Origin of the sequence: Chengkuizengella sediminis, assembly GCF_010078385.1 — a bacterium.
Lineage (GTDB): Bacteria > Bacillota > Bacilli > Paenibacillales > KCTC-33759 > Chengkuizengella > Chengkuizengella sediminis.
The window spans coordinates 115,343-173,013 of record NZ_SIJC01000009.1; the positions used below are offsets into that span (position 1 = coordinate 115,343).

At 32.6% G+C, this 57,671-nt stretch carries 56 protein-coding genes and 1 other RNA gene (1 of these 57 cut by a window edge); 34 read left to right on the forward strand and 23 right to left on the reverse strand.

Going from position 1 to position 57,671, the window contains the following annotated elements; genetic code table 11:
* Positions 1-636 carry the 5' portion of a putative glycoside hydrolase gene (locus tag EPK97_RS16800; RefSeq protein WP_162037782.1) on the reverse strand. Its footprint begins 558 nt before the window's first position, so the window shows 636 of its 1,194 coding nt (coding positions 1-636); the start codon lies at positions 634-636; its stop codon lies off the left edge, out of view.
* A 467-nt stretch (positions 637-1,103) separates the two neighbouring features.
* Between EPK97_RS16800 and cshA the strand changes: the two genes are divergently transcribed.
* The 5 genes from cshA (at position 1,104) to EPK97_RS16825 (ending at position 5,050) form a co-directional block, all read left to right on the forward strand.
* Positions 1,104-2,642, forward strand: a complete 1,539-nt coding sequence (gene cshA / locus EPK97_RS16805) for a degradosome RNA helicase CshA (protein WP_162037783.1) — start codon at positions 1,104-1,106, stop codon at positions 2,640-2,642.
* 101 nt (positions 2,643-2,743) lie between these two features.
* Positions 2,744-3,454, forward strand: coding sequence for a YesL family protein (locus EPK97_RS16810; RefSeq protein WP_162037784.1), 711 nt, complete (start codon positions 2,744-2,746; stop codon positions 3,452-3,454).
* Between the two features lie 114 nt (positions 3,455-3,568).
* A non-coding RNA gene (gene ssrS, locus EPK97_RS16815) (6S RNA) lies at positions 3,569-3,752 on the forward strand.
* A gap of 146 nt (positions 3,753-3,898) precedes the next feature.
* Positions 3,899-4,603, forward strand: coding sequence for a spore cortex-lytic enzyme (sleB, locus tag EPK97_RS16820; RefSeq protein ID WP_162037785.1), 705 nt, complete (start codon positions 3,899-3,901; stop codon positions 4,601-4,603).
* Between the two features lie 66 nt (positions 4,604-4,669).
* The gene (locus EPK97_RS16825; RefSeq protein ID WP_162037786.1) at positions 4,670-5,050 is read left to right on the forward strand and encodes a DUF1499 domain-containing protein; all 381 of its coding nucleotides are present in this window, start codon (positions 4,670-4,672) and stop codon (positions 5,048-5,050) included.
* Between the two features lie 89 nt (positions 5,051-5,139).
* On the opposite strand, the gene tpx is transcribed toward EPK97_RS16825, so the two are convergent.
* On the reverse strand, positions 5,140-5,658 hold the full coding sequence (gene tpx / locus EPK97_RS16830) for a thiol peroxidase (protein WP_162037787.1): 519 nt from the start codon (positions 5,656-5,658) through the stop codon (positions 5,140-5,142).
* 91 nt (positions 5,659-5,749) lie between these two features.
* Here tpx and EPK97_RS16835 point away from each other — a divergent pair, with 91 nt between their 5' ends.
* On the forward strand, positions 5,750-6,352 hold the full coding sequence (locus tag EPK97_RS16835) for a rhomboid family intramembrane serine protease (protein WP_162037788.1): 603 nt from the start codon (positions 5,750-5,752) through the stop codon (positions 6,350-6,352).
* A 70-nt stretch (positions 6,353-6,422) separates the two neighbouring features.
* Positions 6,423-7,319: a glutamate biosynthesis transcriptional regulator GltC gene (gene gltC / locus EPK97_RS16840; protein WP_162037789.1), complete on the forward strand. Its 897-nt coding sequence runs from the start codon at positions 6,423-6,425 to the stop codon at positions 7,317-7,319.
* 90 nt (positions 7,320-7,409) lie between these two features.
* Here gltC and EPK97_RS16845 read toward each other — a convergent pair whose 3' ends face one another.
* Together EPK97_RS16845 and EPK97_RS16850 are read right to left on the reverse strand one after the other, a co-directional pair.
* On the reverse strand, positions 7,410-8,102 hold the full coding sequence (locus tag EPK97_RS16845) for a zinc metallopeptidase (protein ID WP_162037790.1): 693 nt from the start codon (positions 8,100-8,102) through the stop codon (positions 7,410-7,412).
* A 52-nt stretch (positions 8,103-8,154) separates the two neighbouring features.
* Positions 8,155-8,589 carry a MerR family transcriptional regulator gene (locus tag EPK97_RS16850; RefSeq protein WP_162037791.1) on the reverse strand — a complete coding sequence of 145 codons (435 nt, stop codon included), beginning with the start codon at positions 8,587-8,589 and terminating at the stop codon, positions 8,155-8,157.
* A 490-nt stretch (positions 8,590-9,079) separates the two neighbouring features.
* Between EPK97_RS16850 and EPK97_RS16855 the strand changes: the two genes are divergently transcribed.
* From EPK97_RS16855 to EPK97_RS16865, 3 genes are all read left to right on the forward strand, one after another.
* Positions 9,080-10,351, forward strand: a complete 1,272-nt coding sequence (locus tag EPK97_RS16855) for an ammonium transporter (protein WP_162037792.1) — start codon at positions 9,080-9,082, stop codon at positions 10,349-10,351.
* Between the two features lie 104 nt (positions 10,352-10,455).
* On the forward strand, positions 10,456-11,520 hold the full coding sequence (locus tag EPK97_RS16860; protein WP_162037793.1) for a DUF294 nucleotidyltransferase-like domain-containing protein: 1,065 nt from the start codon (positions 10,456-10,458) through the stop codon (positions 11,518-11,520).
* 14 nt (positions 11,521-11,534) lie between these two features.
* Positions 11,535-12,269 (forward strand): exonuclease domain-containing protein, encoded by a 735-nt coding sequence (locus EPK97_RS16865; RefSeq protein WP_162037794.1) that lies wholly within the window; start codon positions 11,535-11,537, stop codon positions 12,267-12,269.
* Between the two features lie 11 nt (positions 12,270-12,280).
* On the opposite strand, the gene EPK97_RS16870 is transcribed toward EPK97_RS16865, so the two are convergent.
* Complete coding sequence (locus tag EPK97_RS16870; protein WP_162037795.1) at positions 12,281-13,579, reverse strand: MFS transporter; 1,299 nt, start codon at positions 13,577-13,579, stop codon at positions 12,281-12,283.
* Between the two features lie 147 nt (positions 13,580-13,726).
* Positions 13,727-15,343 (reverse strand): citramalate synthase, encoded by a 1,617-nt coding sequence (cimA, locus tag EPK97_RS16875; RefSeq protein WP_162037796.1) that lies wholly within the window; start codon positions 15,341-15,343, stop codon positions 13,727-13,729.
* A 205-nt stretch (positions 15,344-15,548) separates the two neighbouring features.
* On the opposite strand from cimA, the gene queF reads away from it, so the two are divergent.
* The 6 genes from queF to EPK97_RS16905 all read left to right on the forward strand — a co-directional run bounded on the left by queF (position 15,549) and on the right by EPK97_RS16905 (position 20,280).
* The gene (gene queF, locus EPK97_RS16880; RefSeq protein ID WP_162037797.1) at positions 15,549-15,908 is read left to right on the forward strand and encodes a preQ(1) synthase; all 360 of its coding nucleotides are present in this window, start codon (positions 15,549-15,551) and stop codon (positions 15,906-15,908) included.
* On the forward strand, positions 15,892-17,190 hold the full coding sequence (locus tag EPK97_RS16885; RefSeq protein WP_162037798.1) for a DNA polymerase IV: 1,299 nt from the start codon (positions 15,892-15,894) through the stop codon (positions 17,188-17,190). Before queF ends, EPK97_RS16885 begins: the two co-directional genes overlap by 17 nt.
* 183 nt (positions 17,191-17,373) lie before the next feature.
* Positions 17,374-17,610, forward strand: a complete 237-nt coding sequence (locus EPK97_RS16890) for a ferredoxin (protein WP_162037799.1) — start codon at positions 17,374-17,376, stop codon at positions 17,608-17,610.
* A 288-nt stretch (positions 17,611-17,898) separates the two neighbouring features.
* Positions 17,899-18,996 carry a quinone-dependent dihydroorotate dehydrogenase gene (locus EPK97_RS16895; protein WP_162037800.1) on the forward strand — a complete coding sequence of 366 codons (1,098 nt, stop codon included), beginning with the start codon at positions 17,899-17,901 and terminating at the stop codon, positions 18,994-18,996.
* A 50-nt stretch (positions 18,997-19,046) separates the two neighbouring features.
* Positions 19,047-19,847 carry a GTP diphosphokinase gene (gene yjbM, locus EPK97_RS16900; RefSeq protein ID WP_162037801.1) on the forward strand — a complete coding sequence of 267 codons (801 nt, stop codon included), beginning with the start codon at positions 19,047-19,049 and terminating at the stop codon, positions 19,845-19,847.
* A gap of 1 nt (position 19,848) precedes the next feature.
* Positions 19,849-20,280 (forward strand): DUF309 domain-containing protein, encoded by a 432-nt coding sequence (locus EPK97_RS16905; protein WP_240903859.1) that lies wholly within the window; start codon positions 19,849-19,851, stop codon positions 20,278-20,280.
* Between the two features lie 110 nt (positions 20,281-20,390).
* Here the strand turns inward: EPK97_RS16905 and EPK97_RS16910 are convergent, their stop codons facing one another.
* Positions 20,391-20,885, reverse strand: a complete 495-nt coding sequence (locus tag EPK97_RS16910; protein WP_162037803.1) for a thioredoxin family protein — start codon at positions 20,883-20,885, stop codon at positions 20,391-20,393.
* 185 nt (positions 20,886-21,070) lie between these two features.
* Between EPK97_RS16910 and EPK97_RS16915 the strand changes: the two genes are divergently transcribed.
* From EPK97_RS16915 to EPK97_RS16935, 5 genes are all read left to right on the forward strand, one after another.
* A complete protein-coding gene (locus EPK97_RS16915) occupies positions 21,071-22,087 on the forward strand; it encodes a hypothetical protein (RefSeq protein ID WP_162037804.1) in 1,017 nt (338 codons plus the stop codon).
* 252 nt (positions 22,088-22,339) lie between these two features.
* Positions 22,340-22,807 carry a 6-carboxytetrahydropterin synthase QueD gene (gene queD, locus EPK97_RS16920; RefSeq protein WP_162037805.1) on the forward strand — a complete coding sequence of 156 codons (468 nt, stop codon included), beginning with the start codon at positions 22,340-22,342 and terminating at the stop codon, positions 22,805-22,807.
* Positions 22,808-22,809: 2 nt separating this feature from the next.
* Complete coding sequence (locus EPK97_RS16925; protein WP_240903860.1) at positions 22,810-23,490, forward strand: 7-carboxy-7-deazaguanine synthase QueE; 681 nt, start codon at positions 22,810-22,812, stop codon at positions 23,488-23,490.
* A gap of 37 nt (positions 23,491-23,527) precedes the next feature.
* A complete protein-coding gene (queC, locus tag EPK97_RS16930) occupies positions 23,528-24,226 on the forward strand; it encodes a 7-cyano-7-deazaguanine synthase QueC (protein WP_162037807.1) in 699 nt (232 codons plus the stop codon).
* A 717-nt stretch (positions 24,227-24,943) separates the two neighbouring features.
* Positions 24,944-26,398: a SulP family inorganic anion transporter gene (locus EPK97_RS16935; protein ID WP_162037808.1), complete on the forward strand. Its 1,455-nt coding sequence runs from the start codon at positions 24,944-24,946 to the stop codon at positions 26,396-26,398.
* 94 nt (positions 26,399-26,492) lie between these two features.
* Here the strand turns inward: EPK97_RS16935 and EPK97_RS16940 are convergent, their stop codons facing one another.
* Together EPK97_RS16940 and EPK97_RS16945 are read right to left on the reverse strand one after the other, a co-directional pair.
* Positions 26,493-26,918 carry a universal stress protein gene (locus EPK97_RS16940; protein ID WP_162037809.1) on the reverse strand — a complete coding sequence of 142 codons (426 nt, stop codon included), beginning with the start codon at positions 26,916-26,918 and terminating at the stop codon, positions 26,493-26,495.
* Positions 26,919-27,116: 198 nt separating this feature from the next.
* On the reverse strand, positions 27,117-27,296 hold the full coding sequence (locus tag EPK97_RS16945) for a hypothetical protein (RefSeq protein WP_162037810.1): 180 nt from the start codon (positions 27,294-27,296) through the stop codon (positions 27,117-27,119).
* Positions 27,297-27,574: 278 nt separating this feature from the next.
* Here EPK97_RS16945 and EPK97_RS16950 point away from each other — a divergent pair, with 278 nt between their 5' ends.
* Genes EPK97_RS16950 through EPK97_RS16960 form a run of 3 tightly spaced genes read left to right on the forward strand, consistent with a single transcriptional unit; the run spans position 27,575 to position 33,226 of the window.
* Positions 27,575-28,708: a glycosyltransferase family 4 protein gene (locus EPK97_RS16950; protein ID WP_162037811.1), complete on the forward strand. Its 1,134-nt coding sequence runs from the start codon at positions 27,575-27,577 to the stop codon at positions 28,706-28,708.
* Between the two features lie 16 nt (positions 28,709-28,724).
* Positions 28,725-30,014, forward strand: coding sequence for a metallophosphoesterase family protein (locus tag EPK97_RS16955; protein WP_162037812.1), 1,290 nt, complete (start codon positions 28,725-28,727; stop codon positions 30,012-30,014).
* A 2-nt stretch (positions 30,015-30,016) separates the two neighbouring features.
* Positions 30,017-33,226, forward strand: coding sequence for an AAA family ATPase (locus EPK97_RS16960; protein ID WP_162037813.1), 3,210 nt, complete (start codon positions 30,017-30,019; stop codon positions 33,224-33,226).
* Here the strand turns inward: EPK97_RS16960 and EPK97_RS22630 are convergent.
* From EPK97_RS22630 to EPK97_RS16975, 4 genes are all read right to left on the reverse strand, one after another.
* The gene (locus tag EPK97_RS22630) at positions 33,217-33,501 is read right to left on the reverse strand and encodes an SDR family oxidoreductase (RefSeq protein ID WP_420826801.1); all 285 of its coding nucleotides are present in this window, start codon (positions 33,499-33,501) and stop codon (positions 33,217-33,219) included. The two genes, EPK97_RS16960 and EPK97_RS22630, sit on opposite strands and share 10 nt — an antisense overlap.
* The gene (locus EPK97_RS22635) at positions 33,492-33,974 is read right to left on the reverse strand and encodes an SDR family NAD(P)-dependent oxidoreductase (RefSeq protein WP_420826802.1); all 483 of its coding nucleotides are present in this window, start codon (positions 33,972-33,974) and stop codon (positions 33,492-33,494) included. The genes EPK97_RS22630 and EPK97_RS22635 overlap by 10 nt, the downstream gene beginning before the upstream one ends.
* A 59-nt stretch (positions 33,975-34,033) precedes the next feature.
* Positions 34,034-34,279 carry a hypothetical protein gene (locus EPK97_RS16970; RefSeq protein WP_162037814.1) on the reverse strand — a complete coding sequence of 82 codons (246 nt, stop codon included), beginning with the start codon at positions 34,277-34,279 and terminating at the stop codon, positions 34,034-34,036.
* Between the two features lie 396 nt (positions 34,280-34,675).
* Positions 34,676-35,962: a helix-turn-helix domain-containing protein gene (locus EPK97_RS16975; RefSeq protein ID WP_162037815.1), complete on the reverse strand. Its 1,287-nt coding sequence runs from the start codon at positions 35,960-35,962 to the stop codon at positions 34,676-34,678.
* Between the two features lie 819 nt (positions 35,963-36,781).
* On the opposite strand from EPK97_RS16975, the gene EPK97_RS16980 reads away from it, so the two are divergent.
* The 3 genes from EPK97_RS16980 (at position 36,782) to EPK97_RS16990 (ending at position 39,318) form a co-directional block, all read left to right on the forward strand.
* Positions 36,782-37,426 carry a hypothetical protein gene (locus EPK97_RS16980; RefSeq protein ID WP_162037816.1) on the forward strand — a complete coding sequence of 215 codons (645 nt, stop codon included), beginning with the start codon at positions 36,782-36,784 and terminating at the stop codon, positions 37,424-37,426.
* A 106-nt stretch (positions 37,427-37,532) separates the two neighbouring features.
* Positions 37,533-38,177 (forward strand): hypothetical protein, encoded by a 645-nt coding sequence (locus tag EPK97_RS16985; RefSeq protein WP_162037817.1) that lies wholly within the window; start codon positions 37,533-37,535, stop codon positions 38,175-38,177.
* A gap of 202 nt (positions 38,178-38,379) precedes the next feature.
* Positions 38,380-39,318 (forward strand): hypothetical protein, encoded by a 939-nt coding sequence (locus tag EPK97_RS16990; RefSeq protein WP_162037818.1) that lies wholly within the window; start codon positions 38,380-38,382, stop codon positions 39,316-39,318.
* A 173-nt stretch (positions 39,319-39,491) separates the two neighbouring features.
* On the opposite strand, the gene EPK97_RS16995 is transcribed toward EPK97_RS16990, so the two are convergent.
* From EPK97_RS16995 to EPK97_RS17015, 5 genes are all read right to left on the reverse strand, one after another.
* Positions 39,492-40,898 carry a winged helix-turn-helix domain-containing protein gene (locus EPK97_RS16995; RefSeq protein WP_162037819.1) on the reverse strand — a complete coding sequence of 469 codons (1,407 nt, stop codon included), beginning with the start codon at positions 40,896-40,898 and terminating at the stop codon, positions 39,492-39,494.
* A 46-nt stretch (positions 40,899-40,944) separates the two neighbouring features.
* A complete protein-coding gene (locus EPK97_RS17000; RefSeq protein WP_162037820.1) occupies positions 40,945-42,354 on the reverse strand; it encodes a winged helix-turn-helix domain-containing protein in 1,410 nt (469 codons plus the stop codon).
* Between the two features lie 76 nt (positions 42,355-42,430).
* Positions 42,431-43,834, reverse strand: a complete 1,404-nt coding sequence (locus EPK97_RS17005) for a winged helix-turn-helix domain-containing protein (RefSeq protein WP_162037821.1) — start codon at positions 43,832-43,834, stop codon at positions 42,431-42,433.
* Between the two features lie 809 nt (positions 43,835-44,643).
* Positions 44,644-46,050 (reverse strand): helix-turn-helix domain-containing protein, encoded by a 1,407-nt coding sequence (locus tag EPK97_RS17010; protein WP_162037822.1) that lies wholly within the window; start codon positions 46,048-46,050, stop codon positions 44,644-44,646.
* Positions 46,051-46,256: 206 nt separating this feature from the next.
* Positions 46,257-47,297, reverse strand: coding sequence for a YkvI family membrane protein (locus tag EPK97_RS17015; RefSeq protein ID WP_162037823.1), 1,041 nt, complete (start codon positions 47,295-47,297; stop codon positions 46,257-46,259).
* A gap of 164 nt (positions 47,298-47,461) precedes the next feature.
* Here EPK97_RS17015 and EPK97_RS17020 point away from each other — a divergent pair, with 164 nt between their 5' ends.
* The 6 genes from EPK97_RS17020 to EPK97_RS17045 all read left to right on the forward strand — a co-directional run bounded on the left by EPK97_RS17020 (position 47,462) and on the right by EPK97_RS17045 (position 50,415).
* Positions 47,462-48,181, forward strand: a complete 720-nt coding sequence (locus EPK97_RS17020) for a hypothetical protein (RefSeq protein ID WP_338075727.1) — start codon at positions 47,462-47,464, stop codon at positions 48,179-48,181.
* Positions 48,182-48,245: 64 nt separating this feature from the next.
* Positions 48,246-48,812, forward strand: a complete 567-nt coding sequence (locus EPK97_RS17025; RefSeq protein ID WP_162037824.1) for a xanthine phosphoribosyltransferase — start codon at positions 48,246-48,248, stop codon at positions 48,810-48,812.
* 106 nt (positions 48,813-48,918) lie between these two features.
* A complete protein-coding gene (locus tag EPK97_RS17030) occupies positions 48,919-49,245 on the forward strand; it encodes a hypothetical protein (RefSeq protein WP_162037825.1) in 327 nt (108 codons plus the stop codon).
* Between the two features lie 125 nt (positions 49,246-49,370).
* Positions 49,371-49,586: a hypothetical protein gene (locus EPK97_RS17035; protein WP_162037826.1), complete on the forward strand. Its 216-nt coding sequence runs from the start codon at positions 49,371-49,373 to the stop codon at positions 49,584-49,586.
* A 361-nt stretch (positions 49,587-49,947) separates the two neighbouring features.
* A complete protein-coding gene (locus EPK97_RS17040; RefSeq protein ID WP_162037827.1) occupies positions 49,948-50,139 on the forward strand; it encodes an aspartyl-phosphate phosphatase Spo0E family protein in 192 nt (63 codons plus the stop codon).
* Between the two features lie 75 nt (positions 50,140-50,214).
* Positions 50,215-50,415 carry a YqzE family protein gene (locus EPK97_RS17045; protein ID WP_162037828.1) on the forward strand — a complete coding sequence of 67 codons (201 nt, stop codon included), beginning with the start codon at positions 50,215-50,217 and terminating at the stop codon, positions 50,413-50,415.
* Here EPK97_RS17045 and EPK97_RS17050 read toward each other — a convergent pair.
* The 3 genes from EPK97_RS17050 to EPK97_RS17060 form a co-directional block, all read right to left on the reverse strand.
* Complete coding sequence (locus EPK97_RS17050; RefSeq protein WP_162037829.1) at positions 50,381-51,277, reverse strand: hypothetical protein; 897 nt, start codon at positions 51,275-51,277, stop codon at positions 50,381-50,383. The genes EPK97_RS17045 and EPK97_RS17050 overlap by 35 nt on opposite strands.
* Before the next feature lie 145 nt (positions 51,278-51,422).
* Positions 51,423-52,343: a YqhG family protein gene (locus EPK97_RS17055; RefSeq protein WP_162037830.1), complete on the reverse strand. Its 921-nt coding sequence runs from the start codon at positions 52,341-52,343 to the stop codon at positions 51,423-51,425.
* Positions 52,340-54,130, reverse strand: a complete 1,791-nt coding sequence (locus tag EPK97_RS17060; protein ID WP_162037831.1) for a DEAD/DEAH box helicase — start codon at positions 54,128-54,130, stop codon at positions 52,340-52,342. Before EPK97_RS17060 ends, EPK97_RS17055 begins: the two co-directional genes overlap by 4 nt.
* A gap of 223 nt (positions 54,131-54,353) precedes the next feature.
* Here EPK97_RS17060 and EPK97_RS17065 point away from each other — a divergent pair, with 223 nt between their 5' ends.
* On the forward strand, positions 54,354-55,196 hold the full coding sequence (locus tag EPK97_RS17065) for a lipoate--protein ligase family protein (protein ID WP_420826803.1): 843 nt from the start codon (positions 54,354-54,356) through the stop codon (positions 55,194-55,196).
* A 218-nt stretch (positions 55,197-55,414) separates the two neighbouring features.
* On the opposite strand, the gene EPK97_RS17070 is transcribed toward EPK97_RS17065, so the two are convergent.
* Complete coding sequence (locus tag EPK97_RS17070) at positions 55,415-56,089, reverse strand: LuxR C-terminal-related transcriptional regulator (protein ID WP_162037833.1); 675 nt, start codon at positions 56,087-56,089, stop codon at positions 55,415-55,417.
* Positions 56,090-56,254: 165 nt separating this feature from the next.
* Positions 56,255-57,085, reverse strand: coding sequence for a D-amino-acid transaminase (dat, locus tag EPK97_RS17075; RefSeq protein ID WP_162037834.1), 831 nt, complete (start codon positions 57,083-57,085; stop codon positions 56,255-56,257).
* Positions 57,086-57,671: the final 586 nt, after the last annotated feature.

A 57,671-nucleotide genomic window follows, 5' to 3' on the forward strand; every position in this document is an offset into this window, starting at 1 on the left:
TTCTTTAAATCCTAACTTTGCAGCTTCTTTAGCAACTTCAACATTGTATTCCCAGACTTCTTGTGCATAAGGATTTACAAACCCATCACCTCGTCCATTGATCCATACTGAACCATCTGAGTTTAAAAAAGATAAATCAGGTCTTTGTTTGGCAAGGACGGAATCTTTAAAAACTACAACTCTTGCGATAGGATATACATCGTGAGATTCTAATGTAGACATTAGATCATTCACATCTTTAATAAACGGTTTAGTATTCCCATATTTTACAATTTCAGGATTCTCTGATTTGTAAGTTACATATCCGTAATCATCTTTGATATCAACGACAATGGAGTTGAGTTCAGTTTCATCGATAAGTTGTAATATAGTGTCTAACTTACTGCCACCGTTTGCAGTATATGCTGTAGAATAAACGCCTTTAATATCAGGAATTCCTTCTGGTTGGGGGTCTTTTTTTACCCATTCTTCAGTTCCAATGTTTTCATCCATGGGATAAGTGATTGAATCTTCCTCTACAACTGAATTTCTAAATTGAACTGCATTTTCTAACAATTGTGCTACAGATTGATTTTGTTGGATATTCTCGTTAGCATTTCCCCATAATGTGAATAAAAGTGCAAATATAAGTTCCATTATCTTCCCCCAATTCGTTGATGTAATAGTATTATTATATGATACTTCCGTGTAATCGAACAGAGAAATTTTTATGTTTCTTTGCATTTTTTTTACATGCATTGAACAATGTTTTAGAAAGATCTTCCATAAGTCTAATTGCTATTTCAAATAGATAATAAATGGATTGATCATTTGTAATCCTTTATATAACTGTGATATGATTGTACATATCTAAAAAAGATGATGGCAAGTGTTTCCTTGCTTAAGGGAAATGCTTTTTTTAATGATAGAAAAGTATGATTTCTACTCAAGTCGGCTCATGAAACAGCAGAAACATAAGGTAGTAAGTTTGTTTCGGTCCCCTAAAAGAAGTCGGATTTTGTTAGAGCGCTTCGTCATTTTTTTGGGATATCTAAATGACTTACATAACATAACTTGTCGGTTATTTATGAAAAATTGCAATTGCAAAGGAGTTTGAACTAGTTTTGACAACATTCAATGATTTCAAGCTTGAACGAACAGTCATTCAAGCAATACAAGATTTAGGGTTTGAAGAAGCAACACCAATACAGACCCAAACCATTCCAGAAGCTTTATCAGGGACGGATTTAATTGGTCAAGCACAGACTGGAACGGGAAAAACAGCTGCGTTTTCCATACCTTTAATTCAAAAGATTGAAAAAGAAGAGCAGAAAATTGTTTCATTAATTATGGCTCCAACTCGTGAACTCGCCATACAGGTTGCTGAGGAAATCAATAAGTTATCCAAATTCAAGGGGATTCGTTCCTTACCTATTTACGGCGGGCAGGACATCGTAAAGCAAATACGTGCCTTAAAGAAAAAACCTCAAATTATTATCGGTACACCAGGAAGGTTATTAGATCATATTCGTCGTAAAACGATAAAATTAAGTGATGTTCACACAGTAATTTTAGATGAAGCTGATGAAATGTTAGACATGGGATTTATGGAGGATATTCAGTCCATATTAAAATTAGTGCCAGAGCAGCGTCAAACGATGTTATTCTCTGCAACGATGCCTCCAAACATTAAGAAACTTGCACAGCAGTTTTTAACGAATCCAAAACATATTTCTGTAGCACCTAAGAAAGTAAGTTCACCTAATATCTCTCAATATTATATTGAGCTTCATGAAAGGCAAAAATTTGAAGCATTAGGCCGATTGCTTGATATGGAATCGCCTGATTTAGCTATCGTATTTGGTCGAACAAAACGACGTGTTGATGAGTTGTCAGAAGCCCTCAAAAAGAGAGGTTATCCAGCTGATGGACTACATGGAGATTTAACACAAAATCAACGTGATCAAGTCATGAGAAAGTTTCGTGATGGAAGTATTGATGTATTAGTAGCTACAGATGTAGCGGCTCGTGGATTAGATGTTTCTGGTGTTACTCACGTTATTAACTTTGATTTACCGCAGGATCCAGAGAGTTATGTGCATAGAATTGGACGTACAGGTCGTGCAGGTAAGGAAGGATCTGCTTGGTCGTTTGTTACTCCAAGAGAAGCGGATCATCTTCATTTTATTGAAAAAGTGACTCGTCATAAAATATTCAAAAAGCCATTACCAAGTTTTTCTGAAGCGCTTGAAGGTAAACAAAAAATTATGGCTGAACGACTATTAAATGTGATCCAATCTAAAGAGTTTACACAATATAAAGGAATTTCCATCCAACTTTTAGAGGAATATGATTCTGTAGATATATTAGCTGCAGCATTTAAACTTCTTACTGGTGATGATAAACAAGAAGTAAGAATCCAATTAACTCCAGAAGAGCCAATACGCGGAAAGAAAAAAAGACAACCGTTTAGAAGGCGTGTTACAGGTTCCAATAATGGTAGTTCAAAAAGTGGTGGAGGATACAAAGGCAACAGCAATAAAGGCAATAGTTACAAAGGTAGTGGCTATAAAGGCAGTAACTCAAGTTCAAAATCATCTCGATCTCGTTTTAATGAGAAAGGTGATAAAAAACAATATCAAAAAGCTGGAAAACATATGTAATTTAAAGTGGCTGTTGAGTTCATTCTCAACGGCCTTATTTAAAGACATGAATAATAAAAAAATACATAAATCAGTAATTTTGTTGCAAGGGAGGTTATGATATGGAAACTAATGGTATTATGGGTGGACTTTACCGTGCCTCTGAATGGATCATGAGGTTTTCTGTTACTAATCTTTTATGGTTACTTTTTTCTTTACCTGTTGTTTTTTTTCTTCTAACTTCTTTTATCATGGAAGAAACAAATCAATTCATTATGAATTTAATTATGATAGGAATACTTTCACCATTTACATTATTCCCTGCTACAGGTGCAATGTTTGTAGTAGTTAGAAAATGGTTATCAGATGAAGAGGATGCTCCATTATTTAAAACATATTTTAAAGGGTATAAAGAAAATTATTTGCAGAGTATGTTAGGCGGTATCATCTATTGTGTTTTATTTACGGTTATGATCGTTAACATTAATTTTTATAATAATCTCGAAAACGGTTTGCAGTTTTTATCTTTGTTTATTTTAATCCTCTTAGTAATAGCTATCATATCATTATTTTATTTTTTCTCATTGATGGTTCATTTACATTTGAAACTTAGGGTGTTGATTAAAAATGCCATAGTACTAACTATCGGGAAGCCATTATATTCTCTTGGATTAGCATTTACAAATTTTGTAATATTGTACGTAAGCTTTCAATATTTCACTTTTCTTATTGTTATTTTCATGGGAAGTGCGATGGCATTTTGTTCGTATTTTTATTTCAATATGTTATTTCAAAAAATACAAGTTCTACAGGAAAACAGTGATAGTGAATAGTCAATGACATCAATATATCCATGATATGGCTACACTGCATCAATAAGTTCTGTTTTGTTAATTCATCCCTATAGGTTTACTTTCTTATCCGAAATGATATAATATAACTACAACATAATCCTGCGATGTTCGTTCAGATTCTAAGTTGTTTTGAACCAATGACTGTTTCACGGGACTCCAATAAATAGTATAGCTGTCATGCCCCAATTCAGGGGACTTCAAAAGTATTGTTGAGGAAACCCACCTGCGAGAGCGGGTTCATGAAACACAGGAATCGTACGGCATAAGCGGGTATTTTTTCAAGAAATAACTGTAAATTAACCCCAAAAATACTAAAAAAAGTATTTTTTATAAACCATTTAATCAAATGAAAGTGATATATTTGTTCATTTGGTCCTATCTTTAAGTTGCTGAATAGACGCAAAAAAATATGGAGGTGCTAGAATGAATAACATTCTTAAAGTCAGCTTCTTAGCATTCCTAAGCTTTTCGCTTTTGTTCAGTCCATTAATGTACACTCAATCTCATGCTTTTACTGAACAAATTATGGATGTTGGAGCTAAAGGTCAAAACGTAATTGATTTGCAGAAACGTTTAAAATATATTGGTTTTTATGCAGGAGAAATTGATGGTATTTACGGTTCAGAAACAAAAGAAGCAGTTAGGAATTTTCAAACGAAATTTGGTTTAGAACAGGTAGATGGTATTGCTGGTGAGAAAACAGGAGAGATGCTTTTAAAAGCATCTAAAGATTTATATCTTATTCCAGCCGGACCCCAACTAAATACAGAATTTAGTTCACAAGATATCCAGTATATGGCACAAGCTGTATTTGGTGAAGCTAGAGGGGAATCGTATGAAGGTAAAGTTGCTGTTGCAGCAGTTATTTTAAACCGTGTTGAACATCCTGATTTTCCTAATACTGTTAAGGGTGTAATATTTGAAACAAGAGCATTTACAGCTGTAGCTGATGGGCAAATCTGGTTAGAACCGGATGCAGAAGCATATAAAGCTGTATATGATGCGATTAATGGTTGGGATCCTACTAAAGAAGCTATCTATTACTTCAATCCTGATACTGCCACTAGCGAATGGATTTGGAGTCGTCAACAAATTACGAAAATTGATAGTCATATTTTTGCTTATTGATTTTCTACTTTTTCTTCGTTCTGAAGTCTGATAAGATGATAGAAATAGGAACGGGGGAAATGTGTAATGCTAAAAAGAAATTTAATAGGTTTATTTAGAAGTTTTGAGCAAACTGGTGATAAGGCAAAATATCCAGGTCTTGAGACTAGAACTTTTAAAGTTCCTAAAGATAAATTATGGGACGAGCTCATTTATGTTTTGAAACAGCATAAAATTAAAATCGTTCATGAAGTGAAAAGTGTTGGAGAATTGATTATAGAAAAAAGAACAATATCAGGAAGAGTGCAGGACGTAACCATTACTTTATATGATATTAACCCAATTAAAACAGCGATTGATATTTATTCAGCATCAAGAGGAAATTTTGGGGATTTGGGTTCTAATTATCGAACGATATTGGATCTTTTAAAATTAATTGATCAAAAATTCGCACAATTTAAGGAATAATGAAAAAAACAGCTAGAGGTAAAATCCTTCTAGCTGTTTTTTTAATTTGTAGATACGAATGCTGTTCTCTTGTATTGGTTAAATTAAAGTTATACTAATTTTCTTACAGCGTTAATTGCTTCTTCGTAATTTGGATGGTCTGTCATTTCTTTTAAATACTCTGTATACTGAATTGTATTATTTTCATCAAGTACAAAGATCGATCTCATATCTAAACGAATTTCTTTAATTAGTACGCCGAAAGCTTCACCAAATGAATTGGTCTTATAGTCGGATAAAGTAACAACCTTATCCACACCAGCTGCTCCACACCAGCGAGCTTGCGCCATTGGAGTATCTGCACTAATGGTTAAGATAATAACATTATCGCCAAGTTCAGCAGCAGCTTCATTAAATTTACGAGTTTGTGCATCGCACACTCCAGTATCTATAGATGGAACAACACTAATTAATTTCACCTTTCCATCATATTCTGAAAGTGAAACCTCGGTAAATAAGTCTTTGTTTACTTTAAAATCTGGTGCTTTATCTCCAACTTTTAATTCAGGTCCAATTAATGTAAGTGGATTTCCTTTAACTGTAGCAACTCCAGTACGTTCTTGCATCACAATCAATCTCTCCTTATAATATGTAGTAGATAACATCTTCTTAATTATAAACATTCTAAATTACGTTTGTCCAATAAAAAGGAGTAAAAAAATGATATTTTTGCGTTTTGAAAGTTTCCGTGAATACTTAAAGTTATATCCTGTGACTGCTGCCCTTTTAGGACTCAACCTCATCATGTTTATCGTTACTTTTATTCTTTCATTATTTTATGGTGAAATTGTATCATTGTATTTACTAGGTGCATTAATATATCCTTCTGAAATTTCAGATCTCTGGAGGATCATCAGCTCAATGTTTTTGCATGGAGGATTTGAGCATTTTCTTTTTAATGGATTCTCTTTGTTTTTATTTGGACCTGCTTTAGAAAGATTATTAGGTAAACTGAAATACAGTGTGTTATATTTTTGTAGTGGAATTGTGGGAAATATCATTAGTATTGCAGTTTATGGTTCAGAGGTGTTTTCAGTTGGTGCCTCTGGAGCGATCTATGGACTTTTAGGAGCTTATTTATTTATTGTAATATATCTAAAGCATAGGATCGATCCTCAATCAAGAACCACCGTCATTGTAATTTTATCAATGGGTATGATTTATTCGTTTATCAATGAAAATGTGAACATCTATGCCCATATAGGTGGTTTAGCTGCTGGTTTTGTAACCTTTTCATTAATGATAAGAAAAAACCATATTTAAGAAATCATTCTATATTTATTATTTTTATAAAAATGAAATAAAATTGAACTATACTTTGGAGAGATTGATATTGGAACTTAGACAATTAATATATTTTGTGAAAGTAGCAAACAAACAACATGTTACAAAAGCTGCGGAAGAACTTCATGTAGCTCAATCAGCGGTGAGTCGTCAAATACATCAATTAGAAGAGGAATTAGGTGTTAAACTGTTTATTCCTAAAGGAAGAAATTTGCAATTAACCCCTGTAGGTAAACTTTTTTTAAGAAGAATGGAATCAATTATTAGTCAATTTGATAAAGCGGTGGAGGAAGTCCATGAGTTTATGGACCCAGAATTAGGAGAAATACGGTTGGGATTTCCTCATAGTTTAGGGGTAGATTTTGTTCCCCTCCTGGTATCAAAATTTAAAAAGCTTCATCCAAATGTGAAATTTAGATTTAAGCAAGGAAAATATAATACCTTAATAAAATCTTTGAAAAAAGGGGATATTGACTTAGCTTTGATCTCTCCTTTTCCTGAAGATGATGAGTATGTTACAGGTGAGGTATTGTTAACAGAAGAATTATTTGCAATCCTTCCTCCAGATCATGTTTTGTCAAATGAAAAAGAAATTCGTTTAGATCAACTGAAAGATGAATCCTTTGTTTTATTTAATGAGGAGTATTCCTTACGTACTATTGTATGGGATGCTTGTGAAATGGCTGGATTCACACCTAATATTGGGTTTGAGGGAGAGGAAACAGATACGATTAGAGGTTTGGTGGCTGCTGGAATGGGTGTAAGTTTGTTACCAGACATGGCTTTAAAAAGCTGTTTAACTTCTTTACAACCTGCAAAAATTAAAGTGATTGATCCGGTTGTTGATCGTACAATCGGTATAATCCACCGAAAAGATGAAAAACTCCCCCTTGTTGCGGACTTTTTTAAACGTTTTATCACGGAAAAATTTAAAGGCTCTATCTAGAATTCTAAAAGAAGGTACTATAAATCATTCTACAAATATACAAGTAAGAAACCGCTCAATTCATGAGCGGTTTCTTAGCTTTACTTCCTATTAATCTCTATTGTTGTTAAAAATTAAAATGTACTTAAGCAATTCCAGTACAGCCATCGCTGCAGATGCAACATAAGTTAAAGCTGCAGCATTTAATACTTTTGCAACACCACGTTCTTCTTGATTGCCAATATATCCTTCAGAAACCATAATAGCTCTTGCCCTATTAGTAGCATTAAATTCTACAGGCAATGTAACCAATTGAAAGGCAACGGCTAGTGAGAAGAAAATCACTCCAGCTAAGATTAATCCCGTAGCTTCGAACAAAAATCCACCAATTAATAAAAAGGGTGCAGCCCCAGATGTGAAATTTACTGCAGGAAACATTTTATGACGTAATACAAGCATTGGGTAATTCACACTATGTTGAATGGCGTGTCCTACTTCATGACAAGCTACAGAGACTGCTGAGATCGATCGTTGGTTATAAACAGGTTCTGATAGTCTCACTACTCGTTTAATTGGATCATAATGATCAGATAATACCCCTCTAACTGGTTCAACTGGTACATCATGCAATCCATTTGCATCTAACATTTTTCTAGCTGCTTCATAACCTGTTAATCCAGAAGAATTAGCAACTTTTCCCCATTTATTAAAAGTTCCTTTGACTCGAAACTGAGCCCAGATTGTAACACCAAATGCAATGATTATGAGTACATCCATATACCAATAAGTTAATGAAAAAAACATTTTTGATTTCCCTCCATTGTAGTTATAACTTAAAGAAGACGATCCCACTAATTTACATTAATGGTCCTTTATTTAGAAGAAATAATAATGCTTCCATACATGCTGCAGTTTGTGGTGTAAGATGTTTATAAATATTCTTTGCTTGATTCGGTTTTAAATTCTCAATGACAGGACTTAACTCTTTGACATCCTTTTCCACTAATTTTAAATGGTCCTGTAAAGATGTTAATTTTTCTTTGATTAAAGTATCTTCTGTAATTTTATCTAATTGATCAAGTGTATGTTTTATCTCATCTAAAGAATATTTGTCTTTCTTCAACATTTCAATACGTTTTAACCTTTGTAAAGTTTCATCATTATATAATCGATAATTACTTTTTTCTAATCTTTTTATGGGATGTATAAGACCTATTTTTGTATAATAATCAACAGTTCTTGAACTTACACCAGCTATATTGGACAACTCTCCAATTTTATAAAGCTTCATATCCCCATGTCACCTCACCTCACATACATACTCTATTCATTAAAGTGAATCTTTTAATAAACAAGTTAACTACTTATGATGAAGTATTTGTATCATCCTTCGTCTAAATATTGATCATATCTTACTTTATTTTTGAGGCTCACCTATCGGTGAGTATACCAACTTAAGATTCACTTTTAGTGTATATCTTTATGATAATAAATCCTAACGATACAGTCAAACATTTAGAAGTTATATATGAATGAATTCAATCATTTTAGCTAAAAAAACATTCTTTGGTTTTTTTCTTAAAAAGTTAACATTAGATGTTAAATATTGCAGTGTTTCTTCCTAAACACGAACTATATCCAATATAATGCATATTAATTTTCGCAATTAGAATAAAAAAATTTAAAAAAGTATTGTCAAAATCTCTTCATGCCTCTATAATGACATTAAGGTTATCAAAAGATGTCAATTAAACTTACATCAAAATTGAGGAGTGATATGAATGGATTTAACAACGATCGGTTTAAATTCAATTTGGCTAATGCTAGCGACGATTTTAGTCATTTTTATGCAGGGTGGTTTTATCCTGTTAGAAGCAGGTTCAACAAGAATGAAGAATGCAGGTCATGTTGCAGGTAAAACGATTTTTACATTTGGAATCGCAACGTTAGTATTTTGGGCAGTAGGTTACGGATTAATTTATGGTGGTGACGGAAATGCATTTATCGGATGGGGAGATTTCTTCTTAAACCCGAATCCTGAAGCAGTGGATGGAGATGCATATCCTCAAACGATTGACTTCATGTTCCAGTTAGCATTTGCGGGGATTGCTTTAACAATTGCATGGGGTGGATTTGCAGAACGAGGAAAGTTAGCAGCATACTTAATTTTCTCTGTATTATTTATTGCACTAGTATATCCAGTAGTTGCTCACTGGATTTGGGGTGGCGGCTGGTTATCCGAACACGGTAAACAAGACTTTGCAGGTTCAACGGTTGTTCACTTAACAGGAGCGATGGCAGCTTTAGCGGCAACTATACTATTAAAACCTAGAATAGGTAAATTTAATAAAGATGGTTCAGCAAATGAGATTCATGGACATAACCAAGTTTTTACGGCTTTAGGTGTTTTGATTTTATGGGTAGGTTGGTTCGGTTTTAATGCTGGTAGTACTTTAGAAGTTGGAAAAGCGTTCTTTGGATATGTCGCATTAAATACTCAATTAGCAGCTGGGGCAGGTGCGATAGCTGCATTATTAATTGCTTGGGCAATCACTGGAAAAGCTGATGTACCTACAATGTTAAATGGGGCATTAGCTGGGTTAGTTGCAATTACAGCTTCTTGTGCATTCGTTGATCCTTGGGCTGCAGTTGTGATTGGAGTTATTGCTGGCTTACTAGTATTTGGTAGCATGAAGATGTTTGAAAAATTAAAAATTGATGATCCAATTTATGCGTTATCTGTGCATGGTGCAGCTGGTGTCTGGGGTACAATCTCCACTGGTTTATTTGCAACAGAAACACTTGCAGTTGAAACATTAGATTGGGGTCAAGCTGGTTTATTCTATGGTGGTGGATTTGGACAACTAGGAGTTCAAGTTATGGGTGTTGCAGCTTCAGGAGCGTTCGCATTTGTTGCATCCTTCATTATCCTAGCCATTATGAAAGCTGTTATGGGATTACGTGTTACAGAAGAACAAGAAATTATAGGTTTAGACTTAAGTGAACACGGAAGTTATGGATACCCTGAGCAAATTAAACAATCTATTAATTAACGTAAAGGGAACTGCATTATTTGGTAGAATAGAGAAAGTAATATTGGAATTATTGATCATATAATGGGTAATAGCTGAATGTAAGAAATCAGGAGGATGGAGACATGAACTTTACATTTGATGAGTTTAATATAAAAATATCTAATGCTGTGAGTTTTGAACAATTAGGTGAAGAACGTGATCAATTCAATCAAATGATACAAGATCTCCACTCCTCCATAGAACAAATTAAAGATATAAAATTAATCAACCAAATTCATGATTTGTTTATCCAGAGGACCATTACCTTGTCTGAAATCGAATTAAAAGGCAGAGGGTTTGGTCCTCCTCCTGTTTCTTATGAATTTATATTATTTGGCAGTGGGGGAAGGCAAGAACAAACCTTATGGAGTGACCAAGATAATGGATTGATTTATGAAAATTCAAAAAATGATCAAAAAGAGCAAGTGGCTTCTTATTTTAAAGAGTTAGCTATTTGCATTGAGCAAGGTCTTGAAAAAGTAGGGTATCCACCATGTGAAGGGAAAGTGATTAGTACAAACCCTCTCTGGAATAAACCGCTCGACGAATGGTTAGTTAAAATGAATGAATGGTTTGAAGACCCACATTGGGAGCATGTAAGGTATTTGTTGATTTTAGCAGATAGCAGAAGTGTATATGGACAAGGCATACTAGTTAGAAAAATGAAAGAAATTTATTTTAAAAAAGTAACTTCCACTCCACATATCCTAGATAAAATGATGCATAATACTTTGCGTCATAAAATTTTACTTGGCGTATTTGGTCATTTGATTAAAGAACAATATGGAGAAGAAGCAGGAGGTTTAGATATTAAATATGGAGCTTACATTCCTATGGTAAATGGTATTCGTTTATTATCCATTGAAGCTGAGATCTTTGAGACTTCCACATTAGAACGTATAGAAAAATTGAAACAATTAAACCTGGTTCCCGAACGTTATGCTATCGAGTATGAACATGCTTTTTCGAATATCTTCAAGTTAAGATTTAAAACACTGTATAAAAAAGAAAATGGACTGTATACTTCCAATGGAATTTTGAAAGCAAAACAGTTAACAAAAGAACAACGGGAGAAATTAAAAAGCAGCTTAAGAATTGGTAATAAACTACAGAAATATATTAAAAAGAAAATCGATTCATCAAGTTAATTGGGGGATAAAAGATGAAGGAGCAGAAACCTGGATTAGGGAGAATGTGGAACTTATATAAAAAAGGCGGGATTACTCCGGCTGTATCCTCAATGTTCAACAACCAGAATGCCCAGCAAATGGCATTTATTCGTTCTGTCATGAAAAATCAACGAAAAACATCGATCTCTGAAATGCCTTTAAATCAATTAGAAGTTGTTGTTTTTGATTTGGAAACAACAGGTTTTTCCCCAAATCAAGGTGACGAAATTATTTCCATAGGGGCTGTATTAGTAGAGGGAACGGAGATTAAATCTAAAAAAACATTCTATACCATTACAAACCCCAAGAGAGAAATTCCTGATCACATCGTGAAATTAACAGGGATTACGAATGAAATGGCTTTAAAAGGTGCAGAGCTGATTGATGCTTTACATCAATTTTTAGGTTTCGTAAATAAAAGGGTACTCTTAGCACATGGAACGGGTCATGATAAACAATTTTTGAATTCTGCACTTTGGAAAACATCAAGGATTAGACTATCTCATCGAGTTTTGGATACGATGATCATTGGGAAGTGGCTTCATCCTGAAGTTCAAAATTATGACTTGGACACACTATTGAATATATATGATATACCAATAACTGAAAGACATCACGCATTACAGGATTCATTCATGACAGCTCAATTATGGATCAAATATTTACAAAAGATTTTGAAAAAAAACATTTTAACTTTAGGAGATTTATATGCCTACTTAAGTAAATAGTGAGTATAGCTTCAACTGACTTTTTTGCTAGGATGAATGAGAAAAAACACTAGCAACAGAGCAATTGAGGATAAGCTGGTTACAGTAATAAAAACGAGTTGATCAGAAATACCCACTAACCAACTAAATAATGGTGGACCAAAAGCAACCCCTAAAAATCTTAAGCTATTGTATAATGATGTGATCATTCCCCTTTCCTTCCTAGAAACAGATCCTGTAATTAATGTGTTTATACAGGGTAATACCAAGCCCGTACCAATACTACTCATAGTAATAAGGCCAATAAATAAATATATATTTTTATAAAAAAAGATGGTAAACGTTAGAGATATTACGGAAATTGTAAGTCCAATGTTCATTAACCAACGAATCATTATACCGTTCTTTTTGATTTTACTTCCCGTCAAATATGAAGTGAAAACCATTCCTACTAAAGGAATCGCTAAAATAAACCCCTTCAAAACACCATCTATGGAGTAGGGTTTATTCTCCAGAAGATCAGATAGATAAAATAACACCCCAAATAAAATGAATAATGCTAAAGAACCGACAAAAAAAGATGGTATTAACCAATTGCCTTTTTTCTTTAGAATGGTGAAAATATTTCTTAGGTATGGTTTGAGTTTAAGGGCTTTTTTTTTCTTCTTTGGTTCTTTTATGAAAAAAATAACAGCCAATAAGGATAGTAAACAAAAAATAGGAAAAGCAAAAAATGCAGCATACCATACAATAAAAGCTAACAATGAGCCAATGATAGGACTGAGCACCTTCCCAGTACCATTTGCTGCTTCAATAAGCCCTAAAGCTTTGCTCTCTGTTCCGCCTTTAAAAAGGTCACCCACTAAAGCCATAGCAATGGGAGCTGTTCCCGCCGCCCCTAACCCTTGTATAATACGAGCGATTAAAATCAAACTATACGAATGCCATACAGCACCAAAACCTGCTAAAATGCCTCCTAATCCGTATACAATTAAAGATGGGATGATGATTATCTTCCTATTGAATCGATCAGATAAATAACCAAGTACAGGGATAAACAAGCCTGCTGACACAGAAAATAAAGTGATTGTTAAACTCGTTTGAAATTGGGTTATATGTAATATACGTTGCATATCAGGTAATACAGGAATAATCATGGAATTACCTAAAACTAAGACAATGGGTACAGTAGATAAGGACATGAATAATAAGAAACTTCCCTTATTTTGCTCAGCACTTTTGTTTTTTTTCACATTATTCTGATGTATAGGAAATGAATCTATGTCACTTTCGAAAAAAATTTGCAGTTTCTTTTTTTTCGTTTTAAACATTTGATGGCTCCTCATAATAAATCATAAATAACAGACACTTTTGTTAATGTTCCCGCATGAGCAATCATCATACGTTTTTAGTATAAAAAAACCCAAAAATAGGATGCATAAACCTATCTTTGGGTTTTACATATTTTTATGGGTATATTAGTGATTGATTAATCCTAATGTCTCTTGTTTTTCTTCCTCTAAGTTAGACTTTGTTTTTCCAATAAGTCCGTAACGGATACTGTCAACCAATGCCTGCCAACTGGCTTCTATGATGTTCTCAGATACACCAACTGTACTCCAAGTATTTTTAAAATCAGAAGATTCTATGAGTACTCTTACTTTTGCAGCAGTAGCGTCCTTTTCATCAATGACACGTACTTTATAATCTGATAAATGCATCTTCTTAATATCTGGATAAAACTTTTCAAGTGCTTTACGTATTGCATTATCTAATGCATTTACTGGTCCAGCACCTTCAGCAGCCATATAAACGATTTCACCGTGCACATTTAGTTTTACAATCGCCTCAGATGCTACAGGTGATTCTTTAGTTTTAGCTACTAGAATTTTAAAAGATTCTAATGAAAATATCTCATCTAATTCATCAAAAGCTTTTCTTAATAGTAACTCTAATGATGCATCTGCACCTTCAAATTGGTATCCTTGATGTTCTAATGTTTTAATTTCTTCAATAATTTGTTTTGTTTGTGCAGATTCTTTATTGAAATCTAAATTTAACTCTTGTGCTTTGAATAGTACATTACTTTGACCTGCTAATTCTGAAACTAAAACTCTTTGTTTGTTTCCTACAAGTTCTGGAACTATATGTTCATATGTTTTAGGATGTTTCATGATTGCAGATACATGGATGCCACCTTTATGTGCAAATGCTGCTGCACCAACATAAGGTTGATTCACAGGCATATTCATATTTGCAATTTCACTTATATAACGTGATACATTCGTTAATTGTGCTAATTGCTCCTCTGTAATACATTGATAACTTAATTTTAATTGTAAATTAGGAATGATAGAGATTAAATTCGCATTACCACAACGTTCTCCCAGTCCGTTCATAGTCCCTTGGACTTGTCGAGCACCAGCTTCTACAGCAGCTAAAGAGTTTGCTACAGCCAATCCACAATCGTTGTGCGTATGGATGCCGATCGGAGTAGATAAAGTACTACATACTTTGTTTACAATATTAGATATTTCGTGTGGAAGTGAACCTCCGTTTGTATCACATAATACGATCCAATCTGCTCCTGCTTCCTTTGCTTTTTGAATTGTTGATAGTGCATATTCGGTGTTATTTTTATACCCATCAAAGAAATGCTCAGCGTCATAAATAACTTCTAACCCTTTATTTTTTAAATATTTTACAGAATCATAAATCATTTCTAAATTCTCTTCTAAACTTGTTTGAATGGCTTTATGCACATGAAAGTCCCACGATTTTCCGAAGATGGTGGCTACAGAAACTTTAGTTTCTAAAATTCGATTTAAATTCATATCATCTTCAGCTTTAATACCTTTACGGCGCGTGCTGCCAAAGGCAGTCACTTTTGCATTTTTTAAATTAAGTTCCTTCACTCTGTTGAAAAATTCTATATCCTTATGATTGCTGCCAGGCCAACCGCCTTCTATATAGTGAACACCTAACGTGTCTAACTTCCCTGCAATTTTAATTTTATCCTCAACAGATAAGCTTATACCTTCTCCTTGAGTACCGTCACGAAGTGTAGTATCAAAAAGTTTAACTACGTTTGTCATCGGAGTCCTCCTTAGTAACGTTCATAATTTAATCATTGCATAATTATAACACTTTTTTTATTGGTTTTCCCCAAAAATTCCACCCAAATGTTGATAAAAGAACTTTTCTTAAGGTTGGACTTCACTTTTTAGGTTGGTTTATGTAAAATTGTAATGTTAATATAACGATATTATTATTTTAAGAAAATAGTGGAGGATTATAAATATGTCAACTAAACCAACAAGAACTTTAGACCCTGTGGCTAATCCACATCCTGATCGTGATTATGTAGTAGAAATTAAATGTCCTGAATTTACAGCTTTGTGTCCTGTAACTGGCCAACCTGATTTCGCTACGATTACGTTTAAATATGTGCCAGGCCCATACATTGTAGAATTAAAATCATTGAAACTATATATTTGGAGCTTTCGTGATGAAGGTCATTTTCATGAAGATGTAACGAATACGATGTTAAAAGATTTCGTAAAAATGATTCAACCACGTAAACTTGAGGTCTTTGGAGAATTTGGTGTGCGCGGAGGCATTTATACAACCGTTAAAGCGGATTATGAAGAAGGTAAATAATTATTATCCGAAACAAGGGAGAGTGATTCTCCATGTGGATATGAATGCTTTTTATTGTTCAGTACATGAAGCTGAGGAGCCGGAAAAGTACAAAGGAAAACCTATTGCTGTTTCAGGGAGTACTGAACTTCGAAAAGGCATTATCGTTACCTCTTCTTATCCGGCTCGAAATCGAGGGATAAAAACGGGAATGAATGTCAGGGAAGCATTACGGAAATGCCCAGATCTAATATTGATTCGTCCGAATTTCGATTTATATAGAACATACTCACTTCGTTTTATGGATATGGCTCGAAATTATTCACCTTTGGTACAAGTCATGTCCATAGACGAGTGTTTTGTAGATATCACAGGCTCTAAAAAGTTTGGGACCCCTGTAGAAATTGCAGAAACTTTGCAAAAAAGGATTCATTCTGAATTAGCGCTTCCGTGTTCCATTGGAATTGCTCCTAATAAATTATTAGCAAAAATGGCATCGGATATGAAAAAACCGAATGGGATTACAATTTTAAGACTAAGAGATGTACCTAAAACTTTATGGTCTAAACCATGTTCTGATTTATTTGGTATTGGTGAAAGAACTGCAAAAAAATTAGAAAAGTTAAATATTTATACAATCGGGCAATTAGCAGGGGCAAATGAAGAAAAATTATCCACGCGATTTGGAAGCCAAGGACTGATGTTAATTAAGGCAGCAAATGGCTTGGATCATTCCCCAGTGAACCCAGAACGTGAGCAAAATAAATCTGTGGGACATACAACTACACTTCCATTTGATTACACTCAGGAAGAAGATATTAAACGTGTGTTTTTAAATCTAGCGGATCAAGTAACAAGGCGGCTCCGAAAAAAGGGACTCATTTCAAACACGATTCAAATTACAATACGTGATCCTAATATGAAAACAATTACTCGTTCTAGTACCATTTTACAATCTACAGATCAAACAGAAACAGTATATCATGAAGCTTGTAGATTGTTTCAAAACAATTGGAAGCAAAACGAACCCGTTCGATTATTAGGAATTACTTTACAAAACTTATCTTCAAAGCAAGAATCTCCACAGCAATTAGATCTGTTTGAATATGACACTGCACCTAAAAAGGAAGAGTTAATCAAAACGATGGATCAAATTCGAAACAAATATGGAGAGGATTCATTGCTGACTGCAGGGATGTTAAGTGAAGATCCGTCCGCTTTAATTAGAGATCATAAACATCGAGGCACTTCTTTGCAAACTGACTTTCTAGAAACCTCTAACAAAGATGAGAATGAGGAATGATTTAGAACATATTATTTTTTAAAAATTCCAAGACATGAAACCTTTCTTTATTAACCTAATTATGAATTGTTATAAAAAGGGCACAATAAATTACTGCAAAGCAATTGAACTTTCCATTAAATTATATTATATTTGTTATGGAAAGTAATATCTTGGACTTTTTATATAAAGGGAGATGAAATCATGGCAAAATTTACTTATGTCGATAAAGAAACTTGTATAGCTTGTGGAGCTTGCGGTGCAACTGCGCCTGATATTTATGATTATGATGATGAGGGTTTAGCAGAAGTAATCTATGAAGATGACAACAACAAAGGTGTAAAAGAAATTCCAGAAGATCTTCATGATGATATGCAGGATGCAGCAGATGGGTGTCCAACAGATTCCATTGAAATTGCTGACGATCCATTTAATAAGTAATGATTAAAGACCTCTTCACATAGAAGGGGTTTTTTACACTTTAATAATTTAAAAAATTTATTTAAAGTCTTCACCCTTAGGCTCGCCAATCGGCGAGTTTTCTTTATTGGGTACATATATTGTGAAATAAATCACAAATATTATTAACAGGATATGGTATTATTTTTATAATGTAAGGAAAGTTAACTTAAAAGGTGTTTACAAGTTTGAGGTCTCCCATTTATAGTAGAAAGAGTTAAAAAGGTATACCAATGAACGGATCATCATTTAGAAAAGTGGAGGAATGTTATGTTTTATAAAAAAATAGTTAAACCTATATTTTTTAATATGGACCCAGAAAAAGCGCATCATGTAACTATAAATGGAATGAGTCTGGCTAATAAAATACCCGGCGCCTTGTCATTATTAAATGGGTTATATGGAGTGCCTGAAAAAAAGGAATTATCTCAAAAGTTATGGAATATAAATTTTTCAAATCCAGTTGGACTAGCTGCAGGGTTGGATAAAAACGCTGTCGCTGTACAAGGATTTTCTTCTATAGGTTTTGGTTTTATGGAAGTTGGAACAGTTACACCTAAAGGACAGCCTGGAAATGAGCAACCTAGATTATTTAGATTGCCTTCGGATAAAGCACTGATAAACCGCATGGGATTTAATAATCTAGGTGTGGATTCAATGGCACATCACTTACAAAAAGTGTATACTAAAAAAGTACCGATAGCAGTGAATATTGGAAAAAATAAAATAACTCCAAATGAAGAAGCAGTAAAAGATTATCAAGTATGTATTCAACGCTTGTATTCCTACGGAGATTTTTTTGTTGTGAATATCAGTTCACCAAATACTCCGAATCTGAGACAACTTCAACATGGGGAAGAATTAAACCAATTACTTCAAACAGTAACGGATGAAATGAGCATCCAACATCAAAAATCTGGAAAAGAGGCAAAGCCAGTATTAGTAAAAATTGCTCCAGATTTAAGTGACGAAGAATTAGAAATGACCATACAAAGCATTTTAAAACATCAAATTTCTGGTGTTATTGCAACGAACACTACTTTATCTCGTGATGGACTTTTACATACTCATGCACGAGAAACAGGGGGATTAAGTGGGAAAACACTGTTCCACCCTTCTACTGAAATCATTCGTAAAATTTATAAAATATCTAAAGGTAAAATTCCTATTATTGGATCAGGAGGGATTTTTACAGCTGAGGATGCATATGAGAAAATACTAGCTGGTGCGAGTTTGGTTGAAATATATACGTCTTTAATTTATAAAGGTCCATCAGTTATACGTGAAATTAATGCTGGTTTACTGAATTTATTAAAAAATGATGGTTTTACAAATATATCTGAAGCGGTAGGTGCTGAACACAAGTAAATGAACAATTATGCTTCAGACATTTAATACGGGATAAATGGAGGTATTATATGGATGGAAGGGATTGGAGGAAGTTTTTATATCCTTATGAACAATCTGTCGATGAATTGAAGGTTAAATTTAAATCCTTACGTACCGAATTAAAACAAGTAGAAGAGTTTTCACCCATTGAATTTGTCACAGGTAGAGTAAAAAAGGTTTCCAGTATATTACAAAAAGCGAGAAAACTTAACGTATCAATGGATCATCTGGAAACAGGGATTGAGGATATTGCAGGAATTCGAATCATGTGTCAATTTGTAGAAGATATTGAACGGGTTGTAGAGTTGATACATGAAAGACAAGATATGGATGTAGTTAATGAAAAGGATTATGTAAACAATAATAAACCTAGTGGATATCGAAGTTATCATGTGATCGTGGAATATCCTGTGCAAACCGCATTAGGTGTTAAACGTGTGTTAGCTGAGATTCAGATTCGTACGTTAGCTATGAATTTTTGGGCTACAATTGAACATTCATTAAACTATAAATATAAAGAAAAGTTGCCAAAAGAAGTAGTGACAAGACTAGAAAAAGCGGCTGAAGCTGCTTTTAAACTTGATGAAGAGATGTCAAGCATCCGAGAAGAAATAGTGGATGCACAAAAGGATTTTGCCACAAAATCGGATCTTGTTTATAAGGTGTTAAGTGAGATACAAGTTTTGTTCTTTTATAGGAGAGTGAAAGAGGCGGCTGCTTTTCAATTAAGATTTAATGAGATTTGGGAAGAAGAGGATTATCAGAGTATGTGGCAGCTTTCAGAAGAAATTCAATCAGCTCTTTCCTCAGCGAAAGGAGATCATCCTTAACTTGAATGCTTACGATTCTTTATATGTTGAGTATCTATACTATTTTAATGTAGAACGTGATTATTTTGAATGTCATGAAGTGTTGGAAGAGTTGTGGTTAAATGAGGGAAGATCCCCTATTTATCAAGGGCTTTTACAGGTTGCTGTAGCGTTGCACCATTTCAGCAACAATAATGTTGCGGGTGGAGTTAAACTTTTTAGTCTTGCTTTAGAGAAATTGGAGATCAATGAGAGTTTAGCAGATGAACTTGGTATTAACTTAGCGAACTTAATTGAAGATAGCAAAACGTATTTAAGTAAGTTGGAACAATATGAGAGTCATCCATTTTCTTTTTATGATTTGGATATTATAATTACGGATACAAATTTACAACAGGAAGTACAAACCTTAATTAAAAACCCACCAGCTAAACATGATGAAATGGATGAATAACAGTGTAAAATCAAATACATAAGTAAGATCATCATTTTAGTTTAATCTTTTTTACGAAGAAAATAAAAAACCGCTAGGCGGTTTTTTTGTTTGCACTGTATATGATTTGCTTATTTATAGTCAGTTAAAAACTGTTTGTATTCCTCAGCTTTTGCATCATCAGAAATACCACCGACAAGGACATCTTTTTGTTCTCCATTTTCAAAATAGATGATTGTTGGAGTGGATTGGATATAATTCCATCCTTGTTCAAACTCCCATACGTTATATTGATACAATTCTACACCAACTTCTTCTGCGATTGGATTTAGAAGTGGAGTAGTATATTCACAATGAGAACATGTAGGTGAAAAGAAATACACGAAGAAACTATCTCCATTTTCTTTTTTCTCTTCATATTGATCAGGAAGAATAATGTTCTGGTAATTTTCATCTGATAGTTGTTCCCTTGTTTCTGGTTTTAAGTCTTTAGGTGAAGTTTGATACAATCTTTCAGCATCTTCTTCATATTTTACATAAGCCTGATTTTCAGAAAGTTGATTAACAAAATATAATGATGCAATTAATACAATGACAATAGATGAATATATAATTAGCTTTTTCATAAAACACCCCTATCTCAGATTCTTAACATCATTATAATATAAATCCAGGACAGAGTGAACGTTATCCAATATTTTGTCATATTAAGTACAAATGTTATAAACAATGTTTATTAAAGTGGATAGTTCATGAATAAAATGGATAATCTATGATTGTATGTTTTACAATTTATGTGGAGGCGATTAACATGGTCGATGTGATGATTAGACCTGACATGAGAACATCTAGTGGAGAAGTAAGTGATATTTTACTGCATAACAAATATGTAGGAACATGTTCAATTGTGTATCGTGAAGGGGAAAGAATTGCAGGTTCTGTTCAGCTTGAGGAACAATCATTAGATCGATTTGAGAAAGATAGAGTAACAAGTTTTGTAAAAACTTACATTCAGTCTTTGATTGATGCGTTGCATGTGGATGAGTGTGATGTCATTGTAAGTTACAGTGATTACGACCATGTCATTGCAACTGAAGGTAATGTCGGAGAAATAGAAGAGATCATTGAAGTAGATGAATACTTTTATGACAACGATAATGAGCAAGTTATGATTGATTTTTCAGATGAAGATAATGAGAGTATTCAAGGGTATGAACTGATGATTGTGGGAGAAAGAAAAAATGCAGTAGAATATCATGTATACAATGAGGATAAACAATGGATTGCAGAAGCGTTTATGAGTATATTTGGAACAGATGTAGTTGGGGAAGTGAATTGGCTTAGAGATCCAACAGAAGATGAGTTAAATGATGTAACAGAACTGATCATCTCCGATTTTGACGACGAAGAAATGGATACTTTTATGATCGATATGACTTATCAAGATCAACTGCTAGAAACCCTTGAATTAACACATGAGGAATTGCTTGAAGATACAGAATATACAATGACCTCAGAATATGCTGATGGTGACTTTAATATTGTATTAACGAGAGATGATAATGAAATATTAACTTATGATATCTACAGGTCTCTGAATCAAGGTGAACTTCCATTTGGAAGAGCAACTATTGATATTAGTGAATTAGAAGTTGTGGGTTCTATTGATGTAATCGATCCAGGAATTCCGGAAGAAAGAGAGCAAATAGCAACATCATTGATGAAGGAAATTGATAAGGTATGTGACTACAATAGCTTTAATCTTACAATGATGTATCAAAATAAGCCTATTGATGAGATTATGTTAGAAAATGATCAGATTCATTAATGAAAAATAACATAATGAGATCTCACTTATGTTTAATACATCATTAAACTCGCCAATTGGCGAGTTTTCTTTTTTTGTAGCAGAAATTTTTACCGGTATTCAAGTCAAATTCCTTATGATATTCTAAAAAAAACCAACATTTTCTTATATTTGAGGAGAACTCTTTTTTTTCTTTACAGAAAAATGTTACAGGCTGTTAAAAGCATGTTATGATATAATATGTTTGAATTTTTAAGATAAGGGATGAAAGTCATGAGTTATGAAATACCAAAAAATGTACAGCTTTTGGGTACAGATATACAAAAAGAACAATTAAAATATCATACAAAAAAAGTACTGGTCTCTAAAGAGTTTACTTTCGATAGTGCACACCATTTACATTGTTATGAAGGAAAATGTCAAAGTCTGCATGGACATACATACCGATTACAGGTCATTATGTTAGGAGAAACGGATGAAAGAGGCATTGTCATAGATTTTGCAGATATTAAAAAAATAACGAAAGAAAAAGTAATAGATACATTAGATCATAAATATTTAAATGATGTATTACCATCGATGAATACGACAGCTGAAAATATGGTCGTTTGGATTTATGAACAAATTAAGGAAGCTCTGATTGATGAAGGCTGGGCACCTATGGTCACCTTAGAAGAAATTCGACTTTGGGAAACACCAACTAGTTATGCGTCTGTGACAAGAGCTTTAATGGAGGAATGATCATGAATGAAATCAAACTTCCTATGGTTGAAATTTTTGAGACGGTCGAAGGTGAGGGGACTGGAGCAGGTTTTCCTACCATATTTGTTCGTCTTTTTGGTTGTAATTTAAGATGTACTTGGTGTGACACTCCCTATAGTTATCCACCAGAAAAGGCTGAAAAAGTAATGAGTATTGAAGAGATTGTGAATGAAGTTCGCACATATTCTTCACATCATATTTGCCTGACAGGTGGAGAGCCATTATTATATGGAGATCATTCATTAAAATTAATTGAAGAATTAGTTAAGTTGGAACATATTAAAGATATTCATATTGAAACAAACGGAGCCATAGACCTGAAACCATTTATAAATCAAATAACATCTCCAAAAGTTAGATATGTGATGGATTATAAGCTGCCTGACTCTGGCGAAATGGAGAAAATGAATGTAAAAAACCTTGAATTACTGCGCAAACAGGATGAATTAAAATTCGTTATCGGTAGTGAGCAAGACTTTTTTACAGCTAAGCAATTATTGGATACGAACGAAACAGAAGCATTACCTTTATTTAGTCCGGTTTGGGAAACGATGCCGCCTCAAAAATTGGTGGAAATGATGTTAAAACATAAATGTTCTCATATTAAGATGAACTTACAGTTGCATAAAATCATATGGGACCCTGCTATGAGAGGTGTGTAAGGTTTAGAACTGATTAATATTATAATGAGGTGTAACAATGAACAAAAAAGCAGTAATTATATTAAGCGGTGGTTTAGATAGCACAACCTGTATGGGAATTGCGAAGGACCAGGGGTACGATTTATTCCCAATCACGTTTGATTATGGACAAAGACATAATATTGAAATTGAAAAATCAAAACAAGTTGCAAATTATTATGGTGTTAGAGATAAACAAAAAATCATCCCATTATCCTTTTTAAAAGATTTTGGTGGCAGTGCATTAACAGATGAAAATTTGGAAGTGCCAGATGTAGTAAAATCAGATGGATCAAATGATGATTCCTCTGACATCCCAATCACTTATGTTCCTGGACGTAATTTATTGTTTTTATCTATCGCTACTTCTTATGCTGAAGTTTTAAAAGCAGATGCGATATTTATTGGTGTAAATGCACTTGACTATAGCGGGTATCCTGATTGTAGACCAGAATTCATTGCCAAAATGGAAGAAGTCATTTCCATAGCTACAAAGGTTGGGGTAGAAGGTCAAAAAGTGAAAATTGAAACTCCACTCATTTCTTGGAGTAAAGCAGAAATCATTAAAGAAGGTTTAAAAATAGATGTACCTTATCATCTAACTACTTCTTGTTACAATGGAGAAGAAGAAGCTTGTGGTACGTGTGATAGTTGTCGTTTACGTTTAAAAGGTTTTGAAGAAGCGGGTTCAAAAGATCCTATTCCTTATTCTTCTTAATATAAGCCTCAACTAAAAATTAATATTAAAGAGGTATTTATTCCAATAAAGTTGATTTTAAGCTTCATTGTGTATTCAACATGAAATATTGAAAAATGTCCAACATAAGGACCTTCTAAATCTCTAGCCACTAGTGATTTGAAGGTCATTTCTTTATTTTAAGAGCTGATCCTTTTTGAACTGGCATCTTTGCCATTTTGATCTTCATGAGCTCCAAAATAGAGGGAATAAATGGTCTTAATCCATGGTTTTTAGGGCTCTATGTCAAAATAGAGGTATTTGATGGTCTTAAATCATAAATATTATGCAAATTTAAGCAAGATGTTACGAAAAACAGCTAAATAAGACCATCAATTCCCGTTAATTTATTTTTTTTAGAAAAATCAATAAAATAAGACCACGAATTCCCGCTAATTATTTTCGAGATCATCAAATGTTGTTAATTTATATCATTACTTCAATAAGTAAGTCGTATTCAGGTTAGATAAACAAAAAATTCCATATATTTTCTTTTTGTTTCAAGAATTTAAACTAGTAAGTAAATGAGAGAATATGAAAGTATTTTAAACAAAAACACATGATTAATCGCTTATATGGTAGATTCATAGAATAGATCATTAGTAAAAATGTGTGTATAATTTGTATTTGTGAAAATCGGGCGACATTCGTTAGGCGAAAGTCAAAAACTAACAAATTTATCAGAAAAGAGGCAATGATTTGAACTTACAACAAACGTGGAAAGATTCATGGTTCTCTAATGTTAGAGGCGACGTTTTATCAGGAATGACAGTAGCCTTGGCATTAATACCTGAAGCGATAGCATTTTCTATTATTGCGGGTGTAGATCCCATGGTTGGATTATATGCATCGTTTTGTATCGCAGTAATCATTGCATTCGTAGGTGGAAGACCAGGAATGATCTCAGCAGCAACAGGTGCAATGGCATTATTAATGGTTACTTTAGTAGCAGAACATGGATTGCAATATTTATTGGCAGCAACAATTTTAACTGGAATCATACAATTTTTAATGGGCATATTTAAATTAGGTCGATTTATAACCTTTATTCCACAATCAGTAGTTATTGGTTTTGTGAATGCTTTAGCGATATTAATATTTATGGCTCAGCTTCCTCATTTTGTCGGGGAATCATGGCAAATGTATGCTATTGTTGCAGGTACGTTAGCGATCATTTATATTTTACCTAGATTTACAAAAGCTATACCATCAGCTTTAGTGGCAATTATTGTGATGTCTATTGTGGTGATATTTAGTGGATTACAGATGAGATCTGTTGGAGATATGGGTAAAATTACATCTGAACTACCTTTCTTTTTAGTTCCAACTATTCCTTTTAATATAGAAACCTTAATGATTATACTTCCTTATTCCTTTACACTAGCACTTGTAGGGATTTTGGAATCTTTATTAACAGCAACAATTGTTGATGAAATGACGGAAACAAAAAGTGATAAAAACAAAGAAATTAGAGGGCAAGGAATTGCAAACTTTATCACTGGATTTTTTGGTGGTATGGCAGGTTGTGCGATGATAGGTCAGTCTGTAATTAATGTAAAATCAGGTGGAAAAGGCAGACTATCTGCTCTTGTTGCAGGTGTGTTTCTACTATTCCTAATCTTAGTATTAGGTGATGTTGTAGCTATGATTCCAATGGCAGCGTTAGTGGGTGTCATGATTATGGTTTCCATTGGTACATTTGATTGGCAATCTCTTAGAGAATTAAATAAAATACCTCGTAGTGATGCCGTTGTTATGGTTGTAACTGTTGCAATCGTAGTTGTAACGCATGATTTGGCTAAAGGAGTTATTGCGGGAGTTATCTTAAGTGCATTGAACTTTGGCTGGCGTATGAGTCAGATCAAAACGAAGGTAGTATTAGAAAATAATACGAAAACATATACTGTTACAGGTCAGTTGTTTTTCGGAACAATGACACATTTCGTAGATTTGTTTGATGTAAACAGTGATCCAGATCATATTGTGATTGACTTCAGTCAGTCCCATGTATGGGATCATTCAGCAGTAACCGCGATATCAAAAGTAATTATGAAATACCAACAAGTAGATAAAAAGGTGTCCATTGAAGGGTTAAATGAAGAAAGTAAGGCAATCATTGAACAGGTAGGTCTGAGTTCTTCTTCCGGTCATTAATAATAGATAGAATTTATTTATAATTAAAAAACAACCTTATTCCTTGTGGAATTTGGTTGTTTTTTCGTATATATTCATGATGAGTAGATTAGAATTATTTTACTATCATCACAGGACAATGGGCATCATGTGCTACTTGATGACTCACACTTCCCAATAACATTTCACCAAGAGAATTTAAACCTCGGCTTCCAATAATAATGAGATCAAAGTTCCCTTTAGTGGCTCGTTCCACAATTTCTCCCGGAGCTTCTCCTAAAGCGACTTCAAATAAATATTCTACTTGTTCATTCTTAAATTTTTTCTCCACGGAATGTAAAATATGATGTGCTTCTTCTTTTAAAATAGCTTGTACATCAAAGTTAGAGTGGATTAATTTAGCTCGTGATGGAGCTTTTGATGCCACATGAAATATTGTGATTGTAGCATTAGAAAGTTCTTTCATTAAATGAATAGCTGTATCTGCTGCACGTTTAGCGTGTTCTGAACCATCGATAGCTAACATGATTTTATTAAACATATCCGTCGTCACCCTTATCTTTTGATAATGTAATTATATCTAATTCCAGATCTATATACCATATATTTCTAGCTATAGTCAAAGAAAATTCACGCTTTAAAGGTTTTAATAAGAAAACACTTGGATTCATAATCCAAGTGTTTATAGTGCCCGCTTACTTATAAGATTTAACCTGCTTTTTAGCAAATTTTTAATAGATCACAATTTGACTTCACTTTTATGATTTTTCATTAACAACATAAATTGTTTTAACTTAGATAATACATTCATTTTTTTGTGGTTATCACTTAGGTTTTGAAGAAGTTGTTGCTGTAACTGTTTGTTTTCTTCATTGAATGAGGATAATGCTTGTCTTCTGTATTTGGATTCAAATAACATATAAAAACCAGCCTCCTTAGTTTACGAAAAGATGTAAACGCTTTCTAAGTAACCTTTTCATTATTTTAGATGATTTATGAAAAGATGTAAAGGTGAAATAAATATTATAGGAACATATATTCTTTAATTATGTTAAAATAACAAGGTAAGATGTTGAATCGAGAACGGAATACATTTTTAGTAATATAATATTAAAGAGTGTTTAATAAGGTCGTTTAAGTTTTGGACACTCCTTTTATTTGAATAACAGATAGAGAAGCTTAGTGGGAGGATCAAGTATGAAAATATTACAAGCGATGTTTTTTCCTCCAGAACAACCTGGTGGTGTTTCATCTATGGTTCCATACATTAAAGAGAACTTTAAAAAAATAGACTGGAATATGGAGATTTTTTATTTACCAAAACGAATTAGAAATAAAGGTACTGATGATGTTGAATTTTCCACATTTGACTGGAAAAAACATGATGGGAATCTAATTGTAGATAAGTATATTCAGACGCTGAAAGATTATACGTGGTGGACTAGGTTGAGGTTGCAAGAATCCTATGATTTGATTCATGCACATCATCCTATAGCAGGTTTAGTTATGAAAAAATGTTTTCCTCAAACCCCCGTAATATTAACGGTTCATTCAAGTTATGAAAAAGAACTTTTATTAAATCATAAAATTTCTAAAGATAGTTCGGAGCATCAATTTCTTACATCCATATATCGCGAGTTAGAGTTCCACTTAGATGGGATGATTACAGTGTCTCAATCGTTTAAAAACTACTTATCAAATTTTGTTCAAAATAAGGATCATATTCAGGTCATTTATAATGGTTATGATTTTGATCGTTTTCGACCGATCACACATGATAATAACATACCGCAAATCATTTCATTATGTCGCTTAGTTCCTGCCAAAGGCATGGATATTCTGTTAGAGGCCTGTGCTCAGTTGAAAAAAAGAGGTCACTCATTTGTGTTGCATATCATTGGAGATGGACCGATTAGAAAAGATTTGGAGCTTATGGCAAAAGAAATGGATGTATATGAAGAGATTATTTTTTACGGTTATATGCTGCACCCTGAGGAGTTTATCCCTTTTTATGATATATTTGTCCTCCCATCAAGAGCTGAAGCTTTTGGTTCAGTATTTGCAGAGGCGGCTTTATCACAGCTTGCTTTAGTAGGCACAAATATAGGTGGAATAGCAGAACAAATTGATCATGGTAAAAATGGTTTATTGGTACCTGTAGATGATGTACCATCATTAACAAACGCTTTAGAAGAACTAATGACCTCTCCTAATTTTCGAAATGAACTTGCTAAAAATGCGTGGGAAAAAGCAAAAACAGAATACTCTATCACTAGAGTGATTGATCAACTTAAAAGCATTTATTTAAAACAGATGAATCAAGCCAACTAGGAGGCGGAGGATTAATTTGAAATCGTTTCGATTTATACATGCAGCAGATTTACATTTGGACAGCCCCTTCAAAGGGTATATGAACATACCTTCTAAGGAAATTACATCCTATATTAAAAACTCTACTTTTATAGCTCTTCAAACTATGGTGGATTTGGCGATTCGAGAAAAAGTTCAATTTGTGGTTTTGAGTGGGGATATTTTCGATTTGGCAGACCGTTCTTTACGTGCACAAATTCGTTTTCAGAAAGAAATGTTAAGGTTAGGGGAAAACAACATTCAAGTGTTTATTATTCATGGTAACCATGATCCAGAGGATGGTAGTAGAGCAGATCTAAAGTGGCCAGACCATGTTCATTTTTTCCCATCTAATCAAGTTGAAATGATACCTGCACTTGACCGTAATGGACAAGAAATAGCTCATATCTATGGCATTTCTTATCCTACTAGATCTGTAACTAGCAATTTAACAGAAAAATTTAATATAAAAGATGTGAATCAATATAATATTGCATTATTACATACAAATTTAGATGGTAATCCCGCTCACGATAATTATGCACCTTCACATAAAGAAGACCTATTAAAGTTAGCGGTGAATTATTGGGCGTTAGGGCATATTCATACAAGACAAATCGTGCATGAAGAACCACATATCGTGTATCCAGGTAATATACAAGGAAGAAGTGTTAGAGAGTTAGGTGAAAGAGGATGTTACATTGTAGATGTAGATGAAACAAGGACAACAAAGCTTACCTTTGTTGCATTAGAAGCAGTTCGTTGGATTCATAACAAAATAAATATCGCTGATTTGAAAAGTGAGCAGGATCTCAAAGATGCAGTTGATCTACAACTAAAGATGTTGGATGAGGAGAAGGACAATAAACCTACAATTGCCCGGTTTACTTTTGAAGGTTATGGACCCTTACACCATTTTTTAAATGAGGATGTAAATGTAAAAGAATTATTGATGGAGTATCAGGAAAAATACACCTTAGAATCTATAAAAGTCGATCGTTCTTTTGTATGGATTGAAAGTTTTAAAATCAAAACAAGTCCTGAAATTTCAAAAGATCAATATATGGATGATTCACATTATTTAGGTGATTTATTACGTATTTCACAACATTTATTGAATGATTCAAATCAGCTTCAAGCTTTTAATGAAGAAGCTTTGTTTTCTATGAAATCTCATTTGAAAGCAGGAAAATATCTTCGAGAAATGGATTCTGAACAGCAACGAATCGAATGGTTAAAAACAGCAGAAGAACTCGTTCTCCATCTGTTGCTAGAAGAGGTGAAATGAAGATGAGAATCAACCAATTACAGATCGATGGTTTTGGTATATTTAATCAACGAAATTTTAAATTAAATCAACCGGTTACTTTATTTTACGGACAGAATGAAGCTGGGAAAAGTACAACAATGGGTTTTATACGGAATATGTTATTTGGTTTTCCTACTAGAGCACATTTACAACAAAGGTATGAACCTGTAATTGGTGGATTACATGGTGGATTCCTACAATTAGAAGACGAAACTGGGGAGACACTAAGAATTGAAAGAATTCATGGAAAGAGAGATACTATATACGCCAGTGATGGATCTATCTTAAACGAAAAAGAAATGCAGCAGCGATTAGGTGGGATTTCACAGCAGTTATTTCGTGATTTGTTTGCATTTGGTTTATCTGAGTTACAAGAGGTACGTACCTTACAATCAGAAGAAATGAGCAGTTATTTATTTCATTCTGGTATGGGAATACATGCGAATCGGATTATGGATGCAGAAAAGAAACTAATCGGGGTCATGGAAACCTTATTTAAACCTCGTGGTAAAAATCAGCTTATCATCCATCAATTAAAATCGTTGGAAACAATAGATAACAAACTGAGAGAAAATAGGAGAGATATTGAAAAGTACAATGCCCATCAACACTCTTTAATTTTGATCAATGATGAAATCCACTCAGTAGAACTATCTATTAAAGAAAAACAAGATCAACTAAAATGGTTAAACCTCTGCTTAAAAGCTCGAGATACTTGGGTTAGAAAACAAGAAATTAATGAAGAATTAGACCGTTTACCTAGGTTTGAAAACTTTCCAGTCGATGCAAAAATTCGATTTGAAAAGCTTGTAGAAGTTCAAGAAAACTTAAAGATAGAACGGAATCGTTTTATTTTAAAAAAAAGAAAGTTAGAGGAAGAAATTCAACAATTAAAACCCAACACAATATCGATGAATTCGTTACCTCAATTAGAATTACTAAATGAACAATTAGGAACGTACGAAAATGAAAAATCCTTAAAACATGAATTGAAATTCGAAAATGAACAACTGAATGAAAGACTTCAAAACAGTCTGCTAAAAATAAACGAAAACTGGACCGCAAATCAAGTTAGATCTTTTTCTACATCTGTAGCCGCTAGAGAAAAGGTGTTACATTTTAAATCGTTATTACATGAATTTCATACAGAAAAAGAGAAATTAAAGGTTGATTTTGAGCAATTAACTCAGAAGATTGAATCGGACAAACAGTTAATAGAAAAAATAAAATTATTCATTTCCCCACTGTTGAAAAAGAATCATCATATCTTAGCTCACATGAACATGAATAGTGCTCAACAGTTACATACAATGATCGCTGAATTCAAAATGGATATGAACAGACTTCAGTTTCTGGATAAAGAGCTTCATTTGTTAGAAACAAGAAAAATGGATTTACTACAAAACATAAATGAGCTAAAAATGATGAAAAAAGATAAAAAAAACAAAAGTTTATATTGGATTTTGTTGAGTTTAAATATCATCGTTCCATCTTTTTTATATGTATACGATATGACGACTTTTGCCTTGATTGGTTTCTTTAGTATGTTGAGTATTCAGATTGCATACTATTTTATAACTAAAAATAGTAAATCCAACAATTCAATAAATGATTCCATAACTAGAAGTCAGACATCCTTAAATGAACTACAGGAGGAAATAATTCAAAAAGAGCAGTTATACACAAAAACAAAACAATCATGTACCCAATTCCAAATGAAGTTATCAGCTCAAAAAGAGATTGCCATCTCAATAGAGTCTACAAATGTAGATGTACATCAAACCTCTGAATATCAGGAAGTGAATGAGCTTTTGATGATTATAGAGCAAAAAATAAAAGAAGTAGAGCAAAATGATATCCAAATTAAACAAACTGAAACAGAAATTGAACATTTAATGAGTGGTATAAGTTTGTTGAAAAAATCATATCTAGAAAAAAAAGACTTACTCGATAAGAAACAAAAGGATATCAAACTTCTTTTAGATAAATGGAAACATTGGTTATCTCAAGTTGAACTATCCATGGATCTTTCTCCCGAATCTGTGTTAGAAATTTTTCAACAAGTGGATCAAGCGATGAATGTACTCACAAATATAGAAAAAAATGAAACAAAAATAAAACGATTGGAAGAAAAGATTGAGCACTTTGAACATGAAGTGAATGTTTTTGTTCCATTCACAGAAGGGTATAGTATTGGACAAGCCTTAAAACAAATGAGAATGGAAGCAAATTTACAAGTAAAGAAAAATGATGATCAAAAAAATGTTACATTGCAATATGAGGAAGTTGTTGAAGAGATTGAAAGAATTCAAGAAACTTTAAAGCAATTGGATGAGAAAAAACATCTTTTATGGAGCGAGGCACAAGCTTCGGATGAAAAATCATTTTTATCGAACGTATATTACAATGATCAGAGGAAACAACTTGAGCAAGAATTACGTCACACTCAATTTTCTCTTCAAGATTGGGTTGGAGAAAAACAACTGCAAAAGCTGGAGTTAGAGTTAAAGGGAAACCATACAATAGAGACGATGACAGAATTAAAAAATGAACTATCTGCTCAACTGACGGAAATGCAAAATCGCCTAGTTGAACTGAGAGATCAAAAAGGAAGAACGAGTCACCAGCTTGAAAAATTAGAATCAGATATGAATCATGCTGAACATATGCTTGCATATGAAGGAGAATTGACAAAGGTGAGAGAACTTTCGGATCAATGGGCTATTCATTCGTTTGCATTACACTTAATTAAAAAAGCAAAGGCAAAGTATGAACAAGAACGTCAGCCAGAAGTATTAATGAAAGCATCATCCTACTTTGAAAAAATGACGAATGGAGCCTTTCGAAGAGTGATGGTCCCTTTTGGAGAAAAACGAATGATTGTAGAGAGAGAAAATGGGGCACAAATAGAAACTTCATTTTTAAGTAGAGGCACAGCAGAATTATTATATTTAGCGATGCGTTTTGCACTTGCACATGAGTTTGGGAAAAAAGCAGCACTCCCCTTAATCATGGATGATATCTTTGTGAATTTTGATGGAGATAGACTTAAGTCTACGTTATCCGTTTTAAATGATGTATCCAATCATCATCAACTCATACTTTTCACTTGTCATGAACATATTCGAACAGCCATGAATGATATGTTTCCTCAGATTCAAAATATAGATTTGAATTTAGGTCAATCATAGATCATTTTGATTGTCATGCCACCGTCAATCACGAGGTTTTGTCCAGTAATAAAACCTGCTTTTTCCTCCGCAATGAACAAACAAGCGGCCACAATATCCTCTGGTTTTCCAACTCTTCCAACAGGATGTTGAAGTTTATCTTTTTCCGTATGAAATGGTTCTTCAGCATCCTCTGAAAATAACCAGTCACGAGTTTCAATCCATCCTGGACTAATGGCGTTAACTCGAATACCAAATTCTCCTAAACTGACAGCCATGGCATGTGTTAATGCCAAAATGCCACCTTTAGATGCTGAATAAGCTTCTGTATTTTTCTCTGACATAAGAGCTCGTGTGAGGAAATATTGATAATGGCTCCGTTTTTTTTATGTATCATACGTTTGGCAAACTGTTGGGAACAAAAAAAAGTACCACGTAAATTTACGGATAATACGCGATCAAAGTCTTCAAGTGAACAATCTAATACAGGACTGTTTTTTGCAATTCCCGCGTTATTAATGAGGACATCAGGTACACCCATATCCTCTATGGTTAGATTGACCCACTTGATAACATCATCCATATTAGCAATATCAGTAGGGACAAACATGGCTTTTCCACCTAATTGATGAATAAATCGTATAACTTCTATACCCGCATCTTTGTTTGTATCCGCAATCGAAATATGGTATCCTTCTTTTGCAAATGAAATGGCCAGTGCTCTGCCAATCCCTTGTGCTCCACCAGTAATCGCTGTTATCTTTGGCATATCATTCACCTCAGATTGTTTTTATTACATTATATAGTATTCTGAAACGTTTACAAATTTTATGACCAAGTTTCTATCACAGTAGGATGATCATCTTTTTGTGATTCTAATCTATTTAATTGTTTTGGAACCGCATCACGAACTTCTGATAATGAATCCTTCATATACACAAAGGGTGAGGGTTCATCACGATCATAAAGCCTAGCAACGTATTTTAATGGATGATTCTTAGGATTTTGAGATATAACAATCATCGGGATTTCACATACATTTATAGAAAATCTACTTACCTGTACATTTCTCATATTTTCACATTCCTTTTTTGTTTATTAATGTTATTTTAAAATAATTTGACTAAATTATAATAAATAAAATTTTTAAACAAAATTGGTAAAAATTTATATAGTATATAAGAGATTATAAGATTATATATCTACATAGAAAAAATGACTTTTTACGTATTGATTAGGAAAAAAAAGAAACATAAACTATTAAGTTATATGTTTCATGGATTGAACTAACTTCAAGTGACTTTTTATATTTTTTTATGTATTCAAACTTTAATTCTTTCGCTACTACCATCCAGCACCGCCAATTACTACTGTTAAGATATCAGAAATTTTTATAGGTAAGATGACTGATATAAGAAAAGTAACTACATATATAGACTTAATATTTTTCATTGTTGCTTCCTCCTTTCATTATAAATTTGAGGTCTTCACTTTGTAATTATGATAAGTTTCTAGTTTTTCAATTGTTGAAACATCCATCGTCTCTTTTTTATTAGTATGTATATTCAAGATAAGCCTTAGGCAATCACTTTCCTTAGCGATAAGATCAACCTTGGCATATCCTGCTGCTGCTTCCAAATAACAATTTATCCCTTCCTCAATTCTTTCTGTTACTATATAATAATCTCCTCTGAGTTTGTAATAGTGGGCTAACTCAGCTTGAAGAAACGGTGTAACACATGGAATAGATAATAGTCTTCTTTCTAGGTGAAAAAGCATTTCAATTTCAGATAGATTTTTCGTCTGCAAGTGTAAAATGATTAAAAGATTCACTACATGCAGCAAAGTGTCATCCCCACAATATGGCAGGTTCTCTTGCAGAACCGAAATAGCTAGTTGATGTTTTCCATTAGCCGAATGTAATGCAGCTTCTATTAATTTTGTATTGTCTTTTACTTCTGGAAGCGAATACTCATTATATAAAGTTAAGTATTTTTTTGTTTGTTCATAATCACCTAAGTAATAGTAACAATTACATACAAAATAGATAGTATTTGCCCTCATTCTATTATCTGAGATCTCTGCGTCCAATGCTTTTCTACCCAAATCAACGCTTTCTTCAAATATACATAAATAGTAAGCATGGACACCCAATTTATAATACATTAGACCTCGCTCTTCACTAGAAAGGAAATCCTCGAAAAACAAAATACCTTTTCCAGATACATACGTTGATCGAAATTTTGAGAAATCATCCCGTTCAATAAGATATACTTGTAACATACTTTTAGCGATATAAGGCATGATTCCGTGAGCTCGTGAATAGTTAATAATTAGTTGAAAAAGAGCTAGCTTTATAGAAGGTTTCTCAATGATTGTCACCTTCTCATATAATCTTTTAACTAATTCTATGCTATCTACTACAGGAGATTGAAGGACCTTCATAGCCACATTCGAAATAATAGAAATGTTTTTTTCTCCTTGAATTAACTTATCAAAAATAGTAAATAAAACTTCATCTCTTTCTTCAACTTCTATATATCGCTCGATTATCTCTTCAGAAGAAATTTTTAGTATACAGCCTATTTTTTGAATATTTACTAAGGATGGACGTTTAACTTGTCCCGATTCGATCCTAGATATGCTAGCTTTATCAACATCGGTTAATTTTTCTAGCTGCACTAATGTCATTTCAGCTTGTTTCCGATGATGTCGAATGAGTTCCCCCAATGATGAATTTGCTTTGGTGGTAATCATTCATTTCCACCCTTTCTACATAAACATATATTTTAACAGAAGTACTTTAATTATTTAAAAATAAAAATGATGAAGAAAAATCGAATAAAAAGTAATATATTGTAACTATTTGTTATTTAATAGAATATCATTGGATTGAAAAAATTTCAATATACATTGGGCTTTATGAGAAACCAGTTTGTAATTACATTGTTGTCAATATGTTTGCACTATGGTGGTAAAGTATTATTAATTTATTGAGGGATAACAAGATAAAATGATTTTCGAAAGGGGGTAATGAAAATGTTAGAAATGATTAAAGAAGTAAATTTAGGCTTGAAAGTAAAATGGTTTCTTTGGATTCAATTCAGATTATCTGGAGTTGATTGAAGGAAAATACGAAATTCATTCGTTATCTACTAAAAGTATTTTGAAGATAAGAGGGAACTTTTCACTTTTCTAAAGCTAAATTATTTGAACTAGAAGAAAAAAAGGACAAAGAAATCTCAAATGGAATATATATTTCTGATCTTGACTAGGAGATAGGAATATGAAATTTGAAATTTTAGATGTAAATAAAAGTTATGCTGTTTATAGGTTAGAAAAATGATATAACAAGAAAGGTGAAATATGGAATTTAAGAGGAATCTTCATCATTTCTATTATGCTAATGATATAATCTATACTTTTATATAGCACTTTAAGTTATACAGAGTAAATTTATTTAAAAATTTATATGAAGTGTGAAAAATTACATTAAAATGGTATAATAAATTTTTTAAAAATATATTATTTTAAAGTTAAATAGCTTTTAACTTTAAAAAAGGAGAGGTTTATATTTTGAAGAAAAAACTAGTGTTGTTAGTAGTGATATTCGCCCTAATTATTCCCCAATCCATTTTTGCTGGTAGTTCAGATGAAAAGATTAAAACTAAAATCAGATATGATAAAGCAGGGCAGAAAATTGGGGAATCAAAAATCTCAACTAAGAAAAATAAAGATGGTGAAGAGGTTACTATTGAAGAAAAATTTGATAATAATGGTAACAAAACAGGACAAAGAATTTCAAAAAGTAGAGAACCTATTTCTTTGAATCAGACACAAGATGTTTCGTTAAAAGCTGAAGTTGATGTAGAAGATGATGGTGTTAAAGGTTGGTGGGTAGCAACTACTACAGCAAGATGGGATTATTGGGCTGGTGATTATTCGGGAACATCAACTGGTTCTTCAAAATCATACGAAAATAGCTTTGAAGAAGTTTATCAAGCTATAGACTTAATATTTGTAAAAACACAAGTACTTGTCGATGGCACTATATTAGGAAGTAGGCAAGATTCAAATACTAATGCATCTACTGCAACAGCTCTTGCAAAAAGCTCCAAAAATTATTTCACTACTTTTCATGACTTGGAAGGGATAACTAGTCATAAATTTGAGGACGATGGTTTTCAAGATTGGTACCCAACGACCAACGATATTGAATAAAAATTCACAAAGTAAAAGATCTGAGTTTCTACTTTTTTGAATTTTTATAATGAAAACATATTTTATTTAAGAGTGGAATTCATTTAACCAAAGGGAGGATTTTATTTTGAAGAAAAAACTAGTATTGTTAGTAGTGATATTCGCTCTAATTATTCCCCAATCCATTTTTGCTGGTAGTTCAGATGAAAAGATTAAAACTAAAATCAGATATGATAAAGCAGGGCAGAAAATTGGGGAATCAAAAATTTCAACTAAAAAAAATAAAGATGGTGAAGAGATTACTATTGAAGAAAAATTTGATAATAATGGTCATAAAGTAGGGCAAAAAATTTCGAAAGAAAGAGAACCTATTTCTTTGAGTCAAACACAAGATGTTTCGTTGAAAGCTTCTCTAAATGCTGAACCAGGTTGGTGGTCAGCAAATACTACAGGAGTATGGGATGACACTAGTATTTTCGGGACTTATGAAGTTGACGTATCTTCTTATTCAAAATCATACGCAGATAGCTCAAAATCAGAATATGCACCTATCGACTTGATTTATGTAAAAACACAACTATTAATCAAGGGTACTCTTTCTACAACTGATAGTGATAGTAATACAGATGCATCCTTTGCAATTGTCACTTTCTCATCTGAAACAGTTCAAGATACAGTTTGGACAAGTTTACCTGACTTCGTGGCAACATCTAATCATAAGTTTGAGCATGAAGGTTATACTAATTGGTATCCAACTACTGAAGATAGCTAAACTTTACGGTACGTTCCTCTATAAACTCAGTGTATAATTATCACTAACTGGTAATAATAGAGAAACTAGACATTGAACTTCTGAAGGCATGACTTATTACATACAGCCACGGTGCCCTTAATCGTAATGTTAATCAACATATCAAGCCTTTATTCCATGTAAAGTTGCTAATTTATTTTATTAAACTAAAGGAAACAATATTATGATGAAACATAAAATATTAACTATAATAATTTGTTCTCTACTCTTTCTATCAGCATGTCAAGAGGAAGATTCAAATTATAAAAAAGATCAATTACCAATGGCTAAATCAGGTGAAGGATATTCACTTGGTTTATATAATGGACAAGAGATAGAACCTAAAAGAACATTTTTAACAAATGAAAGTTCTTTTGAAAAAAATGTAGTGTTTGGTAATATGACCTCAAAGAATAAAGAGTTTGGATTAATTGTATTTGACCACTATGAACAGATTGAATTTGAAGTTGAAGGAAATAAATACAAAACATTCAATTTTTCAGTTAATGCTGATGAGTATAGTAATATTCCGATAGATTTGCATGATTTAGATGTAGGGTTTCATTCTATAAATTATATCATTTTAGAAAGTCCTAATGAAGTAGTAACTGATATTAATAAGATTAATTCAATAAATCAATCGTCAAGAGTATATAATATAAGAGTTAATATATTGAACGGTATATCACATATTCCTGAGAAAGGAAAACATATACAGTCTAATGAAATTATTGAAATAGTAGAGCAAAAAGTCACTGGAATATTTATTAATGAGGTAGGAAAAGACTATAAAATTTTAACTTCAAAAACAATTCAGGATAGTAAAGAAAATGTAGATATAAAAATTATTTATGGCAATCAAGATGACTTTATTTATGATTTTTATTTAGTCGCCTTAAATAATTGGGAACAAATACCAATTCTAGATGACTCTTACTACATATATGATGAGATTAATCCTGGTAAAGAAAAGCATCTCAAAACTAAAATAACAAATCTAAAATATGATGAGAATATATTTCAAGTTTTAATGATACCATCACCATATATAGAACTCCCAGATAGTAACCCATATGTAAAAGCTAACTTGGATTCAAGTTTTAGAGCTTTATTTAAAAAGTAAGAGCGAATTTTATCAAAAATGAATAAAAACTCATATAATTGTTAAAATGTATATAATAATGTAAAGTTTCCTAACACAAAATTCAACATCTTTCTTAAAGTTAGTTAACTGTATTTGAGCAGAGCCCACATCTTATAGAAGGTTCTGCTCATTTTTTTATCTTGTTATTGACGTTAAATCCTTTTGAAAATATACCCACCTTGTTTTCTACCATGAATCGTTTTAGCTGCCCTACCTAACTTTTTTCTAAGCCGTGTGATCAAAACACTAACACTGCCTTCATCTGCTGCATCATTCCATATTAAAGAAATAATCTGTATCTTTGTAATTATTTCTCCCTCATTTTTAATAAAAAGGTTTAATAGCTCATATTCTCTATTGGATAGATTTCTTTTAGAATTTTCCTCTTGAACCCAAAGCTCACGTGTATGAAAATATGTATCATGTCCTAAATATATTAAATCTTCCGTATGACCATTGAGACTTTCCTGATGTTGATTTGTATCTTTAAAAAAGGTGTTGACATTTTTTAGTGGAGAGATGAGGTTGAGAGTAAAAGAATTTTTTAGAAATGTACTTGACGGATCTCTCAATCTGCTAATTGCTTTCGTGCCCTTAATAATCCTAAAACATTCGCTTTCTTTGGAGATTAGGTCAACTTTGACATATCCAGCCGCTGCTTCCAAATATAAATCAATTCCTTCTTCTACTCTTTCTGTCAAGATGTAATAATCTCCTTTGAGTTTAGAATATAGGGCTAATTCAGCTTTTTTAAATGGTGTTACATATGTTATAGATAATAATTTCTCTTCCAATTGGATAAGCTCTTTAATTGGTGATAAGTTTTTCGTTAGTAAATATAGTGTAATTAATTGGTTCACTGCATGCAGTAATGAGTCATCTCCATATTGTGTTAGGTTTTCTTGTAATACTGAAATAGCTAACTGATAATCCCCACTCAATGAGTGTAAGTTTGCTTCAATTAACTTTGCTCTATCCTTCACTTCCGGAAATGAGAACTCCTTATATTGAGAAAAATACTCTTTTGTCTGTTCATAATTACCTAAGCGGTAGTAACTATTGGATAAAGCAACAAAAGTGCTTGCCCGCATTCTAGTATCATGAATCGTTTCATCAAATGCTTTTTTAGCCATCTCTACACTTTCTTTAAATAAACACAAATTGTAAGCATGGACCGATAATTTACAATACATTAAACCCCGCTCTTCACTTGTAAGGAATTCCTCAAAAAACAATATCGCTTTTCCAGATGTATACGTTAAGCGAAGTCTGGTGAAATCATCTCGTTCAATCAGATAGGATTGTAATAAACCTTTAGCGATATAAGGCATGATTCCGTGCCCTCGTGAGAAGTCAATAATGACTTGATAAAGAGCCAGCCTAATAGAAGGTTTCTCAATGGTCGCTGTTCTATCATAAATCTTCTCTACTAATTCTAAGCTATTTTCTACAGGAGATCGTAGGGTTTTCATAGCGACTTTGGTAACGATAGGGAGATTTTCTTCTTGTAGCGTTTCATTAAATATAGAGAATAATACGTCGACTCTATCTTCAACCATATTGTGTGTTCATCTCCTTAATTTATTGAAGGATGGATTGTACATCTCAATAAAATCTTTTAAAAATATATCCACCTTGTTTTCTACCTTGAATCGTTTTAGCAGCTTTACCTAACTTTTTCCTTAATCGTGTGATCAAAACACTAACACTTCCTTCATCTGCTGCATCATTCCATATCAAAGAAATAATCTGTGTTTTTGTAATTATTTCCCCCTCATTTTTAATAAAAAGGTTTAATAGCTCATTTTCTCTATTGGATAGATTCCTTTTAGAATTTCCATCCTGAATCCAAAGCTCACGTGTATGAAAATATGTTTCATGTCCCAAATAAATTAAATCTTTAGAATCACCATTAAGACTTTCTTGATATTGATTTGTGCCTTCAAACAAAGTATTGACATTTTTAAGTGGAGAGATCAGGTTGAGAGTAAAAGAATCTTTTAGAAATGTACTTGACTGATCTCTCAACTTGTTAATCTCTTTCGTACCCCGAATAAATCTAAGACATTCATTTTCTTTGGATATAAAGTCAATCTTGGCGTATCCAGCCGCTGCTTTTATATATGAATTTAAACCTTCTTCTACTCTTTCAGTTAGAATATAATATTTCCCTTTGAGTTTGAAATACTGAGCTAACCTAGCCTTCTTAAATGGTGTAACATATGTAGTAGATAGTAGTTTTTCTTCCAGTTGAATAATCTCTTCAATTGCTGATAGATTATTTGTCTGTAAATAGAGGTTGATTAAATGATTCACAACATGTAGTAAGGTATAATCCCCACATTGTGGCAGGTTCTCGTGGAGTAGAGTAATTGCCAGATAATGATTTCCATTCGCTGAATGTAATCTCGCTTCTGTTAATTTTGCATTGTCCTTCACTTCGGGGAGCGAGAATTCCTTATATTGAATTAAGTATTCTTTTGCTTGTTTATAATTACCTAAGTAATAATGACAATTACATATACCATAAATAGTGTTAGCATGCATTCTATTCTCACTAATTCCTGCATCTAATGCTTTTTTACACATATCTAAGCCCTCTTCGAATAAAGACAAGTAGTAAGCGTGAGCCCCTAATTTATAATACATCACTCCTCGTTCTTCATTCGTAAGGAAATCCTCAAAAAACAAAACACCTTTGCCTGATGTATAAGTAGATCGAAATTTGGTGAAATCATCTCGTTCAATCAGATAGGTTTGTAATAAACCTCTGGCCAGATAAGGCATGATTCCGTGTTCTCGAGAGTAGTCAATAATGACTTGATAGAGTGCTAGCTTAGTAGAAGGTTTTTCAATGGTTGCTATCCTATCGTAAACCTCCTCTACCAATTCTAAGCTATCTTTTACAGGAGATTGAAGGGCTTTCTTAGCAACTTTGGTAATGATGGGGAGACTCTCTTCTTGTAGCATTTCATTAAAAATAGACAATAATACGTCGGCTCTCTCTTCGACCATATCGTGTGATCATCTCCTTGTATGGATTTTTTAGTATGGGGTCAATTTTATGAAGGATGGAGGATTATATATTTCGTTAAAACTTTTTAAAAATATATCCACCTTGTTTTCTACCTTGAATCGTTTTAGCAGCTTTACCTAACTTTTTTCTTAATCGTGTAATCAAAACACTAACACTTCCTTCATCTGCTGCATCATTCCATATTAAAGAAATAATCTGTGTCTTTGTAATGATTTCTCCCTCATTTTTAATAAAAAGGTTTAATAACTCATATTCTCTATTGGATAGATTCCTCTTAGAGTTTCCATTCTGAACCCAAAGCTCACGTGTATGAAAATATGTATCGTGCCCTAAATAGATTAAATCTTCTGAATGACCATTGAGACTTTCATGATGTTGATTTGTATCTTCAAATAAGGGATTGACATTTTTTAGAGGAGAAATAAGGTTGAGAGTAAAGTAATCTTTAATAAATGTATTTGGCTGACTTCCTAACCTGTTAATCACTTTTGTGCCCTGAATAATCCTAAAACATTCGCTTTCTTTGGATATAAGGTCAACTTTGGCATACCTTGTTGCTGCTTCTAATAAATAATTTATACCTTCTTCTACTCTTTCAGTAAGAATATAATATTCCCCTTTGAGTTTGAAAAATTGAGATAATTTAGCTTGTTTAAATGGTGTGACATATGTAATAGATAATATTTCCTCTTCATGTTCAAGAAGTTCTTTTACAGCTGATATTTTTTTTATCTGTAAGTGTAGCGTGATTAGTAACACAATATGCAATAAACAGTCATTTCCACTTTTTATCAGGTTCTCTTGTAGGAGTGAGATAGCTAGATGATGATTTCCATTGGCTGAATGTAGCAGTCCCTCTATTAATTTTGCATTGTTTTTCACTTCTGGGAGCGAAGAATTCTTATATAAAGTTAAGTGTTTTTTTGCCTGTTTAAAATCACCTAAATAGTAATAACTATTACATAAAAAATAGATGGTGTTTGCTTGCATTCTAGTATCACAAATCGTTTCATCCAATGCTTTCCTACCCATTTCTACGCTTTCTTCAAATATAGACAAGTTGTAAGCATGAACCCCCAATTTATAAAACATCAAACCTCGTTCTTCATCCGTAAGGAAATCCCCAAATAATAAAACACCTTTACCTGATGCATATGTAGCTCTAAATTTGGTGAAATCATCTCGTTCAATAAGATAGGATTGTAATAAACCTTTAGCCAGATAAGGCATGATTCCGTGTTCTCGAGAGTAGTCAATAATGACTTGATAGAGGGCTAGCTTAGTAGAAGGTTTTTCAATGGTTGCTATCCTATCATAAACCTTCTCTACCAATGTTAAGCTATCTTCTACAGGAGATTGGAGGGCTTTCATAGTGACTTTGGTAATGATTGGGAGACTTTCTTCTTGTTGCAACTCATTAAAAATAGAGAATAATAAGTCGGCTCTATCTTCGACCATATCGTTCGATCATCTCCTTATGAGGAATTTTAGTGCAATGCCTTTTTTGAATGTTTTTAAAGTAGTATGTTTAATTTAGCCATAATAGTGAATAACAGTTATATTTTAATATAATTTGACTGATTTTTAATAAATTTAATTTTAAAACAAAATAGGATAAAATGAAGGGTTTGTAATTACATTGTTGTCAATATGTTTGCACTATGGTAGTGAAGTATTATTAATTTATTGGGGGATAACAAGATAAAATGATTTCGAAAGGGGGTAGCGAATTTAAAGAAGGAAATGTATAGAAAGAGAGATTTCCGAGATTGGTGAGAAAAAACGAATTTATTCGTAAAAAAAAGAAAATTGAAGAGAAGAGGGAACTCTTCAATTTTCTAATCTTATGATTATATTAATTTTAAATGGTTAGTATAGGACAAAGAAACCATCTGACCTTGACAAGGAGATAGGAATCTGAAAACTTCGATTTAAATAAAAGTATTACAGAAGGATTGGAAAAATGATATTAAAATTACATCAAGATGTTTTTTAGAATAAAAAAAAGAGTACTTCAGAGTACTTCCCCAGATAGACAATAAAAGTAAAAATGAAACTCTCTATGTTATATATTTGACATGAGAGTTTGTTTTTATTGGGAAAATTAACATAATTAGTAAAAAAACATCTGTGTCTTGTCATCACTTTTATTTTAAGAGGAATATAAATGATTTTATTGCAAATTTTCCCCTAAGTCATATAACGTAAATAAGCAGAAACTTCATATCTTACTAAAAGTTCTGCTCAATTATATCTTGTTATTGACGTTAAATCCTTTTGAAAATATACCCACCTTGTTTTCTACCTTGAATAGTTTTAGCAGCTCTGCCTAACTTTTTTCTTAATCGTGTGATCAAAACACTAACACTTCCTTCATCTGCTGCATCATTCCATATCAAAGAAATAATCTGCGTCTTTGTAATTATTTCACCCTCATTTTTAATAAAAAGGTTTAATAACTCATGTTCCCTATTGGATAGATTTCTATTAGTATTCTCATCTTGAATCCAAAGTTCGAGCTTATGAAAATATGTGTTATGTCCTAAATAAATTAAATTTTCTGAATCATGATTGAAAGTTTCCTGATGTTGATTTGTATCTTCAATCAAGGTATTGATATTTTTAAGTGGAGAGATCAGGTTGAGAGTAAAAGAATCTTTAAGAAATGTACTTGTCTGACCTCTCAACCTGTTAATTGCTTTCGTACTCTGAATAATCCTAAAACATTCGCTTTCATTGGAGGTAAGGTCAACTTTGGCATATCCAGCCGCTGCTTCTAAATATAAATCTATACCTTCTTCTACTCTTTCTGTTAAGATATAATAATCTCCTTTGAGTTTAGAGTATTGGGCTAGTTCAGCTTTTTTAAAGGGTGTAAAGTATGTAATAGATATCAGTTTCTTTTCAAATTGGAAAAGCTCTTCAATTGCTGATAGGTTTTTCATCTGCAAGTATAGTGCAATTAAATCATTAACAACATGCAACAAGGCATCATCCCCACATTTTGTAAGGTTATCTTGTAGAAGTGATATAGCCAGATAATGATTACCATTTGCTGAATGAAGCGCCGCCTCAATTAATTTTGGTTTGTCTTTCACTTCTGGGAATGGTAATTCCTTATACAGACCCAAATATTTTTTTGTTTGTTCATAATTGCCTAAGTAGTAGTAACTATTATATATAGCAACAAAAGTGTTCGCCCGCATTTTAGTATCACAGATGGTTTCATCTAATGCTTTCCTACCCAGTTCTACGCTCTCTTCAAACAAATGCAAGTAGTAAGCGTGAACCCCTAATTTATAATACATTTGACCCCGCTCTTCACTCGTAAGGAATTCCTCATAAAACAAAATACCTTTACCCAATGTATATGTCGAACGAAGTTTGGTAAAATCATCCCGCTCAATCAGATAGGCTTGCAATAAACCTTTAGCGAGATAAGGCATGATTCCGTGTTCTCGTGAGTAGTCAATAATGACTTGATAAAGAGCTAGCCTAATAGAAGGTTCTTCAATGGCTGTTATCCTATCATAAATCTTTTCTACCAATTCTAAGTTATCTTCTACAGGAGATTGAAGAGCTTTCATAGCGACTTTTGTAATGATAGGGAGACTCTCTTCTTGTAGCATCTCATTAAAAATAGAGAATAAAACGTCGGCTCTATCTTCGATCATATCGTGTGATCATCTCCTCATATAATGAATTTTTAGTATGGAGTCGGTTATATAAAGAAAAGTAAAATATTATATTTAAATGTTATTTTATAGGTAATTTTATCACTTGATACAGGCTAATTCAATGTACACTTACAAGCTTAAGAATCCTCCTCCAATCATGAATCTAATTTTAACTCTTAAGTTGACAGATATGTAATATTTAATCAACTTACTTTAGAAGGTTTTGTTCTCATCATCATCCATAACCAACCCAAACTAAGGAATCCAAACAGAGGGTATAAAGTGGATAATAAGGTGCTGAATCCAATCTGACTAATAAAATAACCAAGAATTAGTATGGATATGATAATGGCTTGATGATGTAGAGAAGTTCTTTGTTTGATTTGTAGTGTTAATCCGTAGATGTTTGCAATAAAAGTGGTGAAGACCTCAGCGTAGATAACGAGCAAAAATAAAAACTGGATGGCTCTTCCTAAATCAACGATGAGCATTCCCATTGGGATTTGAAATTGAGTAATACCTGGCATCTGAGCCGATAAGGCAAAATGTCCTGCAAGCAGCATTAAACCAATGCCTATACCTCCCAAGATACCTCCCCAATACACTACTTTTTTATCTCTTATCTTTGATCCTATAGGAACTAAAACCGCTTGTGCAAGTGATAAATTAAAGCCAATATATAAAAAGGGTGAGAGCCATACCCTTAACATATTTGGTTCTGTTGTTCGATAGATCCAGTTCCCTGCATTAGGGGATTGAATCGTTGTAAAAATAATGATCATCGTGAATAATAAAATTAATGGCACAACAATAGAATTTACAATTAAGATGGCGTTAATTCCTTTCAAAAGTACAAAATAGGCGAGAAGAATGGTAAAAAATAAACCTATTTGATAGGAAATATGGAAATGTTCATGAAATATAGAACCACCTCCAGCTAACATGACCGAGGTAATAGCAAACAAAATAACTAACATTAAAAAACTAATCCACCTACCTAAACGTTCACCAAATAACAATTTATTGAGATCTTCATATGACTCAGCACCTATATCATGAGCAAATATCATGATTTTTGTACCTAGCCAAACAAACATGATACTTGTGATTAAAATAGTTAGTGTAGCAATGGAACCAAATTGGGTGAAAAAGGTTAATATTTCTTGTCCTGTCGCAAAGCCTGCACCAACAATAGTTCCCATATAAGTGAAGGCAATCTGAATGATTTTTTTATATTGTTCCATTTAAACTGTTCCCGCCTCTCGTACAACCTGTATAATAGTAATTGTTCAAAAAGTTCAGTTTTAAGCAATTTTTTGAACAACATTTAATATAATTAATCTTATGTGTACAAGTAGTATAATAGAAGCATATGATAGGATATTATGTATCGAAAGGAAGCGAATGAATGCAACCGATTTATATAGTATTAACAAATACGGGCACGATGTTTACAAAGGCGATTAAGTCAGTTACAAATGCACCTTATAATCATGCTTCACTTTCTTTGGATATGAATCTAAAAAAAGTATATAGTTTTGGAAGAAAGCAACCTGACAACCCGTTTTATGGTGGTTTTATCCAAGAGGATTTTATAAAAGGTACCTTCAGTTGGTATCCAGAAACAACTTGTGCCATATACAAATTAAGTTTAAATGACAATGACTATAAAAAACTGGTAAGATACATTTCTATGTTCGAAAAAAATAGCGAAAAATATTATTATAATTTAATTGGATTATTTGGAATTCCATTTAATAAATCGTTAGATGTACCAGGTGCTTATTTCTGTTCTCAATTTGTATCGGAAATATTGAAACGAAGCGGTGTTGATTTATTTAAGAAAAAAAGCGCTTTGGTTACCCCAGATGATTTCAGAGATGTGGAGCAATTGGAATTAATTTTTGAAGGGCAAATATACGATTATCCTCACTTAAAAGGATGGATTAACTACAATCCAAAACGTTATAAAAACTTCCCTTTTCGAAAATATGTGAAACAGCAGCTCAGATCTGAACAAAGAAAATACTATTTTCGAGATGGTTTTGTCAAACCGAAAAAAATTCTAATGGAACAACAAATGAGAAAAATGAAAAATATCACAGAGATGTTTGACGATTTTAAATAAAATGAATGGAATATGATAAAATGGTGTAAAACATCAGTAGAATTGAATTTATGGAGGGTTCGATATGGATTATTTAAAACAACGAATCATAAGTGAAGGTCAAATTGTTTCTAATCAAGTATTAAATCTAGACTCTATTTTAAATCATCAAGTTGATCCTAAATTAATTCAACAATTAGGTGGAGAGTTTGCAGCAAGATTTAAGGATCAAGGGATAACAAAAGTATTAACCATCGAATCCTCAGGAATATCCATTGCATATGCAACTGCTTTAGAACTGGAAGTACCCTTAATTTTTGCTCGTAGAAAAAAAACATTAATGACAGATCATTTTTATTGTGAGCGTGTTCCGTCCTTTACAAAGGGAATAGTGACAGATATCGTAGTTTCAAGTGAATTTGTACAATCAGAAGATCGAATTTTAATTGTTGATGATATTATTGCCAATGGTGATGCATTGAAGGGACTTATAAACATTATTCATCGATCTGGTGCACATCTTGTAGGCGCAGGAATAGTTATTGAAAAAGCTTTCCAAAAAGGTGCTAAAGATATTCGAGAAAAGGATATACGAGTGGAATCATTGGTGAAAATTATCTCTTTAGAAAATGGGGATATTGGCTTTGAGTAAGTTTGAATAACCTCTCTAAATGAAGAATTTTCATTTTTTTACACCTTTCCTATCTCACTTTTTTCATTTATAATAATGGTAAGATAATGAGAGGAGGCAAAACGTTATGGGGAAAGATAATGATTTGTTAGCGTATTTTGTGAAAAAGTTATTAGGGGCTAAAACACATTTTGAGCGTGCTCTTGACTGTAAACATACTGAGTTTGATGATTTGTATCCCTATATGATTGAACATCCTCAATTTTTCTGGTATAAAAGATACGTTGCTTGGTCAGAATTATTGACAATTGTAAGTCTTTGCGAAGACCTATCATTTGACTGGAAAAGCCATTTTACAAAACAACAGGTTCAGTACATTGAAGAACGCGTAATGTCAAGTAAAGTACTAGATGACTGGTTCGAGAAAAACGATTCTAAGAAGCACGTTGGTTAAACACATTTCAAAAAAGATGAACTCAATAAATAAATATGTTGATAAAGAAGGTCTAAAATGAATCCATTTAGACCTTTTTTTAAAAAATAAGATATGTTATTTTAGAAATTTAGGAGCGGCGAAGTATGATTAATGATGAAAGATTAAATGAATATCGTGTAAGTGGCATTTTAATAAGAGTCATTCGTGACAATGATGAAAAAAATGATGTCAAAGGAAATGTTGTCGCATGGGACTCTGAGGTTGTGATGATACGTAAACGGAATAGAAAGATGGTTAAACTGTCACGAGAATATATTTATCAGCCTTATGAAAATGAAAGAGTGTCCCTAGAGCCATAAAACACTTAAACAGGATCATGGTCATCTTTTTCCCATTTTCTAGAATATGCTTTATTGGTTACGTAAATTAATAATAATGTCATGATAATCGTCATAATGATAGCTAAGATCATAGTACCTACCAAATGAATAACCTCCTTTAGCAAAAGTGGTATACACTCAATAGTACTAAATGTAAAGATAAAAAAATAGTTTCACATACCATTTTGTGTGTCTTTTTTTCGAAATTTATCCCCTAAATATATTCCTTAAAAAAAAATAAAAAAAATTTAACACAAACGACAATTTTCTCCATTTTTCTACATGCGATTTATTATATAATAGATTCAGTCACTTTTTGAGAATAGGAGTAGAATGATAGATGCATGAAAAACAATTAAATAAAAAAATTGAAGAATTACGACAACAACTTACTGTTTTAATCAAAAATAAGGGAGATTTTGTAGACGATCATGTCATTGCGGTTAGCCAACAGTTGGATACATTTATCATCCAATTACAAACGATAAAGAAATTAAAAAAATCGATTCCAAACAATCATCAATCAGCTTGAATAAATTATTTTTCTCCATTTTTGGGTACAATAATAATAAATCAAATGGTAACCAACCTGAAAGGAGAAAATGAAATGGCAAAAAACTCTGGTGAAGATTTATTAAAGGAAATCACTGAGAAAGTGGTAAGATATATGAACACACCAAAGGAGCTTCGGAACAAAAATCAAGAAGAACAGCACAAAGAAGCTTGGAAAACAAAATGGTTTGGTATGCTTCCTATTGCAATGGACATGCTATTTAAAAGAACTGCCCATAAGGATAAAGGGACATAAAATGTATATATCTTACCCCATTCTGGTCTAAGGCAATGTAAAGTTGTCCTTCATTCCACTGATGATACCCAATAACTGCTAAAGGCATTCTTACTGCCTGTTCGAACAGTTTTTCGGTATATGTTACTTCCTCTTCATTAAGTAATGTTTTTTGAAAATCTTCGTAACTATTTACAAGTTGTGGATCATTAGAAACCCATTTTAGTTTTTCAAACGGATCAAAGATTTCTTTTTCTAAACTATGTTGTATATAAGATGTTGTACCTGCATATAAAGTATAGTTTATTTCTCTTGGTGTTTTATTGATAGAATCAGAATCAATAGGATAGATTTCACCTGATTTTGCATCGATATAAAAAGTATAAGGTTCGATACTCACTTTCCATACTGCTTCAAGTGCATTTGGATATATACGCTCAACAAACTGTTCAATTTCTAGATCTTTTATTTCTGGAATGTTTAAATCTTTAAGGTAAGTGACATCAAATGTCGTTTGTAATGTGTTTAAACTAAATAATGGATATTCTCCAGCACCATATTCAACTAATTTATAGTTTCCTTTTGAGTCTGCTCCAACGACAAGATAACCAATTTCCTGTTTTGTTTTTTTACTTAATAAAATGATCAAACGGTTATGAGTACCCGGTCCTAATGCATAACTTTTCCAAGATGCGTATTCCCATTCATGGAATCCTTCCTGTAATTTTAAAGTTTTTATCCAGTTGTTGATATTTTGTTCAAAAGTTTCTTGAGGTTTTACATTTGGAGTCGTTGTTGCGTAACTGACCATTGAGTGATTAATGTTAATCACAAAACATAATAGTAAAACAAGAATCATAAATAATCGAATAGATTTTAACATCGTTTCACCAGCCATTTATATATTTTAAAATGCTTGTCCATTTATTTTATAAAATTAAAGCAAAAAAGTTTGTAACTCTATGTCTGTTTAATATGCACTTTTTTTATGTTTTTTTGTAAGAAAACAATAGATCATAAAGAATGATTTATTGATCATCAGACAAAAGAGAAAAAAAACCGCAGTTGATGACGGATACTTGTATTTTAGGTTCGTATTGCCATCTAACTTCCTGTAAACGATTTTCAAATAAATCCTTTACCTCCTGTTTATCTTCTTCCTCGGCAGCTGCTATTAAATCTGAATAATAAGTTTGTATTCTTAAAATTTCTTCATTTAGTCTATCGTGTGCTTCTATCGCCCACTTTTGATCAACATGTTTTACTTTTTGGATGATATATTTTTGTAGTTCAGAAACTGCTCTCTCTAAAGAAATTGTAGGTCTAACATGGGTGTTTGGAGGCATTTTTGCTGTTAAGTTTATTTGCAAGGTGGTGTCATGAAAATTAGTTTTGATTTCCCCAGTTGATAAACAAATACCAAGAGAATGAATTTCGGATCGTTTTAGATCACTTGTGAACTCTACTTTGAAATTAACTCCTAACCAAGACATATAAGCAGTTGATTCCGAAACGGAGGTTTCATTTGGAACTTCATATAGGTTTACATATTTACCGTTTTGCTGTACAACTTGGAACAATTGCTCTAATTTTAAACTCCCAAAAGTCATATCCTGTTGAATGGTTCTTTGTGTTCCAGCAAAAGGTGAGATACCTAAAAATCGCCCAAGAATAGTATCTGAATTCGTGTTATTTTCTTTTTCTTGAAGTTTATTTTTTGTTTTGGCTTGCTCATACTTTTCCATATCAAAAACAAATGTTAATCTCATTGTTTCTGGAGGAGCTCCTGTTCGTTCTACAAAATTCCAATAATAATGTCGATTAGTCAGCTCTCTATCTGCTTGAGGAGATAGCTGAGCAACGACATGATCAGATCCCTTTTCAATGATATGACATTGTTTGGATTCTAAATACCGCATAACATATTGGTCTATTTGTTCTTTATTCATGGGTTCACCTCAGTTTCAGGTTGGTCTATGATTTGATGATTGTAAATTTCACTTTTTACTTTGGTAAAAGAATCCCCTAAGTCGTTTAACTTAGTGCGCATTTCACTTTCATTTTGTGATTCTAATATGATTTTATATAAATTCTTTTCTATAGAGGATTTTTTCTCTAAACGTTCTAATATGAGATCAAGTCCTCCGATGACAGATTCAAATAGGTTTATTTTTTCATGTAATAAGTGTAAAATATGCTCTTCAATGGTTCCTTCTGTAGATAAATTGTAAATATGCACATCATTTTTTTGACCAAGTCTATGCACTCTTCCGATTCTTTGCTCAACACGCATTGGGTTCCATGGTAAATCATAATTAATGACGTGATTGCAAAATTGGAGATTGATGCCTTCTCCTCCTGCTTCTGTGGCGACCATAACCTGAGCTCTTTTACGAAATAAATCCATCATCCAATCTTTTTTTCCACGATTCATTCCGCCTCGATATGGAACAGAAATGATTTGATGTTCTTTTAGAAAGCTTAATAAATATTCTTGAGTAGCCCGATATTCTGTAAAAATAATGACTTTATCATTAATTTTTTGAATAAGTTCAAGACTATTTTTCGCTTTCGTATGACTTTTTACTTTTTTGATTTTATCTACAAGCTCCCAAATCATTGCACGTACTGGTGAGTCTTCGCTTGTTTTTTTGAATAAATTAACAAGGGTAAGGAAAACCGCATCTCTACTGCTGCATACCTCACGTTGTAATGTGATTAAAGAGAATAAATGACTTATTCCACCTTCTTTATCTTCTGCTCTTTTTCTAACGAAATCAGTGACCGATTGATATAAATCGTATTCTTCATCGGAAAGAGTAAGAGAGATATTTTTGACATTTCTCTTTGTAAGATCGAGATAACCATCACTTCTTCGATTACGAATCATAACGTTAGATAACTCATCACGCAGCTGTATTTCGTTTTTTGGTATTCTTTTATCTACAACATAGTTAGTTTTAAACTGACTATCACCTCCTAATTGACCTGGTTTTAAAATTGTGATTAGGTTGTATAATTCCTTAAGGTCATTTTGGATAGGGGTTGCTGTAAGTAATAAGCAATATTTTTTCCTTACCGAATTAATAAACTGATAGTTTGTTGTTTTTTTGTTTTTTAATTTGTGTGCCTCATCAACGATTAACATGTCATATTCCTTATCCAAAACGATATCTCGATGGGGATTACGTTTAGCAGTGTCTACTGAAGCAACAATAATATCATATTGATCCCACATGTAAGCTTTTTTTTGTGCAACCGCAGGAATATTAAATTTTTGATTTAATTCTCTAACCCATTGCAATACTAGGGATGCAGGAACTAGAATGAGGACTTTTTTGACAAGTTGTCGGATCATGTACTCTTTTAAAATCAAACCTGCTTCGATCGTTTTGCCAAGTCCAACTTCATCAGCTAAAATTGCTCTACCTCTCATTCCAGTTAGCACTTTTTTGGCAGTTGAAATTTGATGAGGCATAGGTTCTACATTTGAGAGTTGATTCAGACTTTGTAATTCATCAAAATCGGTAACTAACTTAGTATTCTCTGATTCATATGCAAGTTGATATAAAGTCCAATCGTCCCAAGGACCGTTAGATTCAAAACGATTTTCTATATCCTCTACCCAAGATTGGTCAAAATGAATCTGAAGGTGTTCATTTAATGTATGAATGTGTTTCGTTTGACTCTTTGAATTCAAATTGCGCACCCTCCTAGAATTAATACTTTTTAACATGACTCTCAATGTAATATGAGCTGTGATTACATTTAACAGTAATACAGTGTCACAGAGTTTTCTTAGTATGCACCAATTCAAAGACTTTCATAACTATTTTTGAGTTTTTGAGTTTGATATAATAAAAAAATACCGACAAAAGTGATGTGATGTATGTAGATAGGACTGGAGACAAATCTTAAAATGAAATTTTAGTGTTTTTATATAAGAGAGGATCATGAATATGAAAAACAAATGGCGTTTTATTCAATCAGATGTTTATTCTTCAGCAGAGAACATGGCAATAGATGAGGCAATTTTACTTGCTCACAGTGAAGGGAAAGTTCCTCCCACATTAAGATTTTATGGGTGGGATCCGGCGACTTTGTCAATAGGTTATTTTCAGAAGTCAGAGGAAATAGATTTTGATGCAGTAAAAGAAAACGGAATTGGTTTTGTACGACGTCAAACTGGGGGAAGAGCTGTTTTACATGATCAAGAATTAACCTATAGTATGATCGTATCAGAAGATTATCCTGGTCTGCCGAAAACAGTGAATGAGGCTTATCGAGTACTAAGTCAAGGTTTATTGTTTGGTTTTAAATCACTTGATTTAAAGGCTGAAATGGTGAATTTAGCTACAGAAGAGGAAAATCAAAAGTATGAGGCTGCAAGTTCCTCAGCTTGTTTTGATTCCCCTTCATGGTATGAGCTTGTTGTTGAGGGACGTAAAATCGCTGGCAGTGCTCAAACTAGACAAAAGGGTGTAGTATTACAACATGGATCTATTTTGTTAGAATTGGATATTGATTTAATATTTGATTTATTGAGATATTCTAATCCTAAAATAAAGGAGCGGTTAAAACAATCCTTTGCAAAAAAAGCAGTGGCGATTAACGATTTAAGACGTGATCTCTCATTAGAGCCAGTAAGTCTTTCAGAAGTAGATGCTGCTTTTAAAAAGGGGATCGCTAAAGGGTTGGGGATTGAACTTGAAGATAGCCCATTAACTCCATATGAGTTGGAGCTTGTTGATCGATTGGTGAAAGAGAAATATGGGAATGCAGAGTGGAATTTTAGAAGATAATGGTTAAGACGAATGGATAATAAATAACATTCATTCGTCTATTATTTATTCAAATTTCAGGTGTATATTTATTTTTTTCTACCTGTTTATCTAAAAAAGACTTAATTTTCAAAAAATTCTGAAAAATAAAAAAGGTAATCTCCACATTGATAGAGGGAAATTATAAACTTGAAAAAAATGTTATAGAAACATGAATTGCTCAACTAAGAGCATACTCATCAACTAGTCAGCTTTTTATGGTTTAATAGATCATTTTTCATAACATACACGACTAATTGGATTCTATTACACAAATCTAACTTTTTTAGGATTTTTGAAATTGCATTTTTCACAGTACCTTCAGATACATAGAGGTTTTTTGCAATCTCTTTGTTTTCCATACCTTTAATAATATGTTTAATAATGCTTAGCTCTCTATCTGTCAAATTTACATCAACTAATTTAGGAGGGGAGTTATAGTCACTATTTATATATTGGAGCTGGTGCATCAGTTGAATCGATGATTTTTTATACATTACACTAAGACCCATTGCAGCACTTTTGATAGCCATAATTAATTCGTCTGAATTCGTTTCCTTCAGCATATATCCATTTGCACCATGAATGAAAGCATTGATTATATTTGAATTGTTCGTATTTTCAGTTAGAATAATAACTTGAGTTGACTCGAACTTTGTTTTTATGTTTTGTATGGCTTCCATGACATTAAAATCAGACGTTATGTCATTCATTAATACTACATTAGGATGGTATTGTTCGCACAAATTCATCATTTCATCTTTATTAGAAGCTAATGCGATTACTTCTATCTCATGATCTCTTTCCAATATATGTTTTATTCCTTCTATGATGATTTTCTGATTTTCTGATGCAGTTATCATCACTTTAATCACTAAACCACCTCAAAATTGGATTTATCAATGTGGGGATTACAAAAAAATTCATAATATTTATAATATTTATTATAAATATACAAATTTTTATTTCAATATATAAATTGTATTAATTTAGTGAGGATAAAATTCTAAGGAAAATTTTCAAACTGATGAAAGTTATTATCAACCAGCTACAAACTTTTCGTAAAGTTTTTGCAGCTCTCTAGTGATTTCTCCAGGTTTACCATTTGAAACTATTTGTTGATCTATGCTGATGATGGGAGTAATTTCAACTGTAGTCCCAGTAATAAATACTTCATCAGCGCTTTTTAATTGATTCAAATCAAAAGACTGTTCTTTAATGATAAATCCTGCTTCAGTCGCTAACTTGAGGACTACGGCTCTAGTTACTCCGTTTAAGATAAGGTGATTAACTGGATGCGTATGTATTTCTCCATTTTTCACAATCATGATGTTGGAGGCACTGCATTCAGTAATGATGCCATCTCGATGAAATATAGTTTCGTCCACATTATGTTTCACTGCATTTTGTTTGGCAAGTGTATTAGGAAGTAAATTTAATGATTTAATATCACATCTTAACCAACGAATGTCTTCTTGGGTGATGGCCTTAATTCCTGATTGCATTTTGTCTAAAGGTCTCTTTACCTCGTTGCAATAAGCTAATACCACTGGTTTCATGTTTTCAGGGATTATGTGAGAGCGTGGGGCGATTCCTCTAGTAATTTGAAGATATAGTGTACCTTCCTGTACAAATGACTTTTGGATTAATTGTAAAAGTTTATCATCAATTTCTTCCATCGTGTAAGGAAGTGTGATTTGGATCTCTTCACAGCTTCTTTTTAAACGTTGTAAGTGTTTTTCTGTTTCAAACAGTTGTCCATTGTATATGCGGAAGACTTCATAAACACCATCACCAAAATAATATCCCCTATCTTCATGTGAAATGTGTACATCCTTTTTATCTAGAAATAAATCATTATATAAAAGCATAAATGCACCTCTTTTTTATGATTGAATATATGTATTTGATGATGTTCAATTGATCCTTTTTTAACAAATCAAACAGTTGAGTCAGTTATGCCCAAACTGGATATATAAATTTAAGCTTATCAAAATGGAAAAGTTATTGTCAAAATGTTTTTTATGGATATAAAATAGGGGAATAATGTCGAATAATATAAGTACTATTTTTTTAAAAAAAGATAGATAGAAAGAGAAAATAGAAGAAAAAAGGACAAAAACTCGTTATATTTATCCGATTTGGGTGGTCAAAAAGTAGTAACACAACATATAGTGTTGTATAATGGTATTCGCACACAATATGTTGTGCTTTTTGAAGGGATGCAAGTTCTGAATTTATCAAATTTTTACCTTCAAATAAGTTACATATCCCATTATTTCAACTAGCTACTAAGAAAAAGATACAGTATATAAATAAATAATTGATTAATTTATAAGACTTATTTCGATTTATTTCTGTATTTTTTAGACATTCAAATATTTGTTTTATCTTATTTTCAGGGAGGTTGTTTTTTTGGAAACAATAGAAGTCAAACGTTTAGAAGGTTTAAGTGAA

What these genes read in the sequence shown, in the direction of transcription:
- EPK97_RS16810 (WP_162037784.1), top strand. Translation starts at nt 2,744, where the DNA reads ATGGAAACTAATGGTATTATGGGTGGACTTTACCGTGCCTCTGAATGG.
- sleB (WP_162037785.1), top strand. Translation starts at nt 3,899, where the DNA reads ATGAATAACATTCTTAAAGTCAGCTTCTTAGCATTCCTAAGCTTTTCG.
- EPK97_RS16825 (WP_162037786.1), top strand. Translation starts at nt 4,670, where the DNA reads ATGCTAAAAAGAAATTTAATAGGTTTATTTAGAAGTTTTGAGCAAACT.
- EPK97_RS16835 (WP_162037788.1), top strand. Translation starts at nt 5,750, where the DNA reads ATGATATTTTTGCGTTTTGAAAGTTTCCGTGAATACTTAAAGTTATAT.
- EPK97_RS16845 (WP_162037790.1), bottom strand. Translation starts at nt 8,102, where the DNA reads ATGTTTTTTTCATTAACTTATTGGTATATGGATGTACTCATAATCATT.
- EPK97_RS16850 (WP_162037791.1), bottom strand. Translation starts at nt 8,589, where the DNA reads ATGAAGCTTTATAAAATTGGAGAGTTGTCCAATATAGCTGGTGTAAGT.
- EPK97_RS16855 (WP_162037792.1), top strand. Translation starts at nt 9,080, where the DNA reads ATGGATTTAACAACGATCGGTTTAAATTCAATTTGGCTAATGCTAGCG.
- EPK97_RS16860 (WP_162037793.1), top strand. Translation starts at nt 10,456, where the DNA reads ATGAACTTTACATTTGATGAGTTTAATATAAAAATATCTAATGCTGTG.
- EPK97_RS16865 (WP_162037794.1), top strand. Translation starts at nt 11,535, where the DNA reads ATGAAGGAGCAGAAACCTGGATTAGGGAGAATGTGGAACTTATATAAA.
- EPK97_RS16870 (WP_162037795.1), bottom strand. Translation starts at nt 13,579, where the DNA reads ATGTTTAAAACGAAAAAAAAGAAACTGCAAATTTTTTTCGAAAGTGAC.
- cimA (WP_162037796.1), bottom strand. Translation starts at nt 15,343, where the DNA reads ATGACAAACGTAGTTAAACTTTTTGATACTACACTTCGTGACGGTACT.
- queF (WP_162037797.1), top strand. Translation starts at nt 15,549, where the DNA reads ATGTCAACTAAACCAACAAGAACTTTAGACCCTGTGGCTAATCCACAT.
- EPK97_RS16885 (WP_162037798.1), top strand. Translation starts at nt 15,892, where the DNA reads ATGAAGAAGGTAAATAATTATTATCCGAAACAAGGGAGAGTGATTCTC.
- EPK97_RS16890 (WP_162037799.1), top strand. Translation starts at nt 17,374, where the DNA reads ATGGCAAAATTTACTTATGTCGATAAAGAAACTTGTATAGCTTGTGGA.
- EPK97_RS16895 (WP_162037800.1), top strand. Translation starts at nt 17,899, where the DNA reads ATGTTTTATAAAAAAATAGTTAAACCTATATTTTTTAATATGGACCCA.
- yjbM (WP_162037801.1), top strand. Translation starts at nt 19,047, where the DNA reads ATGGATGGAAGGGATTGGAGGAAGTTTTTATATCCTTATGAACAATCT.
- EPK97_RS16910 (WP_162037803.1), bottom strand. Translation starts at nt 20,885, where the DNA reads ATGAAAAAGCTAATTATATATTCATCTATTGTCATTGTATTAATTGCA.
- EPK97_RS16915 (WP_162037804.1), top strand. Translation starts at nt 21,071, where the DNA reads ATGGTCGATGTGATGATTAGACCTGACATGAGAACATCTAGTGGAGAA.
- queD (WP_162037805.1), top strand. Translation starts at nt 22,340, where the DNA reads ATGAGTTATGAAATACCAAAAAATGTACAGCTTTTGGGTACAGATATA.
- EPK97_RS16925 (WP_240903860.1), top strand. Translation starts at nt 22,810, where the DNA reads ATGAATGAAATCAAACTTCCTATGGTTGAAATTTTTGAGACGGTCGAA.
- queC (WP_162037807.1), top strand. Translation starts at nt 23,528, where the DNA reads ATGAACAAAAAAGCAGTAATTATATTAAGCGGTGGTTTAGATAGCACA.
- EPK97_RS16940 (WP_162037809.1), bottom strand. Translation starts at nt 26,918, where the DNA reads ATGTTTAATAAAATCATGTTAGCTATCGATGGTTCAGAACACGCTAAA.
- EPK97_RS16945 (WP_162037810.1), bottom strand. Translation starts at nt 27,296, where the DNA reads ATGTTATTTGAATCCAAATACAGAAGACAAGCATTATCCTCATTCAAT.
- EPK97_RS16950 (WP_162037811.1), top strand. Translation starts at nt 27,575, where the DNA reads ATGAAAATATTACAAGCGATGTTTTTTCCTCCAGAACAACCTGGTGGT.
- EPK97_RS16960 (WP_162037813.1), top strand. Translation starts at nt 30,017, where the DNA reads ATGAGAATCAACCAATTACAGATCGATGGTTTTGGTATATTTAATCAA.
- EPK97_RS22635 (WP_420826802.1), bottom strand. Translation starts at nt 33,974, where the DNA reads ATGCCAAAGATAACAGCGATTACTGGTGGAGCACAAGGGATTGGCAGA.
- EPK97_RS16970 (WP_162037814.1), bottom strand. Translation starts at nt 34,279, where the DNA reads ATGAGAAATGTACAGGTAAGTAGATTTTCTATAAATGTATGTGAAATC.
- EPK97_RS16975 (WP_162037815.1), bottom strand. Translation starts at nt 35,962, where the DNA reads ATGATTACCACCAAAGCAAATTCATCATTGGGGGAACTCATTCGACAT.
- EPK97_RS16990 (WP_162037818.1), top strand. Translation starts at nt 38,380, where the DNA reads ATGATGAAACATAAAATATTAACTATAATAATTTGTTCTCTACTCTTT.
- EPK97_RS16995 (WP_162037819.1), bottom strand. Translation starts at nt 40,898, where the DNA reads ATGGTTGAAGATAGAGTCGACGTATTATTCTCTATATTTAATGAAACG.
- EPK97_RS17000 (WP_162037820.1), bottom strand. Translation starts at nt 42,354, where the DNA reads ATGGTCGAAGAGAGAGCCGACGTATTATTGTCTATTTTTAATGAAATG.
- EPK97_RS17005 (WP_162037821.1), bottom strand. Translation starts at nt 43,834, where the DNA reads ATGGTCGAAGATAGAGCCGACTTATTATTCTCTATTTTTAATGAGTTG.
- EPK97_RS17010 (WP_162037822.1), bottom strand. Translation starts at nt 46,050, where the DNA reads ATGATCGAAGATAGAGCCGACGTTTTATTCTCTATTTTTAATGAGATG.
- EPK97_RS17015 (WP_162037823.1), bottom strand. Translation starts at nt 47,297, where the DNA reads ATGGAACAATATAAAAAAATCATTCAGATTGCCTTCACTTATATGGGA.
- EPK97_RS17020 (WP_338075727.1), top strand. Translation starts at nt 47,462, where the DNA reads ATGCAACCGATTTATATAGTATTAACAAATACGGGCACGATGTTTACA.
- EPK97_RS17025 (WP_162037824.1), top strand. Translation starts at nt 48,246, where the DNA reads ATGGATTATTTAAAACAACGAATCATAAGTGAAGGTCAAATTGTTTCT.
- EPK97_RS17030 (WP_162037825.1), top strand. Translation starts at nt 48,919, where the DNA reads ATGGGGAAAGATAATGATTTGTTAGCGTATTTTGTGAAAAAGTTATTA.
- EPK97_RS17035 (WP_162037826.1), top strand. Translation starts at nt 49,371, where the DNA reads ATGATTAATGATGAAAGATTAAATGAATATCGTGTAAGTGGCATTTTA.
- EPK97_RS17040 (WP_162037827.1), top strand. Translation starts at nt 49,948, where the DNA reads ATGCATGAAAAACAATTAAATAAAAAAATTGAAGAATTACGACAACAA.
- EPK97_RS17045 (WP_162037828.1), top strand. Translation starts at nt 50,215, where the DNA reads ATGGCAAAAAACTCTGGTGAAGATTTATTAAAGGAAATCACTGAGAAA.
- EPK97_RS17050 (WP_162037829.1), bottom strand. Translation starts at nt 51,277, where the DNA reads ATGTTAAAATCTATTCGATTATTTATGATTCTTGTTTTACTATTATGT.
- EPK97_RS17055 (WP_162037830.1), bottom strand. Translation starts at nt 52,343, where the DNA reads ATGAATAAAGAACAAATAGACCAATATGTTATGCGGTATTTAGAATCC.
- EPK97_RS17060 (WP_162037831.1), bottom strand. Translation starts at nt 54,130, where the DNA reads ATGTTAAAAAGTATTAATTCTAGGAGGGTGCGCAATTTGAATTCAAAG.
- EPK97_RS17065 (WP_420826803.1), top strand. Translation starts at nt 54,354, where the DNA reads ATGAAAAACAAATGGCGTTTTATTCAATCAGATGTTTATTCTTCAGCA.
- dat (WP_162037834.1), bottom strand. Translation starts at nt 57,085, where the DNA reads ATGCTTTTATATAATGATTTATTTCTAGATAAAAAGGATGTACACATT.